This is a genomic window from Streptomyces sp. NPDC048514, from assembly GCF_043199955.1.
Lineage (GTDB): Bacteria > Actinomycetota > Actinomycetes > Streptomycetales > Streptomycetaceae > Streptomyces.
Genome location: NZ_JBICWT010000006.1, coordinates 359,707 through 417,377, shown reverse-complemented (window position 1 = coordinate 417,377; position 57,671 = coordinate 359,707). Strand labels below are relative to the sequence as shown.

The following is a 57,671-nucleotide window of genomic DNA, read 5'->3' as shown; positions in this document are numbered from 1 at the left end:
CCCAGGGGCCGGTCCCCCAGCCGAACCCCAACGGCCCCACTCCGCCGAGCGGATACGGCTTCCCCCAGCCCGGTGTGCCCTACCCCCCGGCACAGCCGAGCGGATACGGCTTCCCGCAGCCGGGGAGCCCCGACCCGCAACCCCAGCCCGGTGGATACGGGTTCCCCCAGCCTCCGCAGACCCCGGACGGCGGTCCCGCCGTAACGTCCGACGCGTCGCAGGCGGCCCCGCACGCCCCTGTCGACCCCCGCTCCGGTGCCGCCTGGCCGCAGCCCATCCAGCACGATCAGCGGCAGCCGACCAACCCCGGTGCCGCGCCGCTGGGTTACACGGCCGCGGTCGAGCTGTCCGCGGACCGGCTGCTCAACAACAAGCGGCAGAAGGCGAAGAGCGGGCGGCCCACCGCGGCCGGCAGCCGGTTCAAGCTGGGCGGCAAGAAGGAGGAGGCCGAGCGGCAGCGCAAGCTGGAGCTGATCCGCACGCCGGTGCTGTCCTGCTACCGGATAGCGGTCATCAGCCTCAAGGGCGGTGTCGGCAAGACGACCACCACCACCGCGCTCGGCTCCACCCTGGCCACCGAGCGGCAGGACAAGATCCTCGCCATCGACGCCAACCCGGACGCGGGTACGCTCGGCCGCCGGGTGCGCCGCGAGACCGGGGCGACCATCCGTGACCTGGTCCAGGCGATCCCGTACCTGAACTCGTACATGGACATCCGGCGGTTCACCTCCCAGGCACCCTCGGGTCTGGAGATCATCGCCAACGACGTGGACCCGGCCGTCTCGACGACGTTCAACGACGAGGACTACCGGCGGGCGATCGACGTGCTCGGCCGCCAGTACCCGATCATCCTGACCGACTCGGGCACGGGCCTGCTCTACAGCGCGATGCGTGGCGTGCTCGACCTCGCCGACCAGCTCATCATCATCTCCACGCCCTCCGTGGACGGCGCGAGCAGCGCCAGTACGACCCTGGACTGGCTTTCCGCGCACGGGTACGCGGATCTGGTCTCGCGATCGCTCACGGTGATCTCCGGGGTCCGGGAGACCGGCAAGATGATCAAGGTCGACGACATCGTCTCCCACTTCGAGACGCGGACCCGCGGAGTCGTGGTCGTGCCCTTCGACGAGCATCTGGCCGCCGGTGCGGAGGTCGATCTCGACATGATGCGGCCGCGGACGCGCGAGGCGTACTTCAACCTCGCCGCCATGATCGCCGAGGACTTCGTACGTCACCAGCAGGCGCATGGGCTGTGGACCAACGACGGCAACCCGCCACCGGTGGCCGCACCGCCGATGCCGGGCCATCAGATGCCCGGCCAGCCCATGCCGGGCCAGCCCATGCCGGGCCAGCCGATGCCCGGCCAGCCGTATCCGGGGGGCCAGCCCTACCCGCAGGCGCCGCAGGCCTATCCCCAGGCACCGCAGCCCTATCCGCACGGTCAGCAGCCACCTTCGCAGGAGCAGCAGCCGTACCCGCCTCAGCAGGGGCAGGGGCAGGGGCAGGGGCAGCAGCCCTACCCGCAGGCCGCTCCCGGCCAGCCGTACCCGCCGCAGCAGGCACAGCAGGCGTATCCGCCGCAGGCGGCCCAGCACCCGCAGGGGCAGCAGCAGCCTCACACACCGCCTCAGCAGTAGGCGGCAGCCGACGGCAACAGCCGGCGGCCGGCTGCGAACGAACGGCACGACGAAGGGCGGCCGGTGCTCAGCGCACCGACCGCCCTTTCCCGTCGTCCTGTTCGTGCGATTCACACACCCCGCGCAACCCGCGCGGCCTCGGCGGCTACGCGTCCGCCGCCACGATCTCGCGGCAGCGCTTCACGTCCGCCGCCATCTGCTCCAGCAGCGCTTCCAGCGACTCGAACTTCGCCTGGCCGCGCACGTACGCGAGGAAGTCGACGGCGACGTGCAGGCCGTACAGGTCCAGGCCGACGCGGTCGATCGCGTACGCCTCGACCGTGCGCTCGGTGCCGTCGAACTGCGGGTTCGTGCCGACGGAGATCGCGGCCGGCATGGCCTCGCCGCCGACGTGCAGATAGCCGGCGTACACGCCGTCGGCGGGGATCGCGGTGTGCGGGAGCGTCTCGACGTTGGCCGTCGGGAAGCCCAGCTCGCGGCCGCGCTGGGCGCCTCGGACGACGATGCCCTCCACCCGGTGCGGGCGGCCGAGGATCTCCCGGGCGCCCGCGACATCGCCCTCGGCGACCAGGCGGCGGGTCAGGGTCGAGGAGAACGCCTCGCCGCCGCCGGCCTCGCCGGTGACGTACAGGTCGACGACCTCGACCTCGAAGTCGTAGATCTTGCCCTGCGCGGTGAGGAACTCGACGTTGCCCGTCGCCTTGTGCCCGAAGCGGAAGTTCGGGCCCTCGACGACCGCCTTGGCGTGCAACTTGTCCACCAGGACCTTCACGACGAAGTCGGCGGGCGACAGCTTCGAGAACCCGGTGGTGAAGGGGAGGATGAGGACCGCGTCGACACCCAGCTCGGCCATCAGCTCGGCGCGGCGGTGGTGCGGGGCGAGCAGCGGCGGGTGGCTGCCGGGGCGGACGACTTCGCTCGGGTGCGGGTCGAAGGTGACCACGACGGCCGGAACGCCCAGTTCGCGGGCGCGGTCGACGGCGTGCTTGATGATCAGCTGGTGACCACGGTGGACGCCGTCGTAGGAACCGATGGTGACGACGCTGCGCCCCCAGTCCTGGGGGATGTCCTCCAAGCCACGCCAGCGCTGCACTGTGACCGCTCCTCGAACCCGTGTCCGTGTCTACCTGACCTTGTGCAGGTCTAAGGGTGCCATGCCGGGTGCCCGGCTCCGGCATCGGCATGGGGCCTGTGACGGGTCGCACGCTCGTGGTGACGCTTCACCCGGCCCCCCGTCCGCGCCGCGCACTACGCCCGGACCGCCGTCCCCGCTCACACCACCCAGACAGCCCTCCCCACTCACGCCGCTCGCGCCGCCGGCCCCACTCACGCCGGCCAGCCCGCCGACGCCGCTCGCATCGGTCACGCCGACGCCGCCGCTCACACTGCTCGCGCGGGCACCCGTGCGCCCGCCAGGTTCTCGAGCATGCGACGGGTGCCGGGGCCGACCACGGCGGCCCAGTCGTCCGGGGCGTCCGTCAGCCAGCGGGCCATGAGCGCGGCGAAACCCGGCACGTGCCGGCCCAGGTCGACCAGGCCCCGGTCGAAGCGGGTGGCTCCCTCGGGGGTGCGGACGAGGAGCAGGCCGGTGCGGTGGACCAGTCCGCGTACCTCCTCGTCCTTTCGGCCGGACCCGTGTCCGGCCGCCGCGTGCAGGACGGCGTCCAGGACCGACGGCTCCCGCTCGTGCGTGAACACGACCTCCAGGAGTTCGCGGCGCAGTGGCCGGGAGGCGGGGGTCCCCGCGGCTGCGAGGACGGTGGCGAGAGCCGCCCGGACCTGTTCGGGTCCCCCTTCGAGCAGACCTGTGACGAGGGGCAGCAGGACCGGGCGGACGGTGGGCCCCTGCTCCAGCCGGCGGTCGACGTAGACGGCGACGTGCCCGGCGGTTTCCGGGCGCAGCCGCACCGCCTCCCCGACGAGGGCGGCGACGCGGCGGGCCAGGACCGGGGTGGTGACGTCGGCGAGGGTGCGCAGGGTGTCTCCGGCGTCCGGGCCGAGCAGGCGGGCGCGGAAGGTCTCCAGGACCGGTTCGGGGTGGGTGGTCAGGGCGGGCACCAGAGCGCCGGCCGGGACATGCGGATCGCCGTCGGCGAAGTGATGCAGGGCCGCGGCGAGGTGCCGGTCGCGGGTGTCCGGGTCGCGGATCAGGAGGGCGAGGGCACCGCCGTGCAGCGTGCAGTCGGCGGGGCGGGCGAGGAGGGCGAGGGCGGCGTAGCGCAGCAGCGCACGGTCGGCCACCGAGCTGACATGGGGGGCCGCGCGCAGTCCGTAGGTCACTGCCGCGACCCGGCGGGCGGGGCACTCGTCGTGCGCCCACCGGTCCACGGCCCGGCAGAGCGCGGAGGGCTCGTTCTCGGCGAGGGTGGCGAGCAGTTCGTCGGCACGCCGGTGCGCGCTGCGCACCAGCACCTCGATGAGCTCGTCCAGGGCGGTGTGCCGGTGGGTGTGCAGCAGCGCCTGGGCGGCGGCGGCCACGGTGGCGTGCGGGGTCGCGGGCAACGGCCGCTCGTCGTCGAACCAGTGGGTCAACTGCGCTTGTACGAGGACGGGCTGGGCGGCGAGCAGCCGGGCGGCGGCGTCGAGATAGCGTTCGCCCGGCGCAGGCGGTGCCAGGTCCGCGAGGACGAGCCGGCGCAGCAGGTCGAGCCGCTCGGCGTCGGAGACGGGCACGGCGGTCCAGAAGGCGGGGCCCAGCTCAGGTGGCACGGGACGTCGTTCGCGGCGCCAGGCGACGATGCGGTCGGCGAGGGGGCGCAGCACCTCGGTGTACGGCGTCGCGTCCGGCACGTGGAGAAGGGTCCGGGCGAGCAGCCGGGCGGCCCACCAGGAGCCCGGATCACGGTCCAGGACCTCCGCCAACTCACGTAGACGATCGGAGAGTTGCCGGTGGCCGTGCTGACGGGCGAGGAGGAGCATGGCCTGGACGACCGGCCCGACGCGGTGATGGGGCACGGGGACGGGGCGGGCCTCTCCCGCGCATCCGGGGCGGTGGACCAGGGCGTGCAGGGCCTCGTCCAGGTCGAGGTGGATGCCCTGGATCCAGTCGGCCAGCTCCTCATGGGCGAAGCGGTAGCCGTCGCCGGCCGGGACGAGGAGGCCTTCGGTCAGGACGGCGGAGGCCCAGCCGGTGCCGCCGCCCAGCCGGGCCGGGGCGGGGCCCCAGGGGAACACCTCCTCGAACGACGCCCGGTCCAGCCCGCCCTGGCCGGGGCCGAGGCTGCGCCGGGCGGCCTCGTGCACCTGACCGGCGACCCGTGCCGCGAGCCGTCGTACGGCCGAGCCGCGCAGCCCGTTCTCGGCGGCGAGCCGGACCGCGGTGCGCAGGCACATCAGGTCGAAGTGGGCGGCGAACACCTCGTGCCGGTCGACGGGTACGACGGCGGCCGGGGCGTCCGGTACGGCGGCGAGGATCTCGGAGAGCAGGCTCAAGGTCAGCGGGTGCCGGGCGTCACGGTCGCCGAGCGCACCGTCCGGAATGCCGTAGCGGGCCCGGGCCAGGCGCGCTTCCTCGTCGCCGAGTTCACCCAGCCGCACACAGGGCGGCATCGACACGAAAGGACCCGGGTCACCCGCCGGCCCATGGGACCCGGTGGGCCCATGAGACCCGGTCGGCCCATGGGACCCGGTCGGCTCACGAGACCCGGTCAGCCCATGGGACCCGGTCGGCTCACGAGACCCGGTCGGCTCATGAGACCCCATCGGCTCATAAGACCTCGGCTCAAGGGACGCCGTCGGCTCACGAGACCCCGTCGGCTCATAAGACCTCGGCTCACGAGACCCCGTCGGCCCGTAGGACCTCGGCTCAGGGGACGCCGTCGGCTCACTCGTGTCCACCGTGTCCACGGGCGGTGGCGTTTCCTGGCGGGTGTGCACGGTCGAGAGCAGGTCCGCCGGGAGCCGGGCTGCCCGCTCCCAGTCGTGCGGGGTGTGCAGCAGGTCGGCCGGGAACCCGGCGCCGGCCCGCTCCCAGTACTCCTCCCGGCAGGCGACCACCAGCCGAGCCCCGGTCTCCCGCAGCCAGTCGGCGGTTGCCCGGGTCCACTCCGGCAGCCGGTGGGCGAGGACCGGGGGCATCTCCTCGGGCCCGTCCAGGAGGAGCAGCAGCCGACGGCCGGTGCGGACGGCGACGCGGGCCAGGCGCTCGGGGGTGAGGTCGCCGAGGTCCTCACCGTTACCGGGGCGGGAGGCCGCGACGATCCGGGCCGCTCGTTCCAGGGCGCGGCCGGCGGCGTCCGCCACCGACGCGTCGGTGTCCTCGAGGTCGGCGCCGCGCAGCCACAGCGTGGGGGCGGCACGCTCGCCGCGTCCCCGGCGGGCCGCGAGGGCCGCGAGTTCCGTCGTACGGCCGCTGCCCGGCGCGCCGACGAGGCCGAGCACGGTCCGCTCACCCTCGACGAATGCCGTCAACTCCCTTGTCACCTCGCCGCGTTCGACGGGTTCCACGGCGCCGGCGCGGGTGCCGTGCGGGCCGTCCTGGGCCATCGAGGTGGCCGTCAGCTCCAGGATGCCGGCCAGGTTCAGATCGGCGCCGTAGGCCGGGACGGTGGCCGCGTTGCGGACGAGCAGGTCCCCGAGGGGCCCGTCGGCGGGCCGCAGGAGGGCCGCGAGGCCGGCGTCGCGCTGCGCGGTGTGCAGGGCCGTGCCGAGGACCGCGAGGACGGCGCCGGTACGGGCGTCGAGCACCGGTCCTCCGGCCGCCCCGCCACCGAGCCGGAGCGCGTCCCGCCCGGCGGTGCCGATCGCCAGTTCCAGGGCGTCGTCGAGGAGGTGGAAGCGGTCCGTGGCGGTGTACGTGGCCTGGGTGGCGGCCAGCACCCGGGCCTCGCGCCAGCAGCCCGCGGCGATCCGCACATAGGTGCCGGTGTCGATCCGCTCCCGCACGGTCAGCGGCAGCGGCTCCACGCCGAGGCCCTCGGTGCGCACCAGGGCCAGGTTCCGCTCGGGCAGGGGGGTGACGGCGTCGGCGCCGACCACACTGGTGCGGTCCCCGGCCGCGTGCAGCACCAGCCGGGGCAGGCCGTCGACCGTCTCGTGGCTGGTGACGAGGGTGCCCTCGTGGTCGGCGAGGAAGCCGATGCCGCGAGTGCGGCCGGCGAGGTCACGGATGCGGACCAGGACGGTGTCGTCGGGACAGGGCGCGCCGCCCGCGGGATCCGCCCCGCCCTCGTCCCCCCGCAGGTGCCCCGCACCCATGACGGACCCCCCGGCACCACTCCGCACGTCCTCGGCCGGCCCACCGGCATTCCCGCGTGTGTTCCGCGCACCCTCGACCGGCCCACCGGCACCACTCCGCACGCCCCAGGCGCACGCGGCCGCCCCGACGGCGCCACCACGCGCGCCCCCGCCCGGCCCACCCGTACCAGGCGTCTGCTCGTGCGTGCCGTTCGTGTCCGTGTCGTCCGGTGTCATCCGGTGCGCGTCTCCGGTGCGCGGGCGCCGTCCCGCCATGGCCGTACCTCCCGCCCGTACACCTGCCCTGCCGTCGACGGTAGGTGCGCGGTGATCGGCGGGACAGATCGCACGGTGAACGCGCCCCCTTCCGCTCCCCCGGTTCACTCCGAGCGCCTGCCCGGACGGGTGAATAGGCGCGGGCGGTTGGATAACCCTAGGGGTGGGGGAACCGAGGGGGACCGTGGAGCGGCGGCAGGGGTTACCCCCGTGGCCCGGCCGCCGCTCCGCGGACGACCACGGGCAACCGAACGTGGCCCCGCCGCCCTTCGACGGGCGACCGTCCGTGGCCGGCCGGCGCTCGGGCAACCGGACGTGGCCCGGCCGCCGCTCCACGGGCGACCGTCCGGTCGCCTGTCCACCCGTCCACCGGCGACCCCGCGCCCGTGCGCGTGCCCCGGCGGGATGTGTCAGCCGAAGACGGCCAGGCTCTTCGCCTTGCCCTTGTGCTCCTCGACGAGGGCGAGGAAGCGACCCTCGGGGTCGAACACGGCGACCGGGCCGGCGCCCGCGTACTCGCCGGGCATCTCCAGCCGGACGCCGTTCAGCAGCAGCCGTGAGCGCCTGTCGTCGACCTGCCAGCGCGGGAAGGCGGCGGTGGCGGCGTCGGCGATCGGCAGCACGGTCAGCTCCTTCTGGAGCTGGTCCAGCGTCTTCGCCGCGTCGAGCTTGTACGGTCCGACGCGCGTCCGGCGCAGCGCGGTGAGGTGGCCGCCGACGCCCAGGCCGGCGCCCAGGTCGCGGGCGATGGCGCGGATGTAGGTGCCGGACGAGCAGACGACGGACACGACGAGGTCGAGGACCTGGGTGCCGTCCTCGGCGACGGCGTCGCGCACGTCGTACACCGCGAACGAGGAGATGGTCACCGGCCGGGCGGGGATCTCGAAGTCCTCCCCCTCGCGGGCCCGCTTGTACGACCGCACGCCGTCGATCTTGATGGCGCTGACCTTGGACGGCACCTGCATGATGTCGCCGGTCAGCTTGGTGACGCCGGCGTCGATGGCCTCCCGGGTCACCTTGGAGGCGTCGGCGGACGAGGTGATCTCGCCCTCGGCGTCGTCGGTGAGGGTGTTCTGGCCCAGGCGGATGGTGCCGAGGTACTCCTTCTCGGTGAGCGCGAGGTGCCCGAGGAGCTTGGTGGCGCGCTCGATGCCGAGGACCAGGACGCCGGTCGCCATCGGGTCCAGGGTGCCCGCGTGGCCGACCCGGCGGGTCCTCGCGATCCCCCGCATCTTGGCGACCACGTCGTGCGAGGTGAAGCCCGACGGCTTGTCCACGATGACGAGGCCGTCGGGCGGGGTGGGCTTGCTGGTCATTCGGCGGTGTCGTCCGTCTCGTCGTCTTCCTCGCCCGGCTTGCGGTACGGGTCCGCTTCGCCGGCGTACTTGGCGCCCGCGGACACCTCGCGCACCTTCTCGTCGGACTGGCGTGCCTTGTCGAGGAGGTCCTCGATGGTCCGGGCGGTATCCGGGAGGGCGTCCGCCACGAAGGTCAGGGTCGGGGTGAACTTCACACCGGCGGCGGCTCCGACGGCCGAGCGGAGGACGCCCTTGGCGCTCTCCAGACCGGCGGCGGCGGCCTGCCGCTCCTCTTCGTCGCCGTAGACCGTGTAGAAGACGGTCGCCTCCCGCAGGTCGCCCGTGACCCTGGTGTCCGTGATGGTGACGTGCGAGCCGAGCCGCGGGTCCTTGATCCCGCGCTGCAGCTTCTGGGCCACCACCTCTCGGATGAGGTCCGCCAGCCTTTTCGCCCGCGCGTTGTCGGCCACTGGTCCGTCTCCCGTTCTTTCTCTTGCTTGCGTTTCGTGGTCAGTCGTCGTCGCCGTGGAAGCGCCGTCGCACGGACAGCAGCTCCACCTCGGGGCGGCCGGCGACCAGCCGTTCGCACCGGTCCAGGACGTCGGTGAGGTGCCCCGCGTCGCCGGAGACCATGGCGAGGCCGATGATCGTTCGCCGGTGGAGATCCATGTGCTCCACCTCGGCCGCGCTCACCGCGTACTTCCGCTGGAGTTCGGCGACGATCGGGCGGACGACGGAGCGCTTCTCCTTCAGCGAGTGGACGTCGCCGAGGAGCAGGTCGAAGGACAGAGTCCCCACGTACATGTGTGTAACCGGTTAACCCGCCGGTACGGGATCGATGGCCCCGGGTCCGTGTGGGCCGGGGACATCAAGAACGGTACCGCGTACCCGTCGATGGCTCGACAGGGTTTCCCGGCACCGTCGGTTCGGGAAAAGCCGTGCTGGCCGGCGGAACCGGAGTCCCGCCGGCCAGCATCACAGACCGTAGGCCGTTACGCCCGCGGCTTCTCGCGCATCTCGTACGTCGCGATGACGTCGTCGACCTTGATGTCGTTGAAGTTTCCGAGGTTGATACCACCCTCGAAGCCTTCGCGGATCTCGGTGACGTCGTCCTTGAAGCGACGCAGACCCTCGATGTTGAGGCTCTCCGCGACCACCTTGCCGTCGCGGATGAGGCGGGCCTTGGTGTTGCGCTTGACCTCGCCGGAGCGGATGAGCACACCGGCGATGTTGCCCAGCTTGGACGACTTGAAGACCTCGCGGATCTCCGCCGTGCCCAGCTCGACCTCTTCGTACTCCGGCTTGAGCATGCCCTTGAGGGCCGCCTCGATCTCCTCGATCGCCTGGTAGATGACCGAGTAGTACCGGACGTCCACACCCTCGCGCTCGGCCATCTGCGCCGCGCGGCCGGCCGCGCGGACGTTGAAGCCGATCACGATGGCGTCGGAGCCCATCGCCAGGTCGATGTCGGACTCCGTGACCGCACCGACACCGCGGTGCAGGACGCGGATGTCGACCTCTTCGCCGACGTCCAGCTGGAGCAGGGAGGACTCGAGGGCCTCGACGGATCCGGAAGCGTCACCCTTGATGATCAGGTTCAGCTGCTGGACCTCGCCGGCCTTGAGCACCTTGTCCAGGTCCTCCAGCGACACGCGGCGCGTGCGCTTGGCGAACGCGGCGTTGCGCTCACGGGCGGCGCGCTTCTCGGCGATCTGACGGGCCGTACGGTCCTCGTCGACCACCAGGAAGTTGTCGCCCGCACCCGGGACGTTGGTCAGGCCGAGGACCTGGACCGGCGTCGACGGGCCCGCCTCGGCGACGTTGTTGCCGTTGTCGTCGAGCATGGCGCGCACTCGGCCGTAGGCGTCGCCCACGACCATCGTGTCGCCGACCCGCAGCGTGCCTCGCTGGACGAGGACCGTCGCCACGGCACCACGGCCGCGGTCGAGACGGGACTCGATCGAGATGCCCTGCGCGTCCTGGGCCGGGTTGGCCCGCAGGTCGAGCGAGGCGTCGGCCGTGAGGACCACGGCCTCCAGCAGCGAGTCGATGTGCAGACCCTGCTTGGCGGAGATGTCGACGAACATGGTCTCGCCGCCGTACTCCTCGGCCACCAGGCCGTACTCGGTCAGCTGACCGCGCACCTTGGTCGGGTCGGCACCCTCGACGTCGATCTTGTTGACCGCGACCACGATCGGCACGTCGGCCGCCTTGGCGTGGTTGAGCGCCTCGACCGTCTGCGGCATGACGCCGTCGTTGGCCGCGACGACCAGGATCGCGATGTCGGTCGACTTCGCACCACGGGCACGCATGGCGGTGAACGCCTCGTGACCCGGGGTGTCGATGAAGGTGATCTTGCGCTCTTCGTCGTTGACCTCGGTCGAGACCTGGTAGGCACCGATGTGCTGGGTGATGCCGCCGGCCTCGCCCGCGATGACGTTGGTCTTGCGGATGGCGTCGAGCAGTCGGGTCTTACCGTGGTCGACGTGACCCATGACGGTGACGACCGGCGGGCGGACCACCAGGTCTTCCTCGTCGCCCTCGTCCTCGCCGAACTCGATGTCGAAGGACTCGAGCAGCTCGCGGTCCTCCTCCTCGGGGCTGACGATCTGAACCGTGTAGTTCATCTCGCCGGCGAGGAGCTCCAGCGTCTCGTCGGACACGGACTGGGTGGCCGTGACCATCTCGCCGAGGTTCATCATGACCGCGACGAGTGACGCCGGGTTGGCGTTGATCTTCTCCGCGAAGTCGGTGAGGGACGCACCGCGCGACAGGCGAATGGCTTCGCCGTTGCCGCGAGGCAGCATCACGCCGCCGACCGACGGGGCCTGCATGGCCTCGTACTCCTGGCGCCTCTGCCGCTTCGACTTGCGACCGCGACGCGCGGGACCGCCGGGACGGCCGAAGGCGCCCTGCGTGCCACCACGGCCACCGGGACCGCCGGGACGGCCACCGAAGCCGGGACGGCCACCGCCGCCACCGCCGGGACCACCGGGACGGCCGGCGAAGCCGCCGCCACCGCCACCGCCCGGACCACCGGGACGGCCGGCGAAGCCGCCGCCGCCACCGCCACCCGGACGACCGGCGAAGCCGCCGCCACCCGGACGACCGCCGCCGCCACCGGGACGACCGCCGCCACCGGGACCGCGGCCGCCGGGGCCACCGCCGCCGGGACGCGGGCCGGCAGCGGGACGCTGCGGCATCATGCCCGGGTTCGGGCGCGGACCGCCGGCCGGACCGGGACGCGGGCCGCCCTGCGGGCGGGGCATGCCGGACGGCGACGGGCGGGCACCGCCGGGAGCCTGCGGACGCGGACCGCCGCCCTGGGCGCCGGGCGTCTGCGGACGGGGACCGGCGCCGGGGGCACCGGGACCACCGGGACGCGGGCCGCCCTGCGGGCGCGGGGCCTGCGGGCGGGCCATGCCGGTGGAGCCACCGGAGGTGAAGGGGTTGTTGCCCGGACGAGGACCGGCCGGACGGGAGCCGGGACGCTGGCCCTGGCCACCGGAGCGCGGAGCGCCCTGGCCGGGACGGGACGCCTGGCCCTGACCCTGACCCTGGGCCGGACGGCCACCGGGCTTCGGGGCACCCGGACGGGCGCCGGGACGCGGACCCTGGGCGGCCGGAGCCTGCGGGGTCTGGGCGGCCGGAGCCTGCGGGGTCTGCGCGGCCGGAGCGGCCGGCGGAGCGGTGAACTCCGGGGCGGCCGGAGCCGGACGGGGCGCGGGCTTGGGGCCCGGAACCGGACGCGGGCCCGGGGCGGGCGCCGAGGACGCCGCCGGGGCCTCCGGCTGCTGGGCGGCCGGAGCCTGCGGAGCCGCCTTGGGGGCCGCCGGCGGCCTCGGGGCAGCCGGACGGGCCGCCTGCACCGGAGAGGGTGCGGCGGGCTTGGGGGAAGCCTTGCGGGGGGCGGGCTTGCCGGCGGACTTGCCGTTGCCACCACCCTGGAAGGCGTCGGTCAGCTTACGTACAACCGGCGCTTCGATGGTCGAAGACGCCGAACGGACGAATTCACCGAGTTCCTGGAGCTTGGCCATGACGACCTTGCTCTCGACACCGAACTCCTTGGCGAGTTCGTAGACCCGGACCTTAGCCACTTCGCTCCTTTGAGGTCCGGGTTGAAGCCGGACCGTCGCTAGTTCATGGGCGTACTCATCGCGTACTCATCGAGTGCTCATCGCAATCTCGACCTGCTTTCGACTCGCGAGGTACCAAGCCGCACGGGGTTCCGTACGGCACGTCTTACGGTGTTGCCTGCTCGGCAACTGTTGTCTGCTCGACGTATCGGCGCAACGCCTTTGTGTCGAGCGCTCCCGGGACGCGCAGTGCCCGCGAGAACGCCCGGCGGCGGACCGCCAGGTCGAGACAGACCAGGACGGGGTGTATGTAGGCACCCCGGCCGGGCAGCGTACCGCGAGGATCGGGGACGCATGCGTCCCCGCTCTCCACGATCCGCAGGAGATCGTTCTTGGCCGCTCGCTCCCGGCACCCCACACAGGTGCGTTCCGGGCATGCTCGGGCGTGCGTCCGGCCAGACACGGTTAAGTCTACCTCCCCGTACCGGCCTCACCCCTTCGGGGTAAAGATCGAACGGTTGTTGTCGTAAACGGAGCGGCTTACGGCCGGGATCTATTCCCCGGACCGCCGTCCGGCCTGGTCCTCAGCCTGCTCGGTGTCGGGCCGGATGTCGATCCGCCAGCCGGTGAGCCGGGCCGCGAGGCGGGCGTTCTGGCCCTCCTTGCCGATCGCCAGCGACAGCTGGTAGTCCGGCACGGTCACCCGGGCGGAGCGGGCGGCCAGGTCGACGACGTCCACCTTGCTCACCCGAGCGGGTGACAGCGCGTTCGCCACCATCTCGGCCGGGTCGTCCGACCAGTCGACGATGTCGATCTTCTCACCGTTCAGTTCACCCATCACGTTACGCACCCGGCCGCCCATCGGGCCGATGCAGGCACCCTTGGCGTTCAGACCCGAACGAGTGGACCGAACGGCGATCTTCGTACGGTGACCGGCCTCACGGGCGATCGCCGCGATCTCCACCGAACCGTCGGCGATCTCCGGCACCTCCAGGGCGAAGAGCTTCTTCACCAGGTTGGGGTGCGTGCGGGAGAGGGTCACCGAGGGACCGCGGACACCCTTGGCGACCCGGACGACGTACGACCGCAGCCGCAGGCCGTGCTGGTACGTCTCACCGGGCACCTGCTCCTGCACCGGCAGGATGGCCTCGAGCTTGCCGATGTCCACGAGCACGTTCTTCGGGTCGCGGCCCTGCTGGACCACGCCGGTGACGATGTCGCCCTCGCGGCCGGCGTACTCGCCGAGCGTCGCGTCGTCCTCGGCGTCGCGCAGCCGCTGCAGGATCACCTGCTTGGCGGTGGTGGCGGCGATACGGCCGAAGCCGGACGGGGTGTCGTCGAACTCGCGGACCTCCTGGCCCTCCTCGAGGTCCTCCGGGTCCTCCTTCGCCCACACGGTCACATGCCCGGTCTCCCGGTTGAGCTCCACGCGCGCGTGCCGGCGGCTTCCCTCGGTGCGGTGGTAGGCGATGAGGAGGGCCGACTCGATCGCCTCGACCAGCAGGTCGAAGGAGATCTCCTTCTCCCGCACCAAGCCCCGCAGGGCGCTCATGTCGATGTCCACGGCTACGCCTCCTCCTCTTCCTTCATGTCCTTCTTGTCCTTGCGGTTGAACTCGACCTGCACGCGCGCCCGGTCGATCTCCGGGAAGCCGAGCCGGCGAGTGGTGGCCTTGCGGCCCTTGACCCCGGGCACCTCGACGTCGAGGCCCTCGTCGTCGACGGTGAGGATCCGGGCGACCAGTTCGCCGCCCTCGGTCAGCTGGAATCGCACGAGCCGGTCGGTGGCGCGCACGAAGTGCCGGTGCTCGCTGAGAAGGCGCTCCGCGCCGGGGGTCCCGACCTCCAGGTCGTACGCGCCGTCACCCATCGCGTCGGTCTCGTCGAGCTTCGCCGAGAGCGCGCGGCTCACATCGGCGATGGCGTCCAGATCCGCCCCGGTGTCGGAGTCGACGACCACGCGCAGCACCCGCTTGCGTCCGACGGAGTCCACAGCGATCTCTTCGAGATCCAGCCCCTGGGAGGTGACGAGCGGTTCGAGCAGCTCTCGCAGCCTCTCGCTCTGGGTCGTGCTCATCCGGGTGACTCCTCGGCCGCGTGTGCTGTTGTGGGTTTGGTCGCGTGTCTGGTCAAAGGGTATCCGGTCGCGAGGAGTGTTGCCGTCCACCTGTGTACGGGCGGTGCCGGTGAGTGGTGCGCGGGGGGTGCGCGGGTACGGTGATCACGGGCGTGCCGCCCGAAGCCGTTCTTCCCCTGCCACGAGTTCCCCGAGGACGTCCGCAGTGCCGTACTCCCCACCGCCGCGCACCCCCTCGGGGCCGCGCAGAAGATCCCTGCTCGCCTCGGCCGCGGGTGCCGCCCTGCTGGTGGGCTGCTCGGCCGATCCCGACTCCGGCGGCGGCGACGGCCCGTCCGCCACCGCCGAGGCACACGCGCGTGCCGCCCGGGACAGCCGGGGGCTGCTGGAGCGGTACGACGCCGTGCTGGCGGCACACCCCGGGCTGGCCGAGCGGCTGCGCCCGCTGCGCGACCAGGTCGCGGCCCACGTCGAGGCGTTCGGGGACGGTACGACGCCCGCACCGGCGACGTCCTCGGCCTCCCCCGCCCCGGTGCCGGCCGCCGAGCGGGACGCCGTCGCCGGGCTGGCCGCCGCCGAGCGCGCCCTCGCCGACCGGCGCGCCGCCGACCTGCTGAAGGTGCCGGGCGAGCCCGCGCGGCTGCTGGCCTCGGCCGCGGCGGCCGGAGCGGCGCACGCCTACCTGCTGACGGAGGGGGCGAAGTGAGCGAGCAGGCGAGCGAGGCCGAGCTGACCGCGCTGCAGGCGGCGCTGGCGGCGGAACACGCGGCGGTGTACGGGTACGGCGTCGTCGGCGGCCGGATCGGCGCACGGCGGCGCACCGAGGCGCTGGCCGCGTACGACGGCCACCGGGCGCGCCGGGACGCGCTGGTGCGCGAGGTGCGCGACCTGGGCGGCGAGCCGGTCGCCGCGAGCGCCGCCTACGCGCTGCCGTTCCGGGTGGCCGACGCGGCGGCCGCGGCACGGCTGGCCGCCGGTCTTGAGGAGCGGGTGGCCGGGGTGTACGCGGACCTGGTGCGGGCGGCGTCGGGCGCGCGGCGCGGCGCGGCGGCCGCGGCCCTGCGGGAGTCCGCGGTGCGGTCGGTGCGCTGGAGCGGGGAGAGCGTAGCCTTCCCTGGGCTCGCCGAGCGGTCCTCCGGCGAGGGCACCGGCGCCGCCGGCACGAACCCGTCGGCCTCCGCCCCGGTGTCCCGATAGGCACGGAAGCGGACGGACCGGGCGGCACGGCAGACCTGGCCGGGCCGGACCGGCACGGCACGACGGGACCCCGTACCGCGGACCCCTACGGGCAGGACCCGTACGACAGGGCGGCCGGAAGGCCCCGGGGGGCGGGACTCGTCCGGCAGAACCCTGCCGACCGGCCCCGCCGGCAGGGCCTGTACGACAGGACCCGTGCGGCGGACCCGTACGGCAGGACCCGTGCGGCGGGTCGCGTACGAGAGGTGTCGTTGGGCAGGGCCCTTCGACAGGGGCCGGCGACATGGGCCGACGACGTGGGCCGGAACGGCAGGATCCGTGATGGCGGGATCCGTGGAGAAGGGAAAGACTCGCGCATGGCTTTCGAACCGCCGCAGCGCCTGGTGCGCGCGCTCGGTGAGACCGCACCGGCCGGGGACGACTGGCTGGCACGGCTGCCCGAGGCGGCCGAGCGGGCCGTGGCCCGGCGCGAGTCGTCCGTCGAGCGGGTTCAGGTGCCGGGGGGCCGCAGCAGCCTGGTGGTGCTGGTCCGGCGGGCGGACGGCACCCCGGCGGTGCTGAAGCTGGCCCCGCCGCGGGCCCGGCCCGAGAGCGAACGGGCGGCGCTGGCGCACTGGGCCGGGCTGGGCGCCGTACAACTTCTGGAGGCGGAACCCGAGGACGCCACGGAGGGTGTGCTGCTGCTGGAGCGGCTGCATCCGGATGTCTCGGTGCGGTCGCTGCCGGAGGCCAAGGCGCTGCTGGAGGCGGCGGGAACGCTGCGCCGGCTGTGGGTGGAGCCGCCGGCCGGCCATGTCTTCGAGACCGTCGGGGAGCGCACCGGGCGGCAGGCGGCGGCCATGCGGGCGGGCGCCGAGGCCGACGCCGGGACGGCGCCGCTGGTCGACGCGGCGCTCGCGGCCCGCGAGGAGTTGCTGGCCGGGCCGCCGGAGGACCGGTTGCTGCACGGGACGTTCCGGCAGAGCAAGGTGCTCGCCGGGGAACGGCTGCCGTGGCTCGCGGTGGGCCCCGACCCGGTGGTCGGCGAGTCCGCCTTCGACCTGGCGCGGCTGGTGCGGGACCGGGTGGAGGACCTGATCGCCGCGCCGTCCGGCCCCTCGACCACACGGCGCCGCATCAAGCGGCTCGCGGAGTCGCTCGAGGTGGATCAGGAGCGGCTGCGGGGCTGGACGCTGTTCCGGGCGGTGGAGTCGGGCGTCCGGGCACTGCGGGTGGGCCGCCCGAAGGACGGGGAACTGCTGCTGGAGTTCGCCGGCTGGCTCTAGCGAGGCCCGGGGGCCGCTCCGGCGGACTGCCTGCGCGCACCGATCCGGTCACGGGGCCGACAGCCGATCGGCGCTGCGACGCCTCCGGGACCTCTCACGGAGGGCGTCGTCAGGCCGTCGGCCTCGGACGGCAGGCCAGCAGGCGGCCAGCCCCGGGCGGCTGCCGGCCTGACCTCAGGCCGTCAGGCGGTCGACCTCCCGCCGTCAGCGGTCAGGCCGGCAGCCCCCGAGGACAACGGCCAGGCCAGCGGCCCCGGAGGACAGCGGCCAGGCCGGCGGCCCCCCGGCGTCACGCCGCGAGGCCCGTCGCATACCCGTCGTCAGGCCGTCAGGCCGTCAGCGGTCGCCGGCAGCCCCCCGAGGACAGCAGCCAGGCCGGCGGCCCCCCCGGCGTCACGCCGCGAGGCCCGTCGTACCCCCGTCGTCAGGCCGTCAGGCCGTCAGGCCGGCAGCCCCCCGAGGACAGCAGCCAGGCCGGCGGCCCCCCGGCGTCACGCCGCGAGGCTCGTCGTACCCCCGTCGTCAGGCCGTCAGGCCGTCAGGCCGGTAGCCCCCCGAGGACAACGGCCAGGCCGGGAGGCCTCCCGGCGTCACGCCGGGAGGCCCGTCGTATCCCCGTCGTCAGGCCGTCAGGCGGGCGATCGCTTCCTCGACCGTCAGTTCCTCGCGCTCGCCGGTCTTGCGGTCCTTCAGCTCCAGAACGCCCTCGCCGGAGCGGCGGCCGGCCACCAGGATCTGCGGTACGCCGATCAGCTCGGCGTCGGTGAACTTCACGCCCGGGGAGACGCCGGCCCGGTCGTCCACCAGGACCCGGACACCCGCGGCGGCCAGCTTCTCGGCGACGTCCAGGGCCAGCTCGGTCTGCAGCGCCTTGCCGGCGGCGACGACGTGCACGTCGGCCGGGGCGACCTCCTTGGACCACACCAGGCCCTTGTCGTCGGCGGTCTGCTCGGCGAGCGCGGCCACGGCGCGGGAGACGCCGATGCCGTAGGAGCCCATGGTGACGCGGACCGGCTTGCCGTTCTGGCCGAGCACGTCGAGCTTGAGGGCGTCGGTGTACTTGCGGCCGAGCTGGAAGATGTGGCCGATCTCGATGGCTCGGTCCAGCTTCAGGCCCGTGCCGCACTTGGGGCAGGGGTCGCCCTCCTGCACGACCACGACGTCCACGTACGCGTCGACCTCGAAGTCACGGCCGGCCACGACGTTCCTGGCGTGCGTGTGCTCCTTGTTGGCGCCGGTGATCCAGGAGGTGCCGGGGGCCACCCGCGGGTCGGCGATGTACGTGACCTTCTCGCCCAGGCCCTGCGGGCCGACGTAGCCGCGGACCAGGTCGGGACGGCCGACGAAGTCCTCGGCGGTGACCAGCTCGACGGCGGCCGGGGCGAAGTGCGCCTCGACCTTGCCCAGGTCGACCTCGCGGTCGCCGGGCACGCCGACCGCGACGATCTCGCCGTCCACCTTGACCAGCAGGTTCTTCAGCGTGGCCGAGGCCGGGACGCCGAGGGATGCGGCGAGGGTCTCGATGGTCGGGGTGTCGGGGGTGGGGATCTCCTCGAGCGCGGGCACGGCCGAGCCGTCGGCCGGCTTCAGCTGGTAGGTGATCGCCTCGGTGTTGGCGGCGAAGTCGCAGTTCGGGCAGTCCGCGAAGGTGTCCTCGCCGGCCTCGGCCGGGGCCAGGAACTCCTCCGACTTCGAGCCGCCCATGGCGCCGGCGGTGGCCGCGCAGATGCGGTAGTCGAGGCCGAGGCGCTCGAAGACCCGCTGATAGGCCTGGCGGTGCAGGGCGTAGGACTTCGCGAGGCCCTCGTCCTCCAGGTCGAAGGAGTACGAGTCCTTCATCAGGAACTCGCGGCCGCGCAGGATGCCGGCCCGGGGGCGGGCCTCGTCACGGAACTTGGTCTGGATCTGGTAGAGGATCACCGGCAGGTCCTTGTAGGACGTGCACTGGTCCTTGACCAGGAGGGTGAAGATCTCCTCGTGGGTGGGGCCGAGGAGGTAGTCGCCGCCCTTGCGGTCCTTCAGCCGGAACAGCTCCTGGCCGTACTCGTCCCAGCGCCCGGTCGCCTCGTAGGGCTCGCGCGGCAGCAGGGCGGGGAGGGAGACCTCCTGGGCGCCGATGCCGTCCATCTCCTCGCGGACGATGCGCTCCACGTTGGCGAGGACCTTCTTGCCGAGGGGCAGCCAGGACCAGATGCCGGCGGCCGTGCGGCGGACGTAGCCGGCGCGGACGAGGAGCTTGTGGCTGAGGACCTCGGCGTCGGCCGGGTCGTCGCGCAGCGTCTTCGCCATCAACTGGGACATGCGCTGGACCGGTGCGTTCGCCATGGTTCTCGTACTCCTGCCGGATGGGGGTCCCCCCGCCCGGGCGAGGCCGGGCACGGGGGAGGGTGTTGGCAGGAGGTTAGCCGGGCCTGCTGTGCCGGTGGAAATCGGATATGGGCGACCGGCCCTACTTACGGCGCAGGGGCAGGGGGGCGCCCATCACCGCGTAGGGCCTGGGCGCGCTCGGGAAGTGGACCTGGCGGGCGAGGTCGACGTAGCCGAGGGAGTGGTACAGGCCGCGGGCCGGGCTGTCGGTGTCGATCGCCGAGAGGATCGAACGGGGCTCGGCGGCGGTGTCGGTGATGGCGGTGATCAGGCGCCGCCCGATGCCGCGGTTCTGGTGGCCGGGGTGGACGTGCAGCTCGGTGATGACGAAGGAGCCGTCGAGCCAGCCGTCGTTGTCCTGGGCCCGGAGGTAGGGCTCCACGACGGTGGACCACCAGTGGAGGCGGGAGTTGGGCATGCCGTAGACGAAGCCCACGAGGTGGTTGCCGACCCTCGCGCCGAGGGCTCTCGCGCCCTGGTACTGCATGTGCCGCTGGACGATCTGCCGGCGTACGGCCACCTCTTCGGGGCCGAGGCCGAAGGCGACGGCTTGGACGGCGAGGGCCTCGTCGACGTGGGCTGCGAGGTCCAGGGGGCCGATCACGAGGTCCATGCCGGGAGCGTACAGGGGCTTCAGAAGAGCACACTCATGAAGGCGCCCACCTCTTGGAAGCCCACCTTGCGGTACGTCCTGCGCGCCGCCGTGTTGAAGTCGTTGACGTACAGGCTCACCACCGGGGCCACGTCCATGAGGGCGTAGCGCAGGACGGCGGCCATACCTGGGGCCGCCAGGCCCGTGCCCCGGTACTCGGGGGCCACCCAGACGCCCTGGATCTGGCAGGCCCGGGAGGTGGCCGCGCCGATCTCCGCCTTGAAGGCGACCTTGCCGTGCTCGTCGAGGCGGGCGAAGGAGCGGCCGGAGCCGACGAGTTCGGCGACCCGGGCCTGGTACAGCAGGCCGCCGTCGGCGGCCATCGGGGAGACGCCGACCTCCTCGGTGAACATCGCCACGCACGCCGGCATGATCGTCTCCATCTCGTCCTTGCGGACCCGGCGGACGTAGGGGTCCGGGACGATGTCGGCGGGCATGCGGTCGGTGACCATGAGCGGCTGCCGGCCGCGGACCTCGCGGGCCGGGCCCCAGTGGGGCTCCAGCAGGCGCCACAGCAGGGCGGTGGATTCGGCGGGGCCGACGACGGAGGAGCAGCGGCGGCCGGCCCGGCGGGCGCGGTCGGCGAAGGCGCGGACGGCGCGCGGAGTGGCGCAGATCGGGACCAGGTTGGCGCCCGCGTAGCACAGCGACGTGAGCATGCCGTCCTCGTACCAGCCCCACATCTCGCCACCGAGGCGCCACGGGTCGAGGCCGGCGACCTGGACCCGGGAGGTCACGAAGGCGTTGGCCACCGGGTCTCGGTCGAGGACGGCGAGCGCGGCGTCCAGGTCGCTCGGTTCGAGGACCCGGGAGGTGGTCTGGGTCAGCACGGGCGGGGCCTCACGGTGGGGTTGCCTGGTCCCCGCACTGTACCTGCCGGAATTCGACGGCGCCGCCCCGTGGTGGCGCACGGTACGGCTCCGGGTTCACGGCCGTCCGGCCAGGGCCCTCGGCCGAGGGGCGGGCCGTCGGCCGTCGGTTCCGGCCGTACGCCTCGGACGACAGCCGGGCGGGCCGGCTGCCGTCGATTCCGGCCGTACCCCTCGGACGACAGCCGGGCGGACCGGAGGCCGTCCGGTCACCGTGGGGTCAGTCGGCCACCGACACGGACGGCTCGCCGGAGGCGACGCCCTCGGCCTCCATCTGCTCGGCGAGCTTCATCGCCTCCTCGATGAGGGTCTCCACGATCTTGGACTCGGGGACGGTCTTGATGACCTCGCCCTTGACGAAGATCTGGCCCTTGCCGTTGCCGGAGGCGACGCCGAGGTCGGCCTCGCGGGCCTCGCCGGGGCCGTTCACCACGCAGCCCATGACGGCTACGCGCAGCGGGACCTCCATGCCGGTGAGGCCGGCGGTGACCTCTTCGGCGAGCTTGTAGACGTCGACCTGGGCGCGGCCGCAGGAGGGGCAGGAGACGATCTCCAGGCCGCGCTGCTTGAGGTTCAGCGACTCCAGGATCTGGAGGCCGACCTTGACCTCCTCGGCCGGCGGCGCCGACAGGGAGACGCGGATGGTGTCGCCGATGCCCTGGGAGAGCAGCGCGCCGAAGGCGACCGCCGACTTGATCGTGCCCTGGAAGGCCGGGCCGGCCTCGGTGACGCCGAGGTGCAGCGGGTAGTCGCACTGGGCGGCGAGCTGGCGGTAGGCCTCGATCATCACGACCGGGTCGTTGTGCTTCACCGAGATCTTGATGTCCCGGAAGTCGTGCTCCTCGAAGAGGGACGCCTCCCACAGGGCGCTCTCGACCAGCGCCTCGGGGGTCGCCTTGCCGTACTTCTGGAGCAGTCGCCTGTCCAGGGAGCCGGCGTTGACCCCGATACGGATCGGGGTGCCGTGGTCCTTGGCGGCCTGGGCGATCTCCTTGACCTTGTCGTCGAACTGCTTGATGTTGCCCGGGTTGACCCGGACCGCGGCGCAGCCGGCCTCGATGGCCGCGAAGACGTACTTCGGCTGGAAGTGGATGTCCGCGATGACCGGGATCTGCGACTTGCGGGCGATGGTCGCGAGGGCGTCCGCGTCGTCCTGGGTGGGGCAGGCCACGCGTACGATCTGGCAGCCCGAGGCGGTCAGCTCGGCGATCTGCTGGAGGGTGGCGCCGATGTCGGACGTACGGGTCGTGGTCATCGACTGGACCGAGACGGGTGCGTCTCCACCGACCGCCACGGTTCCGACCTGGATCTGCCGGCTCTTGCGGCGTTCGGCGAGCTTGGTCGGAACGGACGGCATGCCGAGAGAAATCGCAGTCATCTGCAGTGCAACCCCAAGTCGTGGATCAAGGTCCGGTCCCGTGAACGGCGGGCTCCAGGCTTCGAGATTACGGCACCGGCCCCGGCGCGGGCACATCCCACCCGATAAACCCACCCGATGGGAGGCGGCCGGGAACCACGGGGTCCCCGGCCGCCCTGAACATCGCGTGGCTAGGAGATTTTCACGGGGTTGACCACGTCCGCGATGAGCACCAGGACGGTGAAGCAGACGAAGATCCCGGCCACCACGTAGGCCACCGGCATCAGCTTGGCCACGTCGAACGGACCGGGGTCCGGCCGGCGCAGCACCCGGGCGAGGTTGCGCCGCAGCGCCTCCCACAGGGCGCCCGCGATGTGCCCGCCGTCGAGCGGGAGCAGCGGGAGCATGTTGAAGAGGAACAGCGAGAGGTTGAACCCGGCGAGGAGCATCACGAACCCGGCCACCTGCTGGGATGCGGGGATGTCCAGGGTGGCGATCTCGCCGGTGATGCGGGCCGCGCCGACGATGCCCATCGGCGAGTCCGGCTCGCGCGGGCCGTCGCCGAAGGCGGCGTCCCACAGGGCGGGGATCTTGCCGGGCAGGGCGGCGAGCGAGTCGACGGCGTCACCGACGCGGTCGGTCATCCAGGTCACCGAATCGCCGAAGTCGAGCTTCACCACGCCGGTGGCCGAGCTGAAGCCGAGGAAGCCCGCCTCGACGAACTTGCCCTGGACGTAGGCGCCGCTGGAGTCCTTCTTGGCGACCTGGTTGGTGGCGATCTTCGCGTGCAGGGTGAGCTGCCTGCCGTCGCGGTCGACGACGATCGGCACGCTCTTGCCGGCGCTGTCGCGGATCAGGTCGGAGAGGGTGTTCCAGTCCTTCGTGGCCTTTCCGTCGAAGGAGACGATCTCGTCGCGCTGCCGGATGCCGGCGGCCTGGGCAGGTGAGGCCGGGTCGGACTTCTTGCAGCTGTCGCGGTGCTCGCTCTGGTCGATGACGCAGGGCGAGACGGAAGCGACGGTGGTGGTCTGCTGCTGGATGCCGAAGCCCATGAGCGAGACGAAGAACAGGCCGATGGCGAGGACCAGGTTCATGAAGGGGCCGGCGAACATGACGATGACGCGCTTCCACGGCTTGCGCGTGTAGAACATGCGCGTCTCGTCACCCGGCTGTAGCTCCTCGAAGGCCGCCGAGCGGGCGTCCTCGATCATGCCGCGCCACGGGGAGGTGGAGCGGGCGGAGATCCGGCCGGCGTCGTCGGGCGGGAACATGCCGATCATGCGGATGTAGCCGCCGAGCGGGATGGCCTTGATGCCGTACTCGGTGTCGCCCTTGTTCCGCGACCAGATGGTGGGGCCGAAGCCCACCATGTACTGCGGGACGCGGATGCCGAAGAGCTTGGCCGTGGACAGGTGTCCCAGCTCGTGCCACGCGATCGAGACGAGCAGGCCCACCGCGAAGACCACTATGCCGAGGATGAACATCAAGGTCGTCATGCACGCGCCTCCGCGGTCGCCGTCGTGGCTGTGAGTTCGCGGGCCCGGGCCCGCGCCCAGGTCTCCGCTTCGAGGACGTCCGACACCGTGAGCGAGGTTCCCGCGAGCGGGGTGCCGTGCTCCTCGACCACCCGGGTCACGGTCTCCATGATCCCGTTGAAGGGCAGCACGCCGCCCAGGAAGGCCTCGACGCACTCCTCGTTGGCCGCATTGAACACCGCCGGAGCCGTCCCCGCGAGCCGCCCCACGTGCCGGGCGAGGTTCACCGAGGGGAAGGCCTCGTCGTCCAGGGGGAAGAACTCCCAGGTGGAGGCCTTGCTCCAGTCGAAGGCGGGCGCCGCGTCCGGAACCCGTTCGGGCCAGCCGAGACCGATGGCGATCGGCCCGCGCATGTCGGGGGGCGTCGCCTGGGCGATCGTGGAACCGTCGGTGAACTCGACCATCGAGTGGACATACGACTGCGGATGCACGACCACCTCAATGTGGTCGAAGGGAATGTCGTAGAGCAGGTGCGCCTCGATGACCTCCAGTCCCTTGTTGACCAGGGTCGCCGAGTTGATCGTGATCACCGGGCCCATCGCCCAGGTGGGGTGGGCGAGGGCGTCCTGGACGGTGACGTCCGCCAGCTCGGCCTTGGTCCGGCCGCGGAAGGGGCCGCCGGAGGCGGTGACGACCAGCTTGCGCACGTCGGCGCGGGTGCCGCAGGCCAGGGCCTGGAAGAGGGCGGCGTGCTCGGAGTCGACCGGGATGATCTGCCCGGGCTCGGCGAGTGCCTTGACCAGCGGTCCGCCGACGATCAGCGACTCCTTGTTGGCCAGCGCGAGGGTGCGGCCGGCCTCGAGGGCGGCGAGGGTGGGGGCCAGGCCGATGGACCCGGTGATGCCGTTGAGCACGGTGTGGCAGTCCGAGGCGGCGACCTGGGTGGCCGCGTCGGGGCCGGCGAGGATCTCGGGCAGCGGCTCACCCGCGCCGTACTCGCCGGCGAGCGCCTCGCGCAGGGCGGGTACGGCGTCCTCGCGGGCGACCGCGACGGTCCGCACCCGCAGCCGGTGCGCCTGCTCGGCGAGGAGGGCGATCCGGCCACCGTTCGCGGACAGCGCGGTGACGCGGAAGCGGTCGGGGTTGCGCAGCACGAGGTCGATGGCCTGGGTGCCGATGGATCCGGTGGAGCCGAGGATCACCACGTCCCTGGGTCCGCCCCCGGGGAGGGGGTCGTAGACGAGGTGGGGATCGGCGAGGGGCGCCGGACGGGCGGGACTGTCGGTCATCCCCCCATTGTCGCCGCAACCGGCGGCCGTCAGGACAGCGCGTCCCTCGGGCGGGTGCGTCGACCGTGCCCGATCAGTCCGTGACGAGTGGGGTGGGTGGATTTCCGGCTCATCGGCGTTGCGCGCTTTCCCGCCGTTCGAACTGCCGGTCGACGGGATCGGCGGGAAGGGCCGCGCTGCCGCCGGCATTCGCGCGTGCAGCGCGGGAGCCTCGTCCACGCGGTCGCGGAAGAAGTCGTCCGGGTCGGCGCTGGCGGCGAGCGGGCCGGCGAGCAGGGCGCTGTGCGCGGCGACCGCCTCGGGAAGTTCGGCTTCGCGAGCGTCGCGATCGCAGGAACCGAGGGCCCGGAGCCTCAGCCGGGCGACACCTGCCGGGCCGTCCCGTCCTCGAGAGCGGCGAGCGTGGAGCCGCCACCCCGGATGTCGCGGCCGTGATCCCGGAGGTCGCCCCCCGGTCTCGACGGCCCCGGGAACGGCGCGGGGCAGGGCGGGTCCAGGGGGCGGCCGGTGCGGGGCGGTTCCCGGAGGCGGCCGGTCCGGGGTGCGGCCGGGGCGTGGGGCTAGGTGCCGAAGGGGCGGCGTGCGTTCTCCCGGGCGGAGGGGCCGGGGGTCGCGTCCGCGATCCACACGCCGTCGCCGGACGGGTCGGCGACGCCCTCCTCCAGCCACTCGTACGCCCCGCCGAGGACCCCCTCGACCACCTTGCGGTCGAGGTCGTCGGTGTTGGTCCACAGACGGCCGAAGAGTTCCTCGACCCGGATGCGGGCCTGGCGGCAGAAGGCGTCGGCGAGCTGGTAGGCCTCGCGGCCGTGCCGGCCCTCACCGCGCAGCCGCTCGGCGCGGACGCAGGCCGCGCTCATGGCGAACAGTTCGGCGCCGATGTCCACGATCCGGCCGAGGAACCCCTGCTTGGTCTCCATCCGGCCCTGCCAGCGGGACATCGCGTAGAAGGTGGAGCGTGCGAGCTTGCGGGCGGTGCGCTCGACATAGCGCAGATGCCCGGAGAGATCGACGTCTTGCTTGAACTCACCGAACGCGGTGGGTAGTTGGCCGGGGCCCGCAACCAGCTTCGGCAGCCACTTGGCGTAGAAGACACCCGCGCTCGCGCCCGCCCGCGCCTTGTCCGACAGGGACTTGTCGGGGTCGATGAGGTCGCCGGCGACCGATAGGTGGGCGTCGACCGCCTCGCGGGCGATGAGGAGGTGCATGATCTCGGTCGAGCCCTCGAAGATGCGGTTGATCCGCAGGTCGCGCAGGATCTGCTCGGCCGGGACCCCGCGCTCGCCCCGCGCCCGCAGGGACTCGGCCGTCTCGTAGCCGCGCCCGCCGCGGATCTGGACCAGTTCGTCGGCCATCAGCCAGGCCATCTCGGAGCCGTAGAGCTTGGCGAGGGCGGCCTCGATGCGGATGTCGTTGCGGTCCTCGTCGGCCATCTGCGAGGACAGGTCGAGGACGGCCTCCAGGGCGAAGGTGGTGGCCGCGATGAAGCTGATCTTGGAGCCGACGGCCTCGTGCAGAGCGACCGGCTTGCCCCACTGCTCCCGCTCGGCCGACCACTCGCGGGCGATCTTCAGGCACCATTTGCCGGCGCCGGCGCACATCGCGGGCAGCGAGAGCCGGCCGGTGTTGAGGGTGGTGAGCGCGATCTTCAGCCCGGCGCCCTCGGGACCGATGCGGTTGGCGGCGGGCACCCGGACCCGGTGGAAGCGGGTGACGCCGTTCTCGATGCCGCGCAGGCCCATGAAGGCGTTGCGGTTCTCGACGGTGATTCCCTCGGCGGCGGCCTCCACCACGAACGCGGTGATGCCGCCCTTGCGGCCCTCGGACTTCGGCACCCGCGCCATGACCACGAGCAGGTCGGCGACCACGCCGTTGGTGGTCCACAGCTTCACCCCGTCGAGGACGTAGTCGTCGCCGTCGGGTACGGCCGTGGTGGCGAGGCGGGCCGGGTCGGAGCCGACGTCCGGCTCGGTGAGCAGGAAGGCGGAGATGTCGGTGCGGGCGCAGCGGGGCAGGAAGGTGTCCTTCTGCTCCTGGGTGCCGAACATCTTCAGCGGCTGCGGCACGCCGATCGACTGGTGGGCGGAGAGCAGCGCGCCGACGGCCGGGCTCACGGAGCCGACCAGGGCGAGGGCCTTGTTGTAGTAGAGCTGGGTGAGGCCGAGACCGCCGTACTTGGGGTCGATCTTCATGCCGAGGGCGCCGAGTTCCTTGAGGCCGGCGACGACCTCGTCGGGGATGCGGGCCTCGCGCTCGATGCGGGCGGAGTCGATGGCCGTCTCGCAGAAGACGCGCAGCTTTGCCAGGAATTCCTCACCGCGCCTGACCGACTCCTCGTCGGGCAGCGGATGGGGATGGATGAGGTCGAGCCGGAAGCGCCCGAGGAACAGCTCCTTGGCGAAGCTGGGCTTGTGCCAGTCCTGCTGCCGGGCGGCCTCCGCCACCTGACGCGCCTCGCGCTCGGTGACGTTGGTGCGTGGGGTGGTGGTGGCGGACATTGAGGCTCACCTCGCCGCGAAGAAGGATGATTGCGGACCGTTCCTTACCGACCAGTGCTACTGGATCGTTGGTACCTGAAACGGGCCCACCCCACCACCCCTCGCGGTCCGATCGGGTCGAATACCGTCCGGTCACCGTTCCGGCGCTCTGCCGAAACGGTGACCGGACCAGGGCGACGCGAAAGGACCCGCGCGGCTCGCGGTGGACACGGGCCAGGTGGGTGTCGATCGATTGACCGGCCCGGGCCGTGCCGGCCCGGGCCGGCGGGCCCCGTCGCGGGCGCGCTGGAGGATCTCGGCGGCGCCCGCCGGTGACCGGTCGCGAGTGGCGCCGACCGGACGGCACGCCGGACAGGCGAACGGCCGCAGCCCCCGCACAGTGGGCTGCGGCCGTTCCGTTTCCGACCTGTCCGTGGCAGGTCAGAGCGCGAGACCGGTGAGGACCAGCACGCGCTCGTAGGTGTAGTCCTCCATCGCGAACCGCACGCCTTCGCGGCCCACACCGGACTGCTTGGCGCCGCCGTACGGCATCTGGTCGGCACGGTAGGACGGGACGTCGCCGATCACCACGCCACCGACCTCAAGGGCGCGGTGGGCACGGAAGGCGATCTGCAGGTCGTGGGTGAACACGCCTGCCTGCAGGCCGTACTTGGAGCTGTTGACCGCGGCGAACGCCTCGGCCTCGCCGTCCACCTTCTGCACGGTGAGGACGGGCCCGAAGATTTCCTCGCAGGCGAGGGTGGTGTCCGCCGGTACGTCGGTGAGGACGGTCGGCGCGTAGGAGGCGCCGTCGCGGTCGCCGCCGGTGAGGAGCGTGGCACCGGCCTCGACGGCGTCCTTGACCCAGGACTCCACGCGCTTGGCCGCGTCCTCGCTCACCAGCGGGCCGACGTCCGTCTTGGCGTCGGACGGGTCACCGGTGACCTGGGCCTCGACGGCGGCGACGACGCGCGGCAGCAGCCGGTCGTACACCGACGCGTCGGCGATCACACGCTGCACGGAGATGCAGGACTGGCCGCCCTGGTAGTTGGAGAAGGTCGCGATGCGGGTCGCGGCCCAGTCCAGGTCGGCGTCGGAGGCGTAGTCGCCGAGGACGACCGCGGCTCCGTTGCCGCCCAGCTCCAGCGTGCAGTGCTTGCGCGGCACCGAGTCCATGATCGCGTAGCCGACCTTCTCGGAGCCCGTGAAGGAGATGACCGGCAGGCGCTCGTCCTGGACGAGGGCGGGCATCTTCTCGTTGGCGACCGGAAGGATGCTCCAGGAGCCGGCCGGCAGCTCGGTCTCGGCGAGCAGGTCACCGATGATCAGGCCGGAGAGCGGGGTGGCCGGGGCCGGCTTCAGGATGATCGGCGCGCCGGCGGCGATGGCCGGAGCCACCTTGTGGGCGCACAGGTTCAGCGGGAAGTTGAACGGCGCGATGCCGAGCACGACGCCCTTCGGGAAGCGGCGGGTGAGCGCGAGGCGGCCCTGGCCGCCGGCGTCGGTGTCGAGGCGCTGGGCCTCGCCGCCGTTGAACCGGCGGGCCTCCTCGGCGGCGAACCGGAACACGGAGACGGCACGGCCGACCTCGCCCCGGGCCCACTTGATCGGCTTGCCGTTCTCGGCGGAGATCAGCTGGGCGATCTCCTCGGTGCGCTCCACCAGCCGCTTGCTGACGTGGTCGAGGGCGGCGGCGCGCACGTGCGCCGGGGTGGCGGCGAACTCGTCCCGCACGGCGTAGGCGGCGGCCACGGCCTCCTCGACCTGGGCGTCGGTCGGCACGCTGACCTTGCCGACGAGGCGGCCGTCCCACGGCGAGGTGACATCGAAGGTGTCCTCGCCGGTGACCTGGCGGCCGGCGAGCCAGAAGGCGTGGGTGGAAGTCATGTCTTCCCGGCCTTTCCGCGTTGGAGGGTGTTGTGGGCTTTCGTGGTCCACGGTAGGCGGCAGGCGCCCGACGGTCGTTTGTCCGAGCTGTAGCAGTCGGGACGAGGGGTACGCCGGAATGGCGGGGTGGGGCGCGGGAGCGGCTGGGGGTGGGTGGACTGGTGGCCGCCCGCCGGGGCGCGGGAGCGGCTAGGGGGTGGGTGGACTGGTGGCCGCCCGCCGGGGCGCGGGAGCGGCTAGGGGGCGCGTGGACTGGCGGCCGCCCGCCGGGCGCGGCTGGAGTGGCCGCCTGCCGCCGGTCAGTCGGGGGGCGTGGCCTTGAGGGCGAGCCAGAGTTCCATCCGGACGTCCGGGTCGTCCAGCGAGCGGCCGAGGATCTCCTCGACCCGCCGCATCCGGTACCGCAGCGTGTGCCGGTGCACGCCCAGGTCCGCCGCGGCCGCGTCCCACTGCCCGTGCCGCGACAGCCACGCCCGCAGCGAAGCGACCAGGTCCCCGCGCCCCGTCGCGTCGTGTTCGTGCAACGCCCGCAGCAGCCCGTCCGCGAACGCCTTCACCGCGTCGTCGGCCAGCAACGGCAGCACGGATCCGGCGGCCAGCTGCTCGTGCTCCACCAGCACCCGGCCCCGGCGCCGCGCCACCGACAGCGCCTGCTCGGCCTGCTTGTAGGCCGCCGCGGCGGCGATCGGGCCGGCCGGCGCGGAGAGGCCCACGATCAGCTCGTACTCGTCCGCCACGGCCACTGCCGTCTGGTCGGACACCGTCCGCGACGCCTCCAGCGCGCCCGCGTACTGCGCACAGGCGGCCACCGCCGCACCTCCGTCCGCCGCGAGCACCACGAGCCGCTCACCCTCCGGCACGACCAGCACCGCCTCCCCGGAACGCGCGGCGGCGGACTCGACGGTCTCGGCGAGCCCGCCCAGCGGCTCACCGCCCGCGCCGGCGGCGGCAAGCACGGCAGCGGCACTCGGCTTGGCGACGCCGCCCGGCTTGGCGCCGGTCCCGGACTTGGCACCCGACCCGGACTTGGCACCCGAGCCGGACTTGACGGCGGACGCGGGTACGCGCGCGTGGGCATCGGCGTGCGCCCGGGTCGCCGGCCCGGACACCGACTCGGCGACGATCATCCGGAACGGCGCGTCCAGCAGAGCCCCGTACAGATCCCCGGCGACGGCCCGGGCGTGGTCGGGCTCCCCGGCGAGCAGCATGCGCAGCACCGCCGTACCGATCCGCTGCTCGGCGGCGTGCAGGGAGCGGGAGCGTTCGGTGGTCAGGGTGAGCAGGGCGATGGCGGAGTGGACGGCGTAGCGCTCGGCGGTGCCGAGGGCGGCGGCCGTGCCCACGGCGAGCGCGGCACGCGGCCGCCGGCCGGTGCCGAGGGAGTGCAGCTCGACCCGGTCCTCGTGTTCGGGGCCGCCGACGACGGAGGAGGCGGGGGCGGCCCGCTCCCGCAGCCGTTCGACGTCGGCGGTGAGCCGGGCGGCCCGCCGGCCGGCCCACTCCGGTGCGGCGGCGACGACGGCGCCCGAGGCGTCGTAGAGCGCCGCCCAGCCGTCGACCTGCGCGGCGAGCGCGCCGAGCAGGCCTTCGGGACCGGAGTTCAGGGCCTGTCTGGTCAGCTCGCGCTGGGCGGCGAAGCCTGCCGTGACCGCGCGGTACTGGTCGGCGGCGATCGCCGCGGAGACGGCCTTGCTGATGGCGAGGAAGGGGGTGCGGCGGGGGACCTCGAGCAGCGGCAACCCCTCGTCCCGAGCGGCGTCGACGAGGGCCTCGGGGATGTCCTCGTAGTTGACGCCGACGGCGAAGCCGAGTCCGACGACGCCCGCGCCGACCAGCCGCCGTACATACCGGCGCATGGCCTCCGGGTCCTCCGCGTCCAGCTTGAGCGCGGTGATCAGCAGCAGCTCGCCGCCCTCCATATAGGGGACGGGGTCGGCCAGCTCGCTGACGTGTGCCCAGCGCACGGGCACGTCGAGGCGATCCTCGCCCGCGCGCACGGTCAGTTTGAGCGCGGAGTGGTGGACGAGCGAGGACAGCGTCGGGGGCATGAGGCCTTCACGGTGAGGGGGGCCGGGGCGGGGTACGGGCAGGGGCGGGGTACGGGCTGGGGCGGGGTACGGGCTGGGGCCCGGGTTCAGGTCAGGGGTGGATATCCGGGGGGCGGGTTCGGGGTGGATTCGAGGAGCGAGTCCGGAGTAGGGATCCGGGGAGGGGTGCGGAGTGGGGATCCGGGGAGCGCAGGTGATCTTTTGGCCGCCGCGTACGAACGGCCTACGCCGATTCTGCCTCACCGTACGATCGCACGCTGGCCGTCACCCCCACCGCATCCGCGGCGGCCCCTCACGCGCCGCCCCACGCTGCTGCTCCACCGCCGCGGGCCCACGCTGCTGCTCCACCGCCGCGGGCCCACGCCGATGCTCCACCGCCGCGGGCCCACGCTGGTCCTTCACCGCCGCAGACTCACGCCGGCCCTCGCCCCCGCCGACCCACGCCGGCGGCCTCTCATCCCCGTAGATCCACCAGCAACGGCGGCGCGTGCTCCCCCCGCACGGTCGTCAACGACAACACCGCGTGCCCCGGCGGCACGCCGTGCGCCAACTCGGAGGCCGACCACCGCTCCCGCTCCACCTGCCGCACGGTGACGGCCCGAGCCGTCGGCGCCTGTCCGGTGATGACCCGCCGCAGCATGTGTACGGCCTTGCCGGCCGGTGTCTCGGCGATGATCTGCCGGTCGGTGACGTCCCGCGTCTCGGTCCATTCCTTGCCCCACACCTCGGCGAAGTCCTGCCCGTCCCACGGCGTGAGCCCGGACAGTGCCATCCGGCAGCCGATGGCCCCGAGCAGCGGACCGCGCAGCGGCCGGGGTACGTCGTCGAGGGTGCGGAGCGTGAGCACCGCACCGGCACCCGAGGAGCGCAGCCGCTGGATGCCCCGCACGGCCTCCGGGGTGACGACACCGGTGGCGTCGTCCAGCAGCAGGCAGGCGAAGAGCGACCGGTCCTCACGCACCGTCACGGCGGCGGTGAACTGGGCGAGCACCAGCCGGGAGAGGATCCGGGAGGCGTCCGCGTGGCCACGCTGGGGCAGGTCGATGCGGACCCGGACCGGATGATCGAGTGCTTTCAGGGAGAACGGCCGGCTATGCCCGGAGGTGTCGAAGAAGCCGGCGAAGGCGGGACGGTCGAGCAGTGCGATCCGGTCGGCTAGCACCGTGCCGACGTCACCCGGGTGGGCCATCTGGCGCTCGCGGGCGTCCAGTTCCCTGAGCAGCGGTTCCTGCCCGGTTTCGGTCAGCGCCGTGCGGAGCGCGGTCAGCGGGCCGGGGGCGCCGTCGAGGAGCTGCCGCAGTTCGGGTACGGAGGGGAAGCGGTCGTGGACGGCGCGGAACGGGCCGAGCAACTGGGCCAGGACCGTGGTGGAACGGCGACTGTCGCTGCCCGGGTGCGGGTCTGCGAGATCGCCGACCAGGGCCTCGGCGAGTATGGCGGCGGCCTCGTCGGGGTCGTTGGTCCCGCCGTAGAGGTCGAGGTCGTGGACGGATTCCGGGTGGCCGACACCGATCACGACGTCGTAGGCATCGGCCGACCCGAGACCGGCGCCCGCCGCGCCCACGACCACGACGGAGGCGCGGCCGGCGAGGGCGTGCAGACACAAGGACTCGGCGAGGGGCCGCACCAGGCCGCCGGTCTTCCCGGACCCGGCCGGGCCGACGGCGAGCAGCGAGGTCCCGAGCAGCTCGGGGCTCAGACCGAGACCCGCGCCGCGGTAGTGATTGGGGTTGCGGGGGTCGTCGGCGGTGGTACCGAGGCGGACCTGTCCGGTGTACAGGTCGTGCCGGGCGTGCCGGGCGGGCAGGTCGCGTGCGCCGGAGGGGTGCGGGCAGGCGGCGGCGCCGTCCTTCAGCACGGTGCCGGTGAAGGTGGCCAGGGAGTGCCGGCCGGACCGTACGCCCTGCCAGGCCCGGTTGATCCGCGCGTGATCGACGTCTCGCATCAGTCCGGCCCTCGCCTCGGCGGCCAGCCGCTCGGCGGCTTCGAAAGCACCGGCTTGGCGGAAGTGGGGGAACTCGGCGGGATCCTGCTCGGGGGCGGGCGGCCGCTCGACCGCCTGCTGGGCCGGACGCCAGGCGCGCGGACCGAAACGGCGCCACACCTCGCCCCAGCGGCCGAGGCGGCCGACGACGAGCAGGATCGCGACGGCGATGAGGGTGTAGTAGGTGTACCAGAGGACCGCGTTTCCGACGCGGTCGTTGCCCTGGCGCCAGGACTCCGGAGTGAACAGTTCCAGCGGCAGCACCCACCAGCCGCCGAGGTAGCCGTTCCACAGCAGGGACCACATCAGCCAGCCCACGAGAAAGGCGATCAGCGCGCCGCTGATCAGCTGCCGCGCCGGGATCTGCTCGGTCTCCTGCTCGGGCCGTGGCAGGTGGCCGAAGCGCCATACACCGGGTGCGGCCTCGGGGCGGGGGGTTCGCAGCCAGGTCAGGAAGGCGGAGCCGTCCGGCCTGGGTGGTGTGCCGGGTGGGAGCGGGGGCAGTGGCGGCGCCGCGGGGCCCTCCAGTGGCGCCGCCGGGTGCGGTACCGGGTTCGTGTGCGTGGCTCGGGTGTCGTGCGTGCCGTCGCTGTCCATCCGCCTTGCCCCCTGACCAGCCGTTCCGTCCACCATCAGCGAGCCAATCTAACGCCCCGGCAAGGGGAGTTCACCGCTTACGTGGCCGAGAGGGGCCGCCGGCCCGGCGTATGGCGGTCACCCGGCCGTCCCCCTCCTATGTCCACGGCGGACAACGGAAGCCGCCGACAACGCCCACATGGAGCATGCCCACCCCGCTCGCACGGCCCTAGCCTGCGAAGAAAGATAGGTATGCGTCCGAAAACGCACCGCCGGGTACAGCCCGGGACCGCCCGGTACGCAAGATCATCAGGGAGCCCCTCATGACCGCACTTCCGCAGGAGCGCCGCGTCGTCACCGCCATCCCCGGCCCGAAGTCGCAGGAGCTGCAGGCCCGCCGTACCGCCGTGGTCGCCCAGGGCGTGGGCTCCGTACTGCCCGTGTTCACCACGCGCGCGGGCGGCGGCATCATCGAGGACGTCGACGGCAACCGGCTCATCGACTTCGGTTCCGGTATCGCGGTGACGAGCGTCGGCGCCTCCGCCGAGGCCGTCGTGCGCCGGGCCTCCGCCCAGCTCGCCGACTTCACCCACACCTGTTTCATGGTCACCCCGTACGAGGGCTACGTGGAGGTCGCGGAGGCGCTGGCCGAGCTGACCCCGGGCGACCACGCCAAGAAGTCCGCGCTGTTCAACTCGGGCGCCGAGGCCGTCGAGAACGCCGTCAAGATCGCGCGTGCCTACACCAAGCGGCAGGCCGTGGTCGTGTTCGACCACGGCTACCACGGGCGCACCAACCTCACCATGGCGCTGACGGCGAAGAACATGCCGTACAAGCACGGCTTCGGGCCGTTCGCCCCCGAGGTGTACCGCGTGCCGGTCGCCTACGGCTACCGCTGGCCGACCGGTGCCGAGAACGCCGGTCCCGAGGCCGCCAAGCAGGCCATCGACCAGATCACCAAGCAGGTCGGCCCGGACAACGTCGCCGCGATCATCATCGAGCCGGTCCTCGGCGAGGGCGGCTTCATCGAGCCGGCCAAGGGCTTCCTGCCGGAGATCGTGAAGTTCGCCAACGACAACGGCATCGTCTTCGTCGCCGACGAGATCCAGTCCGGCTTCTGCCGGACCGGTCAGTGGTTCGCCTGCGAGGACGAGGGCATCGTGCCCGACCTGATCACCACCGCCAAGGGCATCGCCGGCGGTCTGCCGCTGGCCGCCGTGACCGGCCGCGCCGAGATCATGGACGCCGCGCACGCCGGTGGCCTGGGCGGTACGTACGGCGGTAACCCCGTGGCCTGCGCGGGTGCGCTCGGCGCCATCGAGACCATGCGGGAGCTCGACCTCAACGCGAAGGCCAAGCACATCGAGGAGGTCATGAAGGCTCGCCTCACCGCCATGGCCGAGAAGTTCGACATCATCGGTGACGTCCGTGGCCGTGGCGCGATGATCGCCGTCGAGCTGGTCAAGGACCGCGCCACCAAGGAGCCGAACCCGGAGGCCACGGCCGCGCTCGCCAAGGCCTGCCACGCCGAGGGCCTGCTGGTTCTCACCTGTGGCACCTACGGCAACGTGCTGCGCTTCCTGCCCCCGCTGGTCATCGGCGAGGACCTCCTCAACGAGGGTCTGGACATCATCGAGCAGGCCTTCTCGCGCATCTGAGCGAGTGGTCCGCACCTCTGACGGGTTCCTGCGGCAGGCCGTGTGAAGAACGTGTGCGGGGTGGATGACGGGACGCGTTTCCGTCTGCCCAAGCGCCTCGGGCTGCCGTAGGTTCTACCCAGATGAGAGATACACCCCGCCCGCAGGGAACTGAGGGCGGTCTCGGGCCGAGGCCTCCCCAGCTTCGACCTGGTCGTGCCCTCGCGCACACAGCCGGCGCCTGACGCCGGGATCTCCTCACCGATCGGACGGTCGCCGCCCCAAACCCCCCGGGGCGTGCGACGTTCCGGTCCGGACGGCCGCCCCGGAACCACCCCCCCTGTTCCCGGGCGGCCGACCTCCTTCTCCCGGATGTCTGCCAAGCTGGGCGTCGTGTCGCCCTCAGCCCGCCGCGCTTCGCTCATCGGCGTCCCGGCCGTCCTCTTCGCCCTGATCACCTGGCAGGTCGTCGCCCACGGTCCGCTGCTGCACCTGGATGCCCGGCTCAGCCGGGCCCTGGTCCACCCGGACCGGCTCTCCGAGCTGCTCTCCGACCTGGGCAACGTCGAGGTCGCGGTCCCCCTGCTCGCCTCGGCCCTCGGGTACGCGGCCTGGCGGGGGCGGGCCACCGGTCTGGGCCGGTGGTGGCTGCCGCCGCTCGCCGCTGCCGTGCTGATGGCGCTGGTCCCCGCGATCATCGTCCCGCTGAAGTGGTGGACCGCGCGGCCGGGGACCCCCGTGGTGCCCCCGGCCGTCGGCTATTTTCCCTCAGGACACACGGCGACGGCGACCATCGCGTACGGTTCCGCCACCCTGATCCTGCTGCCTCGGCTCCGCTCGCCCGGCACCCGCCGGATCCTGGTGGCCGGCTGTGCGGCGCTGATCCTCGGGGTGTCGTACGGCCTGGTCCGCCGCGGCTGGCACTGGCCGCTGGACGTGGTGGCCGCCTGGTGCCTCGGTTCGGTGCTGCTGACCGTCCTCGCCCTGGTGCTGGGCCGGATCGCGGCCGTCAGCCGAAGTAGGCGTCGAAGTTCTTCCGGAACTCCCAGTTCGACCAGCGGTCCCAGTTCACCGACCAGGTCATCAGGCCCCGCAGGGCGGGCCAGGTCCCGTGGGTCGCGTACGAGCCGCAGTTCGTCCTCTTCGTCAGGCAGTCCAGGGTCCTGGTGACCTCGGACGGGGAGACGTAGCCGTTGCCCGCGTTCGTCGACGCCGGCATGCCGATGGCGACCTGCTCGGGACGGAGCGGCGGGAAGACGTTGCCCGGGTCGCCGGCGACCGGGAAACCGGTGAGGAGCATGTCGGTCATGGCGATGTGGAAGTCGGCGCCGCCCATGGAGTGGTACTGGTTGTCCAGGCCCATGATCGGGCCCGAGTTGTAGTCCTGGACGTGCAGCAGGGTGAGGTCGTCGCGCAGGGCGTGGATGACCGGGAGATAGGCCCCGCAGCGCGGGTCCTGGCCGCCCCACCTGCCGGTGCCGTAGTACTGGTAGCCGTTCTGCACGAAGAAGGTCTCCGGCGCCATGGTGAGCACGAACTCGGAGCCGTACCGGGCCTTCAGGGTCTTCAGGGCCGAGATGAGGTTCACGATCACGGGGGTGGTCGGGTTCCTGAAGTCCGTGTCGTTCGCGTTCAGTGACAGCGAGTGGCCCTCGAAGTCGATGTCGAGGCCGTCGAGGCCGTAGGTGTCGATGATCTTCGAGACCGAGGAGACGAAGGTGTCGCGGGCCGCGGCCGTGGTCAGCTGGACCTGGCCGTTCTGCCCGCCGATGGAGATCAGCACCTTCTTGCCCGCCGCCTGCTTGGCCTTGATCGCGGCCTTGAAGTCGGCGTCGCTCTCGACGTTCGGGCACTCGGTGACCGGGCAGCGGTTGAACCGGATGTCGCCGGAGGTGGTGGAGGTGGGCTCACCGAAGGCCAGGTCGATGACGTCCCAGCTGTCGGGGACGTCCGCGAGACGGGTGTAGCCGGAGCCGTTGGCGAAGCTCGCGTGGAGGTAGCCGACGAGGGCGTGGGCGGGCAGGCCGGCCGAGCCGCCGCCGTTGCCGGCGCCGGTCGTCGCCGGCACGACCGCGGACTTCGCCGACTCGCCGGCGTCGTTGCTCGCCGTGACCTGGAAGCGGTACTCCGTCGAGGCCGCCAGGCCGGTGACGGTCGCCGAAGTGCCGCTCACCGTCGCGGCCTTGACACCGTCACGGTAGACGGCGTAACTCGTGGCGCCGGTGACCGCCGTCCAGGTCAGGGCCACGGAGGACGAGGTCACGGCGGTGGTCCGCAGGCCTGCCGGCGCGGCGGGCGGCTGCCCGGTGCCGCCGCCCGGGCCGACCAGGGAGATGTCGTCGGCCTGGTAGGCGCCGGTGCCGTACCAGCCGTGGGTGTAGATCGTGACCTTGGTGGTCGTGGGGCCGGTACGGAAGGTGGTGCCGAGCTTCTGCCAGTCGGAGGCGGACTGGGTCCAGGCGGAGACGTCCGTGGTGCCGGTGCCGCTCGCGCCGAGGTAGACGTAGGAGCCGCGGACATAGCCGGACAGGGTGTACTGGGAGTCGGGCAGGACGGTCACCGTCTGCGCGCACTGGGCGTTGTCGCTGCCGGCCGGGGTCGCCTGCAGTGCGTAACTCCCGCTGTGTACGGGCGAGTTCACCGTCGTACCGGCCGTGCAGGTCCAGCCGGTGAGGCCCGACTCGAAGCCGCCGTTGCGGCTGACGTCCGCGTCGGCCGCACGGGCGGCCGACGAGAGCGCGGTGACGCCGGGTACGGCCAGCAGCGCGGCGGTGAGCAGGGCGGACACGGATCTGGGGCGTCTGGCGCCGTGAGCGCGTGGGGCGCGTTCCACAAGGGCCTCCATGGGCAGGGGAGTTGGAGGGGGTGGAGCCCACTCAACTTGGTCCAGACCAATCCTCTTGTCAAGGTGTCCCGGCGCTACCCGTCCTCGCCCCTGCCCACCGCCAGCCCCGCCGCCGCCTCGTGCATCGCCAGTTCCAGCAGGGCGGGATCGGTCAGGGTGCCCGAGCCGTCCGGCGGGATCAGCCAGCGCACCCCCCGCGTCGCCCGGCCCGGATAGGGCACGACGATCCAGGTGCCGGAGCCCGCGGTACGGATGCCGGTGCCGAGCCAGCGGGCCGCGGTGCCGGGCGGCACGAAGAACCCGACCCGGTTGTCCCCGAAGTCGGCGAGCACCGGGCCGGGTTGCCCGAGGACGCGGGTGAGGACGTCCAGGGTCGGATAGCCGAGCTCCCCCGGCAGGATCAGGACGTCCCAGGCCTTGCCGGCGGGCAGCAGGGCGACCCCGAGGGGGTTGCGCTCCCATTCCCAGCGGCACGCCTCGGGGTCCGGTGTGACGGATGCCAGCCAGTCGGCCGCCGCCTTCGCCCCACTCGTCACGAAGCCTCCCTCTCTCGTGCGACGCGGTCGCGTCGGGAGGAGAGAGGGAGGCTCTACGGGGAGCATTACGCGTGTTCCACGTCCCCTTTACGGTGACCTGGGTCACATGCCGCTGTCGGCCGCTCCGGGTCCGGTGGACGGCTCAGCTGTCGAAGCCCAGCCCCAGCCGGTCCATCGTGCGCAGCCACAGGTTGCGGCGGCCGCCGTGTGCGTCCGCGCGGGCCAGGGACCACTTGGTGAGGGCGATGCCCGTCCAGGCGAAGGGCTCGGGCGGGAACGGCAGCGGCTTCTTGCGGACCATCTCCAGCTCGGTCCGCTCGGTCGGCTGCCCGTCCAGCAGGTCCAGCATCACGTCGGCGCCGAAGCGGGTCGCGCCGACGCCGAGGCCGGTGTAGCCGGCCGCGTACGCCACCTTGCCCTGGTGGGCGGTGCCGAAGAAGGCCGAGAAGCGGGAGCAGGTGTCGATCGCGCCGCCCCAGGCGTGGGTGAAGCGGACACCCTCCAGCTGCGGGAAGCAGGTGAAGAAGTGGCCCGCGAGCTTGGCGTACGTCTCCGGCCGGTCGTCGTACTCGGCGCGCACCCGGCCGCCGTAGGGGTAGATCGCGTCATAGCCGCCCCACAGGATGCGGTTGTCGGCGGACAGCCGGAAGTAGTGGAACTGATTGGCGCTGTCGCCGAGTCCCTGCCGGTTCTTCCAGCCGATGTCCGCCAGCTGCCCGGCACTCAGCGGCTCCGTCATGAGCGCGTAGTCGTAGACCGGGACGGTGTACGAGCGCACGCGCCGCAGCAGGCTCGGGAAGATGTTCGTGCCGAGCGCGACGGTGCGGGCGCGGACGGCGCCGTACGGGGTGCGTACGGCCATGCCGGCGCCGTGGCTCTTCAGGGTCAGCGCGGGCGTGTGCTCGTAGACCCGCACGCCCAGTGCGACGCACGCCTGCTTCAGGCCCCAGGCCAGCTTCGCCGGGTGCAGCATGGCCACGCCCCGGCGGTCCCACAGGCCCGCCTCGAAGGTGGGCGAGTTCACCTGCTCGCGCACGGCGTCGGCGTCCAGGAACTCGACGCCGCCGGCCAGACCCTTCTCCGTCAGCTCCCGGTGCCAGTCGCGCAGTTCCCTGGCCTGGTAGGGCTCGGTGGCGACGTCGATCTCACCGGTGCGCTCGAAGTCGCAGTCGATGCCGTGCCGGGCGACGGCCGCCTCGATTCCGTCCAGGTTGCGCCGGCCCAGCTCCTCCAGCCGGTGGATCTCGCCGGGCCACCGGGCCAGGCCGTTGGGCAGGCCGTGCGTGAGGGAGGCGGCGCAGAAGCCACCGTTGCGGCCCGAGGCGGCCCAGCCCACCTCACGGCCTTCCAGCAGGACCACATCGCGCTGCGGGTCGCGCTCCTTGGCGTTGAGCGCGGTCCACAGTCCGCTGTAGCCGCCGCCGACCACCAGCAGGTCGCAGGTCTCGGTGCCGGTGAGGGCGGGCTCGGCGGGTGGCTTGCCGAAATCCTCCAGCCAGTACGGGATCGGCTGGGCTTCGGAAAGGGCGGCGATCCAGTTGTCTTTGCCACGACTCATGGCGCTTGGGGCCATGATTTCAACTCCCTACAGAGCTTTACGCCTTTTGCTTGTTGCGGCGATTACTGATGACCATGGAGGTCAGGACGAACAGTACGGCGATGAGGAACATGGCCGTACCGATGACGTTGATCTGCACGGGTGTTCCGCGTTGCGCCGAACCCCACACGAACATGGGGAAGGTGACGGTCGAACCCGCGTTGAAATTCGTGATGATGAAATCGTCGAAGGAGAGCGCGAACGAGAGCAGCGCGCCCGCGGCGATTCCCGGTGCCGCGATGGGCAGGGTGACTCGAAGGAACGTCTGCACGGGGCCGGCGTAGAGGTCCCGGGCGGCCTCTTCGAGGCGCGGGTCCATCGACATCACTCGCGCCTTGACGGCGGTGACGACGAAACTGAGGCAGAACATGATGTGGGCGATCAGGATCGTCCAGAAGCCAAGCTGCGCGCCCATGTTGAGGAACAGGGTGAGCAGCGAGGCGGCCATGACGACCTCGGGCATGGCCATGGGCAGGAAGATCAGCGAGTTGACGGCGCCGCGCGCGCGGAAGCGGTAGCGGACCAGCGCGAAGGAGATCATCGTGCCGAGGATCGTGGCGCCGACCGTCGCCCAGACGGCGATCTGGAGGCTGATGGACAGCGAGCCGCACATGTCGGCGACCCCGCACGGGTCCTTCCAGGCGGCCGTCGAGAACTGCTGCCATTCGTAGTTGAAGCGCCCCTTCGGTTTGTTGAAGGAGAACACCGTGACGATGACGTTCGGCAGCAGGAGATAGGCGAGCGTGATGAGGCCCGCGATGACGACGAGACGGCGCTTGAGCCAGGTGACGAAGGGCATTTAGACGAGATCCTCCGTCCCGGATCGGCGGATGTAGATCGTGACCATGGCCAGGATGGCGGCCATGAGGATGAAGGAGAGGGCCGCTGCCGTCGGATAGTCCAGGATGCGAAGGAATTGCGTCTGGATGACGTTGCCGATCATGCGGGTGTCGGTCGAGCCGAGGAGTTCGGCGTTCACATAGTCACCGGCCGCCGGGATGAAGGTCAGCAGCGTGCCGGAGACCACGCCCGGCATCGACAGCGGGAAGGTGACCTTGCGGAAGGTGGTCGACGGTTTGGCGTACAGATCGCCGGCCGCCTCGTGCAGCCGGCCGTCGATCCGCTCCAGCGACGTGTAGAGCGGCAGGATCATGAACGGCAGGAAGTTGTAGGTGAGGCCGCAGACGACCGCCATCGGCGTGGCCAGCACCCGGTCGCCGGCCGTCCAGCCGATCCAGCTGGTCAGGTCCAGGATGTGCAGCGAGTTCAGGGTGTGCACGACCGGGCCGTTGTCGGCGAGGATCGTCTTCCAGGCCAGGGTGCGGATCAGGAAGCTGGTGAAGAACGGGGCGATCACCAGGATCATGATCAGGTTCTTCCAGCGGCCGGCGCGGAAGGCGATGAGGTAGGCCAGCGGATAGCCGAGCACCAGGCACAGGACCGTCGCGGCGGCCGCGTAGAGGACCGAGCGCAGGAACTGCGGCCAGTACTCGGCGAGCGCGTCCCAGTAGGTGGCGAAGTGCCAGGTGACCTTGTAGCCGTCCTCCAGCGAGCCCTGCTGCACGGAGGTGGAGGCCTGGTAGAGCATCGGCAGCGCGAAGAAGACGATCAGCCACAGCAGGCCGGGGAGCAGCAGCCAGTACGGGGTGAACCGGCCGCGCCTGCGCACGGGCTTCTTCGCGGGTTCGGCGGGGGCGAGAGGCGGGGGCGCCTCGGTGAGCGTCGACATCAGGCGGCGACCTCTTCCTCGGTGCCCGCGTCGATGTCCTGGTCCGCGTCCAGACCGAAGGTGTGGGCGGGGCTCCAGTGCAGGACGACCTCGGCGCCGGGGACGAGCCGGCCGTCCCGCTCGACGTTCTGCGCGTACACCGCGAACTCGTCGCAGAGCGGGGTGTCGATCACGTACTGCGTGGAGACGCCGATGAAACTCGCGTCGGCGATCCTGCCGGTGAGCCGGTTGCGGCCCTCGGGGATGGAACCGGCGTCGTCGGCGTGCGTGAGGGCGATCTTCTCCGGGCGGATGCCGACCAGCACCTTGCCGCCGGCCGTCGTCGGGGCCTGACATCGCGCCTCGGGCAGTACCAGCTTGCCGCCGCCCGCCTTGAGCACGATGTCGTCACCGCTCCTGGTGTCGACCTCTGCCTCGATGAGGTTGGAGGTGCCGAGGAAGTTCGCGACGAAGGTCGTCCGGGGGTTCTCGTACAGGTCGGTGGGCGCGCCGAGTTGCTCCACGCGGCCCGCGTTCATCACGGCGACCGTGTCGGCCATGGTCATGGCCTCCTCCTGGTCGTGCGTGACGTGCACGAAGGTGATGCCGACCTCGGTCTGGATGCGCTTGAGCTCCAGCTGCATCTGGCGGCGCAGCTTCAGGTCGAGGGCGCCGAGGGGCTCGTCGAGGAGGAGCACCTTCGGGTGGTTGATCAGGGCCCGGGCCACGGCGACCCGCTGCTGCTGGCCGCCGGAGAGCTGGTGCGGCTTCTTGCGCGCCTGCTCGCCGAGCTGGACCAGCTCCAGCATGTCCTCGACCTGCTTCTTCACGCTCTTGATGCCGCGCCGGCGCAGGCCGAAGGCGACGTTCTCGAAGATGTCGAGGTGCGGGAAGAGGGCGTAGGACTGGAACACCGTGTTGACCGGCCGCTTGTACGGCGGCAGCTGGGTGACGTCCTGGTCGCCGAGGTGCACGGTGCCGGAGGACGGCTCCTCCAGGCCGGCGATCATGCGCAGGGTGGTGGTCTTGCCGCAGCCGGAGGCGCCGAGCAGGGCGAAGAAGGAGCCCTGAGGCACGGTCAGGTCCAGCGGCTGTACGGCGGTGAAGCCGTTGTCGTAGGTCTTGGAGATACCGGAGAGGCGGACGTCGCCGCTGTTGTCTGGTGTCGTCTTCATCGTCGTCACGCCCCTGTGAGCTTCGCGAACTTCTCTTCGTAGGCCGTCTCTTCCTTCTGGCTCAGGGAGCGGAAGGCATGGGACCTCGCCTGCATGGCCTTGTCGGGAACGATCAGCGGGTTGTTCGCCGCATCCTTGTCGATCTTCGCAAGGTAGGGCTTCACGCCGTCGACCGGAGTCACGTAGTTGATGTAGGCGGCGAGCGCGGCGGCCTGTTCGGGCTCGTAGTAGAAGTCGATCAGCCGCTCGGCGTTCGTCTTGTGCCGTGCCCGGTTGGGGATGCACATGTTGTCGGTCGACGTCATGTAGCCGCTGTCGGGGATCACGAAGTCCACGTCGGGGCTGTCCGCCTTGAGCTGGACCACGTCCCCGGCCCAGGCGACGCAGGCGGCGAAGTCGCCCTTGGTGAGGTCGGAGGTGTAGTCGTTGCCGGTGAAGCGCCGGATCTGCCCCTTGTCGACGGCCTTCTGCAGACGGGCGATCGCCGCGTCGAAGTCGTCGCCGGTGAACTTCGCCGGGTCTTTGCCCATGTCGAGCAGGGTCATGCCCATGCTGTCGCGCATCTCCGACAGGAAGCCGACGCGCCCCTTCAGCCTGGGGTTGTCGAGCAGGTCGGAGACCGACTTCACCTCGATGCCGTCCAGCGCCTTCTTGTTGTAGGCGATGACCGTCGAGATGCCCTGCCAGGGGTACGAGTAGGCGCGGCCGGGGTCCCAGTCGGGGTTGCGGAACTGGGGCGACAGATTGCTGTAGGCGTGCGGCAGGTTGGACGGGTCCAGTTTCTGGACCCACCCCAGGCGGATCAGCCGGGCGGCCAGCCAGTCGGTGAGGACGATGATGTCGCGCCCGCTGTCCTGACCCGCTGCGAGCTGCGGCTTGATCTTGCCGAAGAACTCGTTGTTGTCGTTGATGTCCTCGGTGTAGTTGACGTTGATGCCGGTCCGCTTACGGAAGGCCTCGAGCGTCGGGTGGTGCTTGCCGCTGTCGTCCACGTCGATGTACTCGGTCCAGTTGGAGAAGGTCACGCTCTTCTCCCGGGCCGAGTGGTCCTCGGCGGACATGCCGCCCTGCGTCTTGCCGGCCGCGGGGATCCCGCAGCCGCTCAGCGCCCCCAGGCCGCCGACCGTGAGCGCGCCGCCCGCGGAGGCGCGCAGCAGTGACCGGCGGGTCATCGCCGCCCGGCCGGTCCGCAGGCTGCGCCGCACGGCGGCCGCTTGGGCCGGGGTCAGGCGGTCGGGCTCGTACTGCTCCATGCGCGTGGTGCCCTTTCGGGAGGAGGCCCGATCACGGGCCGGGTGGTGTCTGGCGGTCCCCGAAGATCGTGCGATGCCAGTCCTTCCTGGCCACCGCGGTGTTGTCGAACATTACGTGTTTGACCTGCGTGTACTCCTCGAACGAGTACGCCGACATATCCTTGCCGAAGCCGGAGGCCTTGTATCCGCCGTGCGGCATCTCGCTGATGATCGGGATGTGGTCGTTGATCCAGACGCAGCCCGCCTCGATCTCGCGGGTGGCCCGGTTCGCACGGAAGACATTGCTGCTCCACGCGGAGGCGGCGAGGCCGTAGGGGGTGTCGTTGGCCAGCCGGATGCCTTCATCATCACTGTCGAACGGCAGTACGACCAGTACCGGGCCGAAGATCTCGGACTGGACGACCTCGCTGTCCTGCGCCGCGTCCGCGATGAGCGTGGGCCGGTAGAAGGCGCCGTTCTCCAGGTCCCCCTTCGGAGCCTCGCCGCCCGTCACCACGCGCGCGTATCCGCGCGCCCTGTCCACGAAACCGGCGACCCGGTCCCGCTGGAGGTGCGAGATGAGCGGCCCGAGGTCGGTGCCCGGGGCGAACGGGTCGCCCAGCCGCACGGTCTCCATCAGGGCCGCCGTCCGCTCCACGAAGGCGTCGTACAGCGGTCGCTGCACATACGCGCGCGTGGCGGCCGTGCAGTCCTGCCCGGTGTTGATGAGCGCGCCGGCGACCGCGCCGTTGGCGGCCGCCTCCAGGTCGGCGTCGTCGAAGACCACGAAGGGGGCCTTGCCGCCCAGCTCCAGATGGAGCCGCTTGACGGTGGCGGTGGCGACCTCGGCGACGCGCTTGCCGACGCCGGTGGACCCGGTGAAGGAGGTCATCGCCACGTCGGGGTGGCCGACCAGGCGCTCACCGGCCTCCTTGCCGGTGCCGGTGACGATGTTGACGACACCGTCCGGGATGCCCGCGTCCGTGGCGGCCTGGGCGAACAGCAGCGAGGTGAGCGGGGTCAGCTCGGCGGGCTTCAGGACGATGGTGTTGCCCGCGGCGATCGCCGGGAGGATCTTCCAGGCGGCCATCTGGAGGGGGTAGTTCCAGGGGGCGATGGACCCGACGACGCCGATCGGCTCGCGCCGCACGTACGAGGTGTGGTCGCCCGAGTACTCACCGGCCGACTGCCCCTGCAGGTGCCGGGCGGCACCGGCGAAGAAGGCGATGTTGTCGATGGTCCCCGGCACGTCGAACTCGCGCGTGAGCTTCAGCGGCTTCCCGCACTGCAGGGACTCAGCGCGGGCGAACTCCTCCGCCCGTTCGGCCACCAGTGCGGCGAACCGGTGCAGGGCGTCAGAACGCTCACCCGGGGAGGTCGACGCCCAGCCCCGGAAGGCCTCACGCGCGGCGGCGACGGCCGCGTCGACGTCGTCGGCACCGGCCAGCTCGTAGGTGTACACCCCCTCGCCGGTGGCGGGGTCCACCACGGAGTGGGTACGGCCCGACGTGCCCTTGGTGAGGCGGCCGGCGATGAACTGCGCTCCCTCCGCGAACCGTTTCTGTGCGGGGAATCGTTCCGGGGTGGCGGTGCCCGGGTTGTGCATGTCGCTCTCCTCCGCCGTTTACCCGTCCCGGGGGGCGGGTGGCGTAGCTCCAGCTCGATTTGAGTGCCGATCCTGGCAGAGCAATAGGCCTCCAACAAGTGATTCCGTTGTTGCCTTTTGGTTACGCGACGAAATCTGTCGACCAGGTGTCGAGTCGGGGCGGAAAAGGGCGGACGGAGTGTCAGTGGTGCGTGCCACACTCGCGTGCATGGGAAAGATCGACGGGGTGGAAGCCCTGATCAGGGAGGTTCGGGCGGGGGCCCGCGTCGAGTACCTGCACTTCTGGGGGCACCGGCCGCTGCCGGACGGCAGGATCGGGGCGAGCTGCCTGAGCCGAGTGGTGGCCGTCCCCCTTCGTGGTCGACGGTGTGCACTACGCGACGGCCGAGCACTGGATGATGGCGGGCAAGGCGCGGCTCTTCGGGGACGCGGAGGCGGAGCGCCGGGTGCTGGCCGCGGAGCATCCCTCCCAGGCCAAGAAGGCGGGACGGCTGGTGCGGGGCTTCGACGAGGCGATATGGGAGCGGGAGCGCTTCGGGATCGTGGTCGAGGGCGGCGTGCACAAGTTCGCGGCCGACGACGACCTCCGGACGTTCCTGCTCGGCACCGGTGACCGGGTTCTGGTGGAGGCGAGTCCCGTGGACCGCATCTGGGGCATCGGCCTCGCCGCCGCCGACGAGGCGGCCTCGGACCCGGAACGCTGGCGCGGCCCGAATCTGCTGGGCTTCGCCCTGATGGAGACACGGGAGAGACTGGCGGGCGCGGGAGCCTGAGTGGGCGCCGGGGGGCGCTGGGCGGTGCGGGGCGCCCTGAGCGGTGCCGGAACGAGCGGGCGGCGGGGGCCCATGCGGTGCCGGGGCCCGGCGGGGCCCGTGCGGTGCCGGGGCCCGGCAGGGGTGGCGTTTCTCTTCAGGGGGGCGGGGGCGGGGTCCCTCTTCGGGGGTGGGGCGGGGGCGGAGTCTCTCTTCGGTGCCGGACGCGCGGCGCTCGTCTCAGACGAAGGCGATGACGAAGGCGAACAGGCCGAGTACCAGGACGATGCCGGCGGCTCCGCAGATGATCCCGGCCAGGGCCACGCCCGGGTTGGTGGCCTCGCCCCGGCGGGCCCTTCCCCTGCCGATCGCGCCGAAGATGATCGCCAGGATGCCCAGGATCGGGGCCACCGGCCACATCAGGAAGCCGATCGACGCCAGGATGCCGAGCACCAGGGAAGCCGTTCCCATGCCGTCGCTCGGAGCCGGTGGCACGGCGGGCCAGCCGTAGCCGTTCGCAACCGGGTAGGAGCCGCCGTACACCGGCTGCGGCTGCCCCGGATAGCCGTAGGCCCCGTAGGCCGCCGCCCCGCCCGGGTATCCGTACGGGACCTGACCCGGACCGTCCGGCGCGATGGGCGGCGGCGGCACCGTCTCCGCTCCCCCGTACCGCCCGTCGGCCGATACCGGCGGGGCGAACGGGTTGCCGGATGCGGCCGGGCCGGACGGCGGGGCGAACGCGTTGCCGGATGCGGCCGACGGCGCGAAGGGGTGCGCCGGGGACGGGTAGGACGCGGGCGCGAAGGGGCCCACGGGCGGCGCCGACGGGTACGCCGCCGAGTACGTCACGGGTGCGGCGGAGGCGGCGGGACTGGCCCAGGGCGCGGACGGGGTGCCGGCGGGCATGGGAACGGGCGGGGCCGAGGGCAGCGAGGTCAGCGTCTGCTGGTCGTGGACGGAGCCCGGGGCCGGGGCGGCGTCCGGCAGCGCCGCGGGTATGGCGTCCCGCACCGGCGCGTACGGCCCGCCCGGCGCCGGAACGGCGTCCGCCGGCTCGGTGGAGGTCCCGGCAGTGACCGGGCCCGGCGCCGGAACGGCGTCCGCCGGCTCGGTGGAGGTCCCGGCCGGGCCCGGCGCCGGAGCCGCGTCGGGTGCCGGGGCCGTCGGATAGTTGTCCAGGGTGACCCGGGGTGCCGGGGCCGCCGGATGCTTGTCCAGGGTGACCCGGGGTGCCGTCGCCCCGTCGGTCGTCCGGGGTGGCGTCGGCCCGTCACCGGCGTCCTGCTCCGGCGATATGGACCGCGGCGCCTCGTCGGACATGCTGGAAGACCCCTCTGCTGGACGTTCCGCCATGCTACGGGCAGGGCAGGACCGCGCGGCCCCGGGCCTACGATGATCCCGCGTCATCGATCAGCCGATCACCGCGCCCGGGCCGGACCCCGTTCCGCGGGCGCCCGTCCAGGGGAGGACCCCATGTCCGACAGCAGCTCCGTTCCCGCCATCGGTACGGCCGACCGCGATCTGCGGACCTTCATCGCCGGGCTTCCCAAGGCCGAGCTGCACGTCCACCACGTCGGCTCCGCCTCCCCCCGCATCGTCTCGGAACTGGCCGCCCGGCACCCCGACTCCAAGGTGCCCACCGATCCCGAGGCCCTGGCCGACTACTTCACCTTCACCGACTTCGCGCACTTCATCGAGGTGTACCTGTCGGTCGTGGACCTCATCCGCACCCCGGAGGACGTCCGGCTGCTCACCTACGAGGTGGCCCGTGACCTGGCCCGCCAGCAGGTGCGGTACGCCGAGCTGACCATCACCCCCTTCTCCTCCACCCGGCGCGGGATCGAGGAGACGGCGTTCATGGCCGCGATCGAGGACGCGCGCAAAGCGGCCGAGGCCGAGTTCGGGACCGTACTGCGCTGGTGCTTCGACATCCCCGGCGAGGCCGGGCTGGAGTCCGCGGAGGAGACCGTGCGGCTGGCCACCGACGACCGGATCCGCCCGGAGGGCCTGGTGTCGTTCGGGCTCGGCGGGCCCGAGATCGGTGTGCCCCGGCCGCAGTTCAAGCCGTACTTCGACCGGGCCATCGCCGCCGGTCTGCACTCCGTTCCGCACGCCGGCGAGACGACCGGGCCGGAGACGGTGTGGGACGCCCTGAGGGAACTGCGGGCCGAGCGCATCGGCCACGGCACCAGCTCCGCACGGGACCCCGAGCTGCTCGTCCACCTCGCCGAGCACCGCATCCCGCTGGAGGTCTGCCCGACCTCCAACATCGCCACCCGCGCGGTGCGCACGCTGGACGAACACCCCATCAAGGAGTTCACGCGCGCCGGGGTGCTGGTGACGATCAACTCGGACGACCCGCCGATGTTCGGCACCGATCTCAACAACGAGTACGCGGTGGCCGCCCGACTGCTCGATCTCGACGAGCACGGCCTCGCCGACCTCGCCAGGAACGCCGTCGAGGCGTCCTTCCTGGACGTGGCGGGCAAGGCACGGATCGCCGCGGAGATCGACACCTACACCGCGGCCTGGCTCGCCGGCTGAGGCCGCGCACCGGCGGAGACCCACCCGCCTCGCGGCACGGCGGTGCCTCCGTCATGGCCACAATGGGGTCATGCAGACCGTGACCGCCGTGGCCCACCGCGGCGACCCCTACCGCTTCCGCGAGAACACGATCGACTCGCTGCGTTCCGCGCTCGACCAGGGCGCGGACGCGGTCGAGGTCGACGTACGGCTCACCCGGGACGGCGTCCCCGTGCTGCTGCACGACGCGACGCTTGAGCGGTTGTGGGAGCTCGACCGGCCGTTGCGCGCGCTGTCCGCCGAGGAGTTGCGCGGAGTGACGGCGGGCGGGGTGCCGACGCTCGCACAGGCGCTGGCGGCGACCGGGGACAGCAGGGTGATGGTGGACCTGTGCGGGCGGGTCGACCGCCGGTTCGTGGAGCGGGTCATGGACGTGGTCCGGCAGTGCGGGGCCCGGGAGCGCGTCTACTACTGTGCGGGGGCCGAGGCGATGCTCGCCGTCCGGGCCGCCGATCCGGCCGCCGAGATCGCCCTGACCCGGACGACCCTGGCACCGCCGCGCCCCGCGCTGCTGGCCGTGGTCCGCCCGCGCTGGCTCAACTACCGCTTCTCCCTGGTCACCCGGGACCTGGCGGCCCACGTCCAGCGCACCGGCCACCTGCTGTCGGTGTGGACCCCGGACACCCGCCGTTCCATGCGCCGCCTGCTGGACCTGGGCGTCGACTCGATCACGACGAACCGCGTCGACGTCCTGCACGCTCTCCGCCCCCAGGGAACCTCCCGGCTTCCGGCGAGCCACAGCGGCGGCGCGACCAGCTGAGCTCCCGCGCACTCCCCCGCCCCCGGCCCGACCGGCACCGCGACCGCCGCCACCGGCGCCCCACCGCCCTCAGGCCACGGGAACCGGGACGGCCCGGGGCGCGCCGAGCGCCTCCAGTCGTTTGATCTTCTTCCGTACGACGTACAGCGGGACGACTCCGAAGACGCCGAACGACATGTCGATCAGGCTCCACCAGAACGGGATCCCCCGGAGCGGTCCGCACACGAGCGCGAGCGGGATGATGCCGGCGCAGGCGATCATCCCGAACTCGATCACCCAGATGTTGCGGACGGGGTCGCGGTACGGACCGTAGAAGGCGAGCGCGATGACGAGGTGTGCGAAGGCCAGCCAGTCCGTGCCGTACAGCACGAACGGGTACTCGGCGTCGGCGGTGTCGAGTCCCTCGCGCACCCTCGAGATCCACTCCACGAGTCCCGGCAGGTGATCCTGGACGGACAGCGCGCGCAAGGCGCTCTCCGTCCAGCGCAGTTCGTGCACCAGGGGGAAGGCGGTCGCCCCACTGAGCACGAGGCACACCACGAAGAAGACCAGCCACACGCGAATGCCCTTGAGCAGGGCGGCTCTGTCGCTCATGGCAGGAGCGTACGCCTCTATTTGAACGCGTTCAAAACCACCCCTCGGTCCGCCGTGTGGCCGACGCCCGGTCAAGTCCCCTTCGCACCGGGGGTGAACGCGGACATCAGCACCTTCAGAACCACCGCCGGATGGAACAGCGAGGCCGGGGAGGCCACCATGTTCACCACCCGGACGAAGCGCGACCACACGGCCGCGTCCTGTACCGCCACGTGGAACAGACGGGCGTTGTACCAGTGGGCCAGTCGCGCGGCGAACGGCCGGGGGCCCCGGCTCCACATCAGATCCGAGTTGGTGGCCAGCGTCCACGGGCCCAGCAGCAGGCGGCCCACCTTCTTCTGGAAGTCCCCGGCCAGCCCGGCCAGCCCGCCCGGTCCGGCCAGCCCGGCCAGCCCGGACGACCCGGCGTGCCCGCCCGCCCCACGGCGGCCGGCCAGCATCCTGTGCAGCAGCTCCGCCTCCATCGCGGCCACCGTCAGGCCCTGGCCGTAGACGGGGTTGAAGACGCAGACCGCGTCGCCGACGGCGATGAGCCCGTCCGGCCAGTTCCGGACGGCGTGGTAGAGCCGCCACTGGTTGTCGACGTTGGTGTAGCGATGCGTGGTCTCCTGGACGGTACGCCGGGCGATGTGCTGGGCGAGGCGCGGATTGGCCAGGCTCTCCGCGAAGGCCAGATAGCCCGTGTCGTCGGTCGGCGGCTGATCCTCGTGGGCGAACAGCGAACACGTCCAGCGGTTCCGTTCGACGGCCAGCAGGACTCCGGCACGGGACACCCGGGGGGCGAACAGCATCTGGTAGGCGACGTAGAAGTCCGGGTGGTCGAGGTGACCGTCCTCGGGCCGGTCGAAGGTCATCGACGTGTACGTGACCTTCGCCTTCACGGTCCGCTTCGGCGGCACGGAGATCCCCAGGGTGCTCAGCCAGTCCCCCAGTGCGCTGGACCGCCCGGAGGCGTCGACCACCAGCTCGGCGGCCACCTCGACGGGCTCCTGCGCACCCTGCCGCCTGCATGTCACCCCGCTCACCCGCCCCGACGGATCCCGGATCAGGCCGGTGCACCGGGTGGAGTCCATCAGGGTGACCTCGGGCCGCGCGAGCACCTTGCGCCGCAACCGGCGCTCGAGCTCGTCACGGGTGAAGCTCTGGATCCGGACGCCCGTGCGCCTGCGGGGCGCGAGGCCGGCGGGCAGCAGGAAGTCGATGCCCTCGCCGTAGTCGAAGACCGGCGCCCCCTCCGCCCTCAACTCCTCGCGCAGTCCCGGGAACAGCCGCTCCAGGATCTCGCCGCCCCTGGCCAGCATCGCGTGGGCGTGGAAGCCTTGCGGGGCGCCGGGATGCGTGCCGGTGCCCTCGTCGACGGCGTCGCGTTCCACGAGGACGACCTCCGTGAAGAAGTCGGCCAGCACCCGGGCGGTCACCAGCCCCGCGTAACTTCCGCCGATGACCACGGCCTTGTCCCACGGTCGGTCTGCTGTCATGTCGTCTCCCACGTGTGGCGAACGAGGCGTCCGCCTGGGTCAACGCCCCTTCGCCCGGCCGGGACACGGGGCTCGGGAAGCACTCGGACGATCGCGGCTCGCTCCTCGCGCGGGCCGGGCGACCCGTGCGGGCAGGTGCGCGGTGCGGCGGGGCGAGCCGTACGACGGGTATGCCGTTCGGTGGGCTTTGCCGTTCGGTGGTCAGGTGAGCCGCGCGGCCACCGGCTCGCGTTACCGGCCGGCTCGCGTTGCCGGCCGGCTCGCGTTGCCGGCCGGCTCGCGTTGCCGGTTCCCGGCAACGTTGACTACCCTCCGTTGGCCTGGCCGCCAAGGACACGTCAACGGTACGGCGGAATGGGGGCGGAGACCATGACGGAGCCGGAGACGGCCGGATACCTACGCGGGTACGCACGCATACTGGCCGACGTCTCCGCCACCGGGCGCAGGCTCACCCGCAAGGAACTGGACGAGCGCCGCACACTCGGGGAGCGGGCCGCCGAGGCCGGGCACAGTCTGCGTGATCTCGTACGGCTGCATCTTGCGGACACCCGGACGTCCTGGCCGGACGGCACCAGGGCCGGCGCCGTCGATGGCGTGCTGGCCGCGGTGGAACAGGCGGTCGACGCCTTCGCCGAGGGATACCAGCGGGCGCAGCACCTGGCGGTGCGTCAGGAGGAGTCGTTGCGGCGTGAGTTCATCGACGATCTGTTGTACGGCCGCTGCGACCTGGGGCGGCTCGCCGAGCGGGCCGAGCGGTTCGGTCTCGTCCTGTCCCGCGCGCACGCGGTCGCGGTGGCCGAGGGCCCGGAGGCGTACGACGACACCGTCCCGGTCACCCGCCGGGTGGAGACCGCCCTGCTCACCCGGTTCGGCGACCGGCGCATCCTGCTCACGACGAAGAACGGGCGGCTGATCTGCGTCGCGCCCGGCGACCAGGAGGAGGTCCTGGCCTACTTCGCCGGGCAGGCGCACGCCGCGACGGACGGCACCCGCGTGGCCATCGGGCGTCCGCAGCCCGGCCCGGGCGGCGTGGTCCACTCGTACGAGGAGGCGCTGAGCACCCTGGAGCTGGCCGGCCGGCTGGATCTGCGGGAGCCGGTGGTGCGGGCGGCCGACCTGCTCGTGTACCCGGTCCTCCTGCGTGACCGGCAGGCCATGGCCGACCTGGTCGTCAGCGCGCTGGGACCGCTCCGGGACGCGAGGGGCGGAGCCGAGCCGCTGCTGGAGACGCTGGAGGTGTACTTCGCGTCGGGGTGCACCGCGGCCGAGGCGGCACGCCGGCTCGCGCTCAGCGTCCGCGCGCTCACCTACCGGCTGGAACGCATCCATCAGCTGACGGGAAGCAACCCGGCCGACCCCATGCACCGCTACACGCTCCAGACCGCCGTCATCGGGGCGAGGTTCCTGAGATGGCCGGCCGAGGAGATCTGACGGCCCCGTGCCGAGAGCGCGGCTGATCCGGCCGCACTCCCGGCGCTACCGGCCGCTTCGCCGAACTCCCGCCGCTCGACGCCGCTTTGCCGAACTGCCGGCACTCCAAGCTGATTTACCGAAGCTCCGGCACCCCAAGCTGATTTACCGAACTTCCGGCACTCCACGCCGCTTTGCCGAACTCCCGCGACTCCAAGCCGATTTACCGAGCCCCCGGCACTCCACGCCGCTTTGCCGGCCGGTCGGCGCTCAGAGGCCCGCGATGCTGTTCCAGCGCTTCGCGAACTCCACCCGTTCCGTGGACGTGATGTCCCGGGCGATGGCGAGGCGGCTGCGCATGACCGGGTCCGGGAAGATCAGGGGGTTCTCGGCGAGGGCCGCGGTGTCCTTGTCCTCGTCGGCGGCCAGGATCTCGCGCGCCGCGGGGACCGGGCAGACGTAGTTGACCCAGGCGGCGAGCTTCGCGGCGACCTCGGGGTCGTAGTAGTAGTCGATCAGGCGCTCGGCGTTGGCCTTGTGACGCGCCCGGTCGGGGATCATCAGGGAGTCCGACCACAGCTCGGCGCCCTCCTCGGGGACGACGAAGTGGATGTCGGGGTTGTCCGCCTGGAGCTGGATGACGTCGCCGGAGTACGCCTGGCACGCGAGAACGTCGCCGCCGACCAGGTCCTTGGTGTAGTCGTTGCCGGTGAACCGGCGGATCTGACCGCGGTGGACCTCGCGTTCCACCTGGTCGCAGACCTGGTGGAAGTCGTCGGCGGTCCACTCGGTGATGTCCACCCCGTTGCCCTGCATCAGCAGCGCGAAGGACTCGTCCAGGCCGGACAGGAGCGTCACCCGGCCCTTCAGGTCGCTCGCCCAGAGGTCCTGCACGCCCCGTATCTCGCGGCCGAGCTTCCGGCGGTTGTACGCGATGCCGGTGATGCCCGACTGGTAAGGCACCGTGTGCAGGCGGCCCTTGTCGAAGGCGGGCGAGCGCAGCAGCGGGTCGAGGTACTTCGCCACGTTCGGCTGGTGGGCCCGGTCCATCTTCTGCACCCAGCCCAGCCGGACGAACCGGGCGCACATCCAGTCGCTGATGACGATCAGGTCGCGGCCGGTCGACTGGTGGTTCATCAGCGCCGGGCTGATCTTGCCGAAGAACTCGTCGTTGTCGTTGATCTCCTCGACGTAGTCGACCGAGACCCCGGTGCGCTTCTCGAACGCCCGCAGGCTGGGCCGCTCGTTGGGGTCGTCGTCGTCGGTGTCGATGTACAGCGGCCAGTTCGCCCACTTCAGCCTCTTGTCGGCGGCGGACGCGTCGGCCACGGCCCGGTCGCCCGGCGAGACGTACGCGGCGGGGACCCCGCAGCCGGCCAGGGCGCCGAGCGCGGCGGTGCCGCCGAGTGCGCGCAGGAGGGAACGGCGGGACGGCGCGGGGGTACGAGACGAAGTCTGGGGCACCCCGGCAGCATGCCGCCCCGGCGCTCGGGCGGACAATCGACGCTGCGTCGAGCAAGCCCCGGCCTGCCGGACACCTTGTCGATCAGCGCCCCGGCCCCCGGGCGGAGCCGGGGAAGCACGAGGATCCGGGCGGAGCCGGGGGGAAGCGGAGAACCCGGGACGGAGCCGGGGGGAAGCAGAGAACCCGGGACGGAGCCGGGGGGAAGCAGAGGACCCGGGACGGAGCCGGGGAAGCGCGAGCGGCCCCGGACGGGGAGGTGAACCCGTCCGGGGCCGCTCGTGTCACGCCGGGTACGCCGGCTCCTCGGAGAACGCGGAGTGTTACTCGCCGAGCGAGGTCATCACGTGCTTGATGCGCGTGTAGTCCTCGAAGCCGTACGCCGACAGGTCCTTGCCGTAGCCGGACTTCTTGAAGCCGCCGTGCGGCATCTCGGCGACCAGCGGGATGTGGGTGTTGATCCACACGCAGCCGAAGTCGAGCTTCTTGGACATGCGCATCGCGCGGGAGTGGTCCTTGGTCCACACCGAGGAGGCGAGGGCGTACTCGACGTCGTTGGCCCACTCGACGGCCTGGTCCTCGCCGGTGAAGGACTGGACGGTGATGACGGGGCCGAAGACCTCGTTCTGGATGATCTCGTCGTCCTGCTTGAGGCCGGAGACGACGGTCGGCGCGTAGAAGTAGCCCTTGTCGCCGACCTGCCGGCCGCCGGTCTCGACCTTGGCGTGCGCGGGCAGCCGGTCGATGAAGCCGGCGACCTGCTTGAGCTGGTTCGGGTTGTTCAGCGGGCCGAAGAGCACGTCCTCGTCGTCCGGCTGCCCGGTCTTGGTCCCGGCGGCCGCCTTGGCGAGCGCGGCCACGAACTCGTCGTGGATGGACTCCTGGACGAGGACGCGGGTCGCGGCCGTGCAGTCCTGGCCGGCGTTGAAGAACCCGGCGACGGAGATGTCCTCGACGGCCTTGTCGATGTCCGTGTCCTCGAAGACGACGACCGGGGCCTTGCCGCCCAGCTCCAGGTGGACGCGCTTGACGTCCTTGGAGGCGGACTCGGCGACCGAGATGCCCGCGCGCACGGAACCGGTGATGGAGGCCATCGCCGGGGTCGGGTGCTCGACCATCGCGCGGCCGGTGTCACGGTCGCCGCAGATGACGTTGAAGACGCCCTTGGGCAGGACCGAGCCGATGATGTCGGCGATCAGGACCGTGGAGGCGGGGGTCGTGTCGGACGGCTTCAGCACGACCGTGTTGCCGGCCGCGATCGCCGGGGCGAACTTCCACACGGCCATCATCATCGGGTAGTTCCAGGGCGCGACCTGGGCGCAGACGCCGACCGGCTCACGGCGGACGATCGAGGTCAGTCCCTCCATGTACTCGCCGGCCGAGCGGCCCTCGAGCAGCCGGGCCGCACCCGCGAAGAAGCGGATCTGGTCGACCATCGGCGGGATCTCCTCGGAGCGGGTGAGCCCGACCGGCTTGCCCGTGTTCTCCACCTCGGCCGCGATCAGTTCCTCGGCGCGCTCCTCGAACGCGTCCGCGATCTTCAGCAGGGCCTTCTGCCGCTCGGCGGGGGTGGTGTCGCGCCAGGCCGGGAAGGCGCGGGCGGCGGCCTCCATGGCGGCGTCGACGTCAGCCTGTCCGGACAGCGGCGCGGTCGCGTACGCCTCGCCGGTCGCGGGGTTGACCACCTCGGTGGTCCGTCCGTCGGCGGCGTCCCGGAACTCACCGTCGATGTAGTTGCGCAGACGACGCAGCTCGGTGCTCACTGCCGGCCTCCTGATCTGGTTCGAGGGTTCGAGCGGCTCAGTTCGTCCAGCCTGTCCGGCTGTCCGCTCACTGAGACACCCCACCCTAATCGCCGCACCGACGTTTTCAACACCCCCACTGCCATCCGTTCTGCGAAATCCGCACAGTCTTGGCTCCTAGACAACGAATTTCATCGCTCGGGCCTTGCAAAACTGTCGAGACGTCGTGCAGAGTGAGGTCGTGGCCAGTCGAAGCGCAGACCAGAGGGACTTGTCCCGCGAGTCCAGGAGCGGCACTCCTACCTTGGATGCCGTCTCCCTCGCCATCATTCAGCAGCTCCAGGAGGACGGCCGCCGGCCGTACGCCGCGATCGGGAAGGCCGTCGGCCTGTCCGAGGCGGCCGTGCGCCAGCGCGTCCAGAAGCTGCTGGACCAGGGCGTGATGCAGATCGTCGCCGTCACGGACCCGCTCACCGTGGGCTTCCGCCGGCAGGCGATGGTCGGGATCAACGTCGAGGGCGATGTCGAGTCCATCGCGGACGCGCTGACTGACATGTCGGAAGTCGAGTACGT

At 72.1% G+C, this 57,671-nt stretch carries 41 protein-coding genes and 2 pseudogenes (2 of these 43 only partly in view); 11 read left to right on the top strand and 32 right to left on the bottom strand.

What is annotated here, in order from left to right; translation table 11 throughout:
* On the top strand, positions 1 to 1,637 hold the 3' portion of the coding sequence (locus ACGFT2_RS16305; RefSeq protein WP_393278315.1) for an SCO5717 family growth-regulating ATPase. Its footprint begins 2,167 nt before the window's first position; 1,637 of the gene's 3,804 nt are visible here — the last part of the coding sequence; its start codon lies off the left edge, out of view; it ends in the stop codon at positions 1,635 to 1,637.
* 145 nt (positions 1,638 to 1,782) lie between these two features.
* On the opposite strand, the gene ACGFT2_RS16300 is transcribed toward ACGFT2_RS16305, so the two are convergent.
* The 9 genes from ACGFT2_RS16300 to rimP all read right to left on the bottom strand — a co-directional run bounded on the left by ACGFT2_RS16300 (position 1,783) and on the right by rimP (position 14,538).
* On the bottom strand, positions 1,783 to 2,730 hold the full coding sequence (locus ACGFT2_RS16300) for a bifunctional riboflavin kinase/FAD synthetase (protein ID WP_393278313.1): 948 nt from the start codon (positions 2,728 to 2,730) through the stop codon (positions 1,783 to 1,785).
* 287 nt (positions 2,731 to 3,017) lie between these two features.
* Positions 3,018 to 7,088 carry a hypothetical protein gene (locus tag ACGFT2_RS16295; protein ID WP_393278311.1) on the bottom strand — a complete coding sequence of 1,357 codons (4,071 nt, stop codon included), beginning with the start codon at positions 7,086 to 7,088 and terminating at the stop codon, positions 3,018 to 3,020.
* Positions 7,089 to 7,498: 410 nt separating this feature from the next.
* Positions 7,499 to 8,404, bottom strand: a complete 906-nt coding sequence (gene truB / locus ACGFT2_RS16290) for a tRNA pseudouridine(55) synthase TruB (RefSeq protein ID WP_393278309.1) — start codon at positions 8,402 to 8,404, stop codon at positions 7,499 to 7,501.
* Entirely contained in the window at positions 8,401 to 8,856 is a 456-nt protein-coding gene (gene rbfA / locus ACGFT2_RS16285; RefSeq protein ID WP_393278307.1) for a 30S ribosome-binding factor RbfA, read from the bottom strand. Before rbfA ends, truB begins: the two co-directional genes overlap by 4 nt.
* A 40-nt stretch (positions 8,857 to 8,896) precedes the next feature.
* Positions 8,897 to 9,190 carry a DUF503 domain-containing protein gene (locus ACGFT2_RS16280; RefSeq protein WP_393278305.1) on the bottom strand — a complete coding sequence of 98 codons (294 nt, stop codon included), beginning with the start codon at positions 9,188 to 9,190 and terminating at the stop codon, positions 8,897 to 8,899.
* Between the two features lie 188 nt (positions 9,191 to 9,378).
* Positions 9,379 to 12,483, bottom strand: coding sequence for a translation initiation factor IF-2 (infB, locus tag ACGFT2_RS16275; protein ID WP_393278303.1), 3,105 nt, complete (start codon positions 12,481 to 12,483; stop codon positions 9,379 to 9,381).
* 145 nt (positions 12,484 to 12,628) lie between these two features.
* The gene (locus tag ACGFT2_RS16270) at positions 12,629 to 12,925 is read right to left on the bottom strand and encodes a YlxR family protein (RefSeq protein ID WP_393278301.1); all 297 of its coding nucleotides are present in this window, start codon (positions 12,923 to 12,925) and stop codon (positions 12,629 to 12,631) included.
* 90 nt (positions 12,926 to 13,015) lie between these two features.
* The gene (gene nusA / locus ACGFT2_RS16265; RefSeq protein ID WP_393278299.1) at positions 13,016 to 14,026 is read right to left on the bottom strand and encodes a transcription termination factor NusA; all 1,011 of its coding nucleotides are present in this window, start codon (positions 14,024 to 14,026) and stop codon (positions 13,016 to 13,018) included.
* Positions 14,027 to 14,028: 2 nt separating this feature from the next.
* Positions 14,029 to 14,538, bottom strand: coding sequence for a ribosome maturation factor RimP (gene rimP / locus ACGFT2_RS16260; RefSeq protein ID WP_393278297.1), 510 nt, complete (start codon positions 14,536 to 14,538; stop codon positions 14,029 to 14,031).
* A 205-nt stretch (positions 14,539 to 14,743) separates the two neighbouring features.
* On the opposite strand from rimP, the gene ACGFT2_RS16255 reads away from it, so the two are divergent.
* The 3 genes from ACGFT2_RS16255 to ACGFT2_RS16245 all read left to right on the top strand — a co-directional run bounded on the left by ACGFT2_RS16255 (position 14,744) and on the right by ACGFT2_RS16245 (position 17,000).
* Positions 14,744 to 15,244, top strand: coding sequence for a hypothetical protein (locus tag ACGFT2_RS16255; protein WP_393278295.1), 501 nt, complete (start codon positions 14,744 to 14,746; stop codon positions 15,242 to 15,244).
* Positions 15,241 to 15,735, top strand: coding sequence for a ferritin-like domain-containing protein (locus tag ACGFT2_RS16250; protein WP_393278293.1), 495 nt, complete (start codon positions 15,241 to 15,243; stop codon positions 15,733 to 15,735). The genes ACGFT2_RS16255 and ACGFT2_RS16250 overlap by 4 nt, the downstream gene beginning before the upstream one ends.
* A gap of 356 nt (positions 15,736 to 16,091) precedes the next feature.
* Positions 16,092 to 17,000 (top strand): aminoglycoside phosphotransferase family protein, encoded by a 909-nt coding sequence (locus tag ACGFT2_RS16245; RefSeq protein WP_393278291.1) that lies wholly within the window; start codon positions 16,092 to 16,094, stop codon positions 16,998 to 17,000.
* Positions 17,001 to 17,621: 621 nt separating this feature from the next.
* On the opposite strand, the gene ACGFT2_RS16240 is transcribed toward ACGFT2_RS16245, so the two are convergent.
* The 10 genes from ACGFT2_RS16240 to ACGFT2_RS16195 form a co-directional block, all read right to left on the bottom strand.
* The gene (locus ACGFT2_RS16240) at positions 17,622 to 19,325 is read right to left on the bottom strand and encodes a proline--tRNA ligase (RefSeq protein ID WP_393278289.1); all 1,704 of its coding nucleotides are present in this window, start codon (positions 19,323 to 19,325) and stop codon (positions 17,622 to 17,624) included.
* Between the two features lie 124 nt (positions 19,326 to 19,449).
* Complete coding sequence (locus ACGFT2_RS16235) at positions 19,450 to 19,980, bottom strand: GNAT family N-acetyltransferase (protein WP_393278287.1); 531 nt, start codon at positions 19,978 to 19,980, stop codon at positions 19,450 to 19,452.
* Positions 19,981 to 20,000: 20 nt separating this feature from the next.
* On the bottom strand, positions 20,001 to 20,849 hold the full coding sequence (locus ACGFT2_RS16230) for a GNAT family N-acetyltransferase (RefSeq protein ID WP_393278285.1): 849 nt from the start codon (positions 20,847 to 20,849) through the stop codon (positions 20,001 to 20,003).
* Between the two features lie 259 nt (positions 20,850 to 21,108).
* Positions 21,109 to 22,266 (bottom strand): flavodoxin-dependent (E)-4-hydroxy-3-methylbut-2-enyl-diphosphate synthase, encoded by a 1,158-nt coding sequence (ispG, locus tag ACGFT2_RS16225; RefSeq protein WP_393278283.1) that lies wholly within the window; start codon positions 22,264 to 22,266, stop codon positions 21,109 to 21,111.
* A 170-nt stretch (positions 22,267 to 22,436) separates the two neighbouring features.
* On the bottom strand, positions 22,437 to 23,741 hold the full coding sequence (locus ACGFT2_RS16220) for a M50 family metallopeptidase (RefSeq protein ID WP_393278281.1): 1,305 nt from the start codon (positions 23,739 to 23,741) through the stop codon (positions 22,437 to 22,439).
* Positions 23,738 to 25,009 carry a 1-deoxy-D-xylulose-5-phosphate reductoisomerase gene (gene dxr / locus ACGFT2_RS16215; RefSeq protein WP_393278279.1) on the bottom strand — a complete coding sequence of 424 codons (1,272 nt, stop codon included), beginning with the start codon at positions 25,007 to 25,009 and terminating at the stop codon, positions 23,738 to 23,740. Before dxr ends, ACGFT2_RS16220 begins: the two co-directional genes overlap by 4 nt.
* A gap of 560 nt (positions 25,010 to 25,569) precedes the next feature.
* Positions 25,570 to 27,507 (bottom strand): acyl-CoA dehydrogenase family protein, encoded by a 1,938-nt coding sequence (locus ACGFT2_RS16210; protein ID WP_393278277.1) that lies wholly within the window; start codon positions 27,505 to 27,507, stop codon positions 25,570 to 25,572.
* A gap of 420 nt (positions 27,508 to 27,927) precedes the next feature.
* Positions 27,928 to 29,373: an aldehyde dehydrogenase family protein gene (locus ACGFT2_RS16205; protein WP_393278275.1), complete on the bottom strand. Its 1,446-nt coding sequence runs from the start codon at positions 29,371 to 29,373 to the stop codon at positions 27,928 to 27,930.
* Positions 29,374 to 29,672: 299 nt separating this feature from the next.
* Positions 29,673 to 31,421 carry a PucR family transcriptional regulator gene (locus ACGFT2_RS16200; RefSeq protein ID WP_393278273.1) on the bottom strand — a complete coding sequence of 583 codons (1,749 nt, stop codon included), beginning with the start codon at positions 31,419 to 31,421 and terminating at the stop codon, positions 29,673 to 29,675.
* Positions 31,422 to 31,875: 454 nt separating this feature from the next.
* On the bottom strand, positions 31,876 to 34,002 hold the full coding sequence (locus ACGFT2_RS16195; RefSeq protein ID WP_393278271.1) for an ATP-binding protein: 2,127 nt from the start codon (positions 34,000 to 34,002) through the stop codon (positions 31,876 to 31,878).
* A gap of 302 nt (positions 34,003 to 34,304) precedes the next feature.
* Between ACGFT2_RS16195 and gabT the strand changes: the two genes are divergently transcribed.
* Both gabT and ACGFT2_RS16185 read left to right on the top strand, forming a co-directional pair.
* Positions 34,305 to 35,639 carry a 4-aminobutyrate--2-oxoglutarate transaminase gene (gene gabT, locus ACGFT2_RS16190; protein ID WP_393278269.1) on the top strand — a complete coding sequence of 445 codons (1,335 nt, stop codon included), beginning with the start codon at positions 34,305 to 34,307 and terminating at the stop codon, positions 35,637 to 35,639.
* 351 nt (positions 35,640 to 35,990) lie between these two features.
* Positions 35,991 to 36,548 (top strand): annotated as a pseudogene (locus ACGFT2_RS16185) (phosphatase PAP2 family protein); the annotation flags it as partial.
* Positions 36,549 to 36,627: 79 nt separating this feature from the next.
* Here the strand turns inward: ACGFT2_RS16185 and ACGFT2_RS16180 are convergent.
* From ACGFT2_RS16180 to ACGFT2_RS16145, 8 genes are all read right to left on the bottom strand, one after another.
* Positions 36,628 to 38,463, bottom strand: coding sequence for a chitinase (locus tag ACGFT2_RS16180; RefSeq protein ID WP_393278267.1), 1,836 nt, complete (start codon positions 38,461 to 38,463; stop codon positions 36,628 to 36,630).
* Between the two features lie 74 nt (positions 38,464 to 38,537).
* Positions 38,538 to 38,999 carry a hypothetical protein gene (locus ACGFT2_RS16175; RefSeq protein WP_393278265.1) on the bottom strand — a complete coding sequence of 154 codons (462 nt, stop codon included), beginning with the start codon at positions 38,997 to 38,999 and terminating at the stop codon, positions 38,538 to 38,540.
* 142 nt (positions 39,000 to 39,141) lie between these two features.
* Positions 39,142 to 40,572 carry an NAD(P)/FAD-dependent oxidoreductase gene (locus tag ACGFT2_RS16170; RefSeq protein WP_393278263.1) on the bottom strand — a complete coding sequence of 477 codons (1,431 nt, stop codon included), beginning with the start codon at positions 40,570 to 40,572 and terminating at the stop codon, positions 39,142 to 39,144.
* A 22-nt stretch (positions 40,573 to 40,594) separates the two neighbouring features.
* On the bottom strand, positions 40,595 to 41,395 hold the full coding sequence (locus tag ACGFT2_RS16165) for an ABC transporter permease (protein ID WP_393278261.1): 801 nt from the start codon (positions 41,393 to 41,395) through the stop codon (positions 40,595 to 40,597).
* A complete protein-coding gene (locus ACGFT2_RS16160; RefSeq protein ID WP_393278259.1) occupies positions 41,396 to 42,325 on the bottom strand; it encodes an ABC transporter permease in 930 nt (309 codons plus the stop codon).
* On the bottom strand, positions 42,325 to 43,479 hold the full coding sequence (locus ACGFT2_RS16155) for an ABC transporter ATP-binding protein (RefSeq protein WP_393278257.1): 1,155 nt from the start codon (positions 43,477 to 43,479) through the stop codon (positions 42,325 to 42,327). The genes ACGFT2_RS16160 and ACGFT2_RS16155 overlap by 1 nt, the downstream gene beginning before the upstream one ends.
* Before the next feature lie 5 nt (positions 43,480 to 43,484).
* Entirely contained in the window at positions 43,485 to 44,732 is a 1,248-nt protein-coding gene (locus ACGFT2_RS16150; RefSeq protein ID WP_393278255.1) for a PotD/PotF family extracellular solute-binding protein, read from the bottom strand.
* A 31-nt stretch (positions 44,733 to 44,763) separates the two neighbouring features.
* On the bottom strand, positions 44,764 to 46,317 hold the full coding sequence (locus ACGFT2_RS16145; RefSeq protein WP_393278253.1) for a gamma-aminobutyraldehyde dehydrogenase: 1,554 nt from the start codon (positions 46,315 to 46,317) through the stop codon (positions 44,764 to 44,766).
* Positions 46,318 to 46,525: 208 nt separating this feature from the next.
* Between ACGFT2_RS16145 and ACGFT2_RS16140 the strand changes: the two are divergent.
* Positions 46,526 to 47,090, top strand: a pseudogene (locus ACGFT2_RS16140) (NADAR family protein).
* 219 nt (positions 47,091 to 47,309) lie between these two features.
* Here the strand turns inward: ACGFT2_RS16140 and ACGFT2_RS16135 are convergent.
* Positions 47,310 to 48,389, bottom strand: a complete 1,080-nt coding sequence (locus ACGFT2_RS16135; RefSeq protein ID WP_393278251.1) for a DUF4190 domain-containing protein — start codon at positions 48,387 to 48,389, stop codon at positions 47,310 to 47,312.
* Between the two features lie 153 nt (positions 48,390 to 48,542).
* On the opposite strand from ACGFT2_RS16135, the gene ACGFT2_RS16130 reads away from it, so the two are divergent.
* The gene (locus ACGFT2_RS16130; RefSeq protein ID WP_393278249.1) at positions 48,543 to 49,613 is read left to right on the top strand and encodes an adenosine deaminase; all 1,071 of its coding nucleotides are present in this window, start codon (positions 48,543 to 48,545) and stop codon (positions 49,611 to 49,613) included.
* A 70-nt stretch (positions 49,614 to 49,683) separates the two neighbouring features.
* Positions 49,684 to 50,412 carry a glycerophosphodiester phosphodiesterase gene (locus ACGFT2_RS16125; protein WP_393278247.1) on the top strand — a complete coding sequence of 243 codons (729 nt, stop codon included), beginning with the start codon at positions 49,684 to 49,686 and terminating at the stop codon, positions 50,410 to 50,412.
* A gap of 69 nt (positions 50,413 to 50,481) precedes the next feature.
* Here the strand turns inward: ACGFT2_RS16125 and ACGFT2_RS16120 are convergent, their stop codons facing one another.
* A complete protein-coding gene (locus tag ACGFT2_RS16120; RefSeq protein WP_393278245.1) occupies positions 50,482 to 51,006 on the bottom strand; it encodes a hypothetical protein in 525 nt (174 codons plus the stop codon).
* 71 nt (positions 51,007 to 51,077) lie between these two features.
* Positions 51,078 to 52,484, bottom strand: coding sequence for an FAD-dependent oxidoreductase (locus tag ACGFT2_RS16115; RefSeq protein ID WP_393278243.1), 1,407 nt, complete (start codon positions 52,482 to 52,484; stop codon positions 51,078 to 51,080).
* 369 nt (positions 52,485 to 52,853) lie between these two features.
* Between ACGFT2_RS16115 and ACGFT2_RS16110 the strand changes: the two genes are divergently transcribed.
* Entirely contained in the window at positions 52,854 to 53,915 is a 1,062-nt protein-coding gene (locus ACGFT2_RS16110) for a PucR family transcriptional regulator (RefSeq protein WP_393278241.1), read from the top strand.
* Positions 53,916 to 54,164: 249 nt separating this feature from the next.
* On the opposite strand, the gene ACGFT2_RS16105 is transcribed toward ACGFT2_RS16110, so the two are convergent.
* Both ACGFT2_RS16105 and ACGFT2_RS16100 read right to left on the bottom strand, forming a co-directional pair.
* Entirely contained in the window at positions 54,165 to 55,358 is a 1,194-nt protein-coding gene (locus tag ACGFT2_RS16105; RefSeq protein ID WP_393278239.1) for a PotD/PotF family extracellular solute-binding protein, read from the bottom strand.
* Between the two features lie 321 nt (positions 55,359 to 55,679).
* Positions 55,680 to 57,119 carry a gamma-aminobutyraldehyde dehydrogenase gene (locus ACGFT2_RS16100; RefSeq protein WP_393278237.1) on the bottom strand — a complete coding sequence of 480 codons (1,440 nt, stop codon included), beginning with the start codon at positions 57,117 to 57,119 and terminating at the stop codon, positions 55,680 to 55,682.
* A gap of 205 nt (positions 57,120 to 57,324) precedes the next feature.
* Between ACGFT2_RS16100 and ACGFT2_RS16095 the strand changes: the two genes are divergently transcribed.
* Positions 57,325 to 57,671 carry the 5' portion of an Lrp/AsnC family transcriptional regulator gene (locus tag ACGFT2_RS16095; RefSeq protein ID WP_393278235.1) on the top strand. The gene runs 172 nt beyond the window's last position, so the window shows 347 of its 519 coding nt (coding positions 1-347); it begins with the start codon at positions 57,325 to 57,327; its stop codon lies off the right edge, out of view.

Bases quoted from the DNA above. Each gene is read 5' to 3' on its own strand.
- ACGFT2_RS16295 (WP_393278311.1), bottom strand. From the start codon at position 7,088: ATGGCGGGACGGCGCCCGCGCACCGGAGACGCGCACCGGATGACACCG.
- truB (WP_393278309.1), bottom strand. From the start codon at position 8,404: ATGACCAGCAAGCCCACCCCGCCCGACGGCCTCGTCATCGTGGACAAG.
- ACGFT2_RS16280 (WP_393278305.1), bottom strand. From the start codon at position 9,190: ATGTACGTGGGGACTCTGTCCTTCGACCTGCTCCTCGGCGACGTCCAC.
- rimP (WP_393278297.1), bottom strand. From the start codon at position 14,538: ATGAGCACGACCCAGAGCGAGAGGCTGCGAGAGCTGCTCGAACCGCTC.
- ACGFT2_RS16245 (WP_393278291.1), top strand. From the start codon at position 16,092: ATGGCTTTCGAACCGCCGCAGCGCCTGGTGCGCGCGCTCGGTGAGACC.
- ACGFT2_RS16240 (WP_393278289.1), bottom strand. From the start codon at position 19,325: ATGGCGAACGCACCGGTCCAGCGCATGTCCCAGTTGATGGCGAAGACG.
- ACGFT2_RS16235 (WP_393278287.1), bottom strand. From the start codon at position 19,980: ATGGACCTCGTGATCGGCCCCCTGGACCTCGCAGCCCACGTCGACGAG.
- ispG (WP_393278283.1), bottom strand. From the start codon at position 22,266: ATGACTGCGATTTCTCTCGGCATGCCGTCCGTTCCGACCAAGCTCGCC.
- ACGFT2_RS16220 (WP_393278281.1), bottom strand. From the start codon at position 23,741: ATGACGACCTTGATGTTCATCCTCGGCATAGTGGTCTTCGCGGTGGGC.
- dxr (WP_393278279.1), bottom strand. From the start codon at position 25,009: ATGACCGACAGTCCCGCCCGTCCGGCGCCCCTCGCCGATCCCCACCTC.
- ACGFT2_RS16210 (WP_393278277.1), bottom strand. From the start codon at position 27,507: ATGTCCGCCACCACCACCCCACGCACCAACGTCACCGAGCGCGAGGCG.
- ACGFT2_RS16205 (WP_393278275.1), bottom strand. From the start codon at position 29,373: ATGACTTCCACCCACGCCTTCTGGCTCGCCGGCCGCCAGGTCACCGGC.
- ACGFT2_RS16200 (WP_393278273.1), bottom strand. From the start codon at position 31,421: ATGCCCCCGACGCTGTCCTCGCTCGTCCACCACTCCGCGCTCAAACTG.
- ACGFT2_RS16195 (WP_393278271.1), bottom strand. From the start codon at position 34,002: ATGGACAGCGACGGCACGCACGACACCCGAGCCACGCACACGAACCCG.
- gabT (WP_393278269.1), top strand. From the start codon at position 34,305: ATGACCGCACTTCCGCAGGAGCGCCGCGTCGTCACCGCCATCCCCGGC.
- ACGFT2_RS16180 (WP_393278267.1), bottom strand. From the start codon at position 38,463: ATGGAGGCCCTTGTGGAACGCGCCCCACGCGCTCACGGCGCCAGACGC.
- ACGFT2_RS16170 (WP_393278263.1), bottom strand. From the start codon at position 40,572: ATGGCCCCAAGCGCCATGAGTCGTGGCAAAGACAACTGGATCGCCGCC.
- ACGFT2_RS16165 (WP_393278261.1), bottom strand. From the start codon at position 41,395: ATGCCCTTCGTCACCTGGCTCAAGCGCCGTCTCGTCGTCATCGCGGGC.
- ACGFT2_RS16160 (WP_393278259.1), bottom strand. From the start codon at position 42,325: ATGTCGACGCTCACCGAGGCGCCCCCGCCTCTCGCCCCCGCCGAACCC.
- ACGFT2_RS16155 (WP_393278257.1), bottom strand. From the start codon at position 43,479: ATGAAGACGACACCAGACAACAGCGGCGACGTCCGCCTCTCCGGTATC.
- ACGFT2_RS16150 (WP_393278255.1), bottom strand. From the start codon at position 44,732: ATGGAGCAGTACGAGCCCGACCGCCTGACCCCGGCCCAAGCGGCCGCC.
- ACGFT2_RS16145 (WP_393278253.1), bottom strand. From the start codon at position 46,317: ATGCACAACCCGGGCACCGCCACCCCGGAACGATTCCCCGCACAGAAA.
- ACGFT2_RS16135 (WP_393278251.1), bottom strand. From the start codon at position 48,389: ATGTCCGACGAGGCGCCGCGGTCCATATCGCCGGAGCAGGACGCCGGT.
- ACGFT2_RS16130 (WP_393278249.1), top strand. From the start codon at position 48,543: ATGTCCGACAGCAGCTCCGTTCCCGCCATCGGTACGGCCGACCGCGAT.
- ACGFT2_RS16125 (WP_393278247.1), top strand. From the start codon at position 49,684: ATGCAGACCGTGACCGCCGTGGCCCACCGCGGCGACCCCTACCGCTTC.
- ACGFT2_RS16120 (WP_393278245.1), bottom strand. From the start codon at position 51,006: ATGAGCGACAGAGCCGCCCTGCTCAAGGGCATTCGCGTGTGGCTGGTC.
- ACGFT2_RS16115 (WP_393278243.1), bottom strand. From the start codon at position 52,484: ATGACAGCAGACCGACCGTGGGACAAGGCCGTGGTCATCGGCGGAAGT.
- ACGFT2_RS16110 (WP_393278241.1), top strand. From the start codon at position 52,854: ATGACGGAGCCGGAGACGGCCGGATACCTACGCGGGTACGCACGCATA.